This is a genomic window from Streptomyces sp. NPDC039424, assembly GCF_055639495.1.
In genome coordinates this window covers 406,523-454,694 of record NZ_JBVKAI010000001.1, presented here as the reverse complement: position 1 = coordinate 454,694, position 48,172 = coordinate 406,523, and the positions used below count along the sequence as shown (strand labels likewise).

Below are 48,172 nucleotides of genomic sequence, written 5' to 3'. Positions count from 1 at the left end.
GGGCAGGGCCCGGATCGCGGCGCTGGCGGACGATCTGGCGGCGGAGTGTGCTCGCCGGTAGCCGGTAGCCGGTAGCCGGTAGCCGGTAGCCGGTAGCCGGTAGCCGGTAGCCGGTAGCCGTAGGCGTTAGTAGGCGGTATTCGGTATTCGGTATTCGTCTACCGTCTACCGTCTACCGTCTACCGGCGGCCGGTAGCGGGTAGCCGATGGCCGGAGCCGGACCAGCGCCCCGACCGCCCCCTGTGGCAGGCTGAACAGGTACCCGCCACCAGGAAGGGAGCCGCGCATGGCCGTCGAACCGCTGTCGCAGAAGGAGATCGAGGACCTGCTCGCCGAACTGCCCGGCTGGTCGCTCGACGGCGACCGCATCGCCCGCGCCTACCGGCTCGGCTCGCACTTCGCGGCGGCGGCGCTGGTCGTGCACATCGCCCAGGTGCAGGACGAACTCGACCACCACTCCGACCTCACGCTGGGCTACAACACGGTCTCCCTCACCGTGAACACACACAGCGCGGGCGGCGTCGTCACCGAGAAGGACTTCACGCTCGCCCACCGGGTGGAGGAACTCGCCGCCAGCCACGGGGCGCGCTGAGCGAGGTGCTCGACTACGAGAAGGAAGCCGACGCCTACGACGCGACGCGGGGCGGCGAGGCCCGGGCCGCGGCAGCCGCCGACGCCGTCCTCGGTCTGATACCCGACGCCGCCCGCCGCCTCCTCGACGTCGCCTGCGGTACGGGCATCGTCACCCGGCGGCTGGCCGCGGCCAGGCCCGGCATCCGGGTCACCGGCGCGGACCTGGCCCAGGGCATGGCCCGGATGGCCGCCGCCCGGCTGCCCGGTTCGGTGGTCCGGGCCGACAGCCGCCGACTGCCCTTTCCCGACCACACGTTCGACGCCGTGACCAGTGTGTGGCTGCTGCACCTGGTCGAGGACCCCGCCGACGCCGACCGCATCGTCGCGGAGTGCGCCCGCGTCCTCAGACCCGGCGGCGTCTACGTCACCACCGTCGACAAGGCCGCCGCGCACGACGTCGGCAGCGACATCGACGCAGTCCTCGCCCCGCGCCCGCGCCGCCCCGCCCCGGACGCCGACGACGCGGTCACCGCGTACGCCGCCCGGCACGGCCTGCGCCCCGCCGGACGGGCCTCGTTCCCCGGCCTCGGACAGGGCCGCAGCCCGAGCGGCACCATCGCCGACCTGCGCCGCGGCTGGTTCACCGTACTGCCGCCCGGCGACCCGCTGAGCGAACGGTTCGCCGAGCGGCTCGCCGCCCTCCCGGACCAGGACCGCCCCCGCGCCGACCCCCGCTTCACCGTGCGCTCGTTCCTGAAGCCACCGGCCTTCCCGCCACCGCGCTCCGGCAACTCCCCTGCGGGCGGCGGCGACTGAGAGACGAACCCATCCCTCCCCCAGGAGGTTCGTCGCATGCAGCACCCGCACCCGAACCCGGCGCGCCCCAACCCGGCGCACCCGAACCGTGGCCGTCGCGCGGTCCTCGCCGCCATGGTGGCCACGGCGGCCCTGGTCGGCGCCGGACTGACCGCGCTCACCCCGGGCAGCGCCGAGGCCGCCACCGCCCGCCAGGTGGAGAAGCTGGACCGCGGCCTGGTCAGCGTCCACACCGACAGCGGCAACCTGATCAGCTGGCGCTGGCTCGGCACCGACCCGGACAGCGTCTCCTTCAACGTCTACCGCGCCGGTACGAAGCTCAACTCCACCCCGATCACCGGCTCCACGAACTACTTCCACTCCGGCGCCCCGGCCTCCGCCGACTACACGGTCCGCGCGATCGTGGGCGGCGCGGAGCAGGCCGACTCCGAGCACGCCCTCCAACTGCGCACCGGCTACAAGGACGTACCCATCAGCCCGCCCGCCGGCCGCACCACACCCGACGGCGTCGCCTACACCTACGAGGCCAACGACGCCTCCGTGGGCGACCTCGACGGCGACGGCCGGCTCGACCTCGTCCTGAAATGGCAGCCGACGAACGCCAAGGACAACTCCCAGTCCGGCTACACCGGCAACACCGTCCTCGACGGCATCAAGCTCGACGGCACCCGCCTGTGGCGCGTCGACCTCGGCCGGAACGTCCGCTCCGGCGCCCACTACACACAGTTCCAGGTGTACGACTACGACGGCGACGGCAAGGCCGAGGTCGCCGCGAAGACCGCCGACGGCACGGTCGACGGCACCGGCACGGTCATCGGCAGCGCGTCGGCGGACCACCGCAACTCCAGCGGATACGTCCTGTCCGGCCCGGAGTACCTGACCATGTTCAACGGGCAGAACGGTAAGGCGATGCAGAGCGTCGACTACGTCCCCGCGCGCGGCACGGTCTCCTCGTGGGGCGACTCCTACGGCAACCGCGTCGACCGCTTCCTCGCGGGCACCGCGTACCTGGACGGCTCCCGCCCCTCACTGATCATGGCCCGCGGCTACTACACCCGCACCGTGATCGCGGCCTGGGACTGGCGAGGCGGCACCTTCACCCGCCGCTGGACCTTCGACACCAACTCCTCCACCAACAGCGGCAAGGGCTACGACAGCCAGGGCAACCACCAACTCGCGGTCGCGGACGTCGACGGCGACGGCAAGGACGAGATCGTCTACGGGTCGATGGCCGTGGACGACAACGGATACGGCCTGTGGACAACGAAGAACGGCCACGGCGACGCCCTGCACGTGGGCGACCTGGACCCGTCCCGGCCGGGCCTGGAGGAGTTCAAGGTCGACGAGGACTCCGCCAAGCCGTCGTCCTGGATGGCGGACGCGAAGACCGGCCAGATCATCTGGTCCACCGCGCCCAACGGCGACAACGGCCGGGGCGTCTCCGGCGACATCTGGGCCGGCAGCGCGGGCGCCGAGTCCTGGTCGTCGGCCGAGAGCGGCATCCGCGACCCGAAGGGCACGGTGGTGGCCACCCGCAAGCCGTCCAGCACCAACTTCCTGTCCTGGGTGGGACGGCGACCCCGTCCGCGAACTCCTCGACGCCACCCACATCGACAAGTACGGCACCTCCGCCGACACCCGCCTGCTGACCGGCTCCGGCGTGCACTCCAACAACAGCACCAAGGCGACCCCGTCGCTGTCCGGAGACATCCTCGGCGACTGGCGCGAGGAGGTCGTCTGGCCGACCACCGACAACACGGCGCTGCGGATCTACTCCACCCCGTACGAGACCACCACGAGGATCACGTCGCTGCTGCACGACACCCAGTACCGGACTGCACTGGCATGGCAGAATACTGCATACAATCAACCGCCGCACCCGAGCTTCTTCCTCGGCGACGGTATGCCGACGGCACCCCGGCCGACCGTGTACACCCCGTGAAGGACGGTGGGTGCGGGCCGTCTCCGGCACGCACCCACCGGCCTTCTCAGGCGACCGTGCAGCTCTGGTCACCCAGCTTGAACGACGCCGGTTTCGTGTTGGCGCCCGACCAGCTCCCGGTGAAACCGAAGCCCACCGACGAACCCGCCGCCACCGTGCCGTTCCAGCTGACGTTCTTAGCGGTCACCGTGGCACCCGACTGGGTGTGGTCGGCGTTCCACAATTGCGTGATCTTCTGCCCGTCCGCGAAGGACCAGCCGAGCGACCAGCCGCTCCAGGCGGTCGTCCCGGTGTTGGTGAGCTGCACGTCGGCCTGGAAGCCGTCCGACCACTGATTCGTGACCTTGTACGTCACCGTGCAGGCACCGGCCGGCGTCGGATCCGTACCCCCACCGCCACCGCCTCCGCCGGTGTCGGACGTGTCGCCGTAGACGACCCCGCGCCCGTTCGTCGCCACGTACACCCGCCCGTACACCCGCGGGTCACCGGTGATCGCGGCGCCCGTCCAACCCCACTGGTGCGTGTCGTCGTTGATGCGGGTCCAGGTCGCGCCCTTGTCCGTCGAGCGGAAGATGCCGCGCACCCCGCCGATCTTCGCGCTGGTGTAGAGCGTTTGGTACGAGGCTCCCGTCGCCGCCTTGCCGAAGCCGATGGTGTCGGCCTGCTCGACGCCGGCCAGCTTGGCGAAACTCGCGCCGCCGTCCGTGGAGTGCCACAGCCCGTACGCCCCGTCGCTCGCCCCGCCCGCCAGCCACACGTCACCCTTGGCGCCGGGCAGGGCCTTGAAACGCACGCTGTCGCCGCTGGGCAGCCCGGTCGCCGAGGACGCGGTGAAGGTGGCTCCGCCATCCGAACTGACGTAGAACTTCCCCGACTTGAAGCCGTAGAACGTCTTCGGGTCCACCCGGTCGGACTCGACGACCGCCCCGGACGGAATCCCGCTCGACGCCGACCAGGACGAGCCGAAGCCCGACGTGTACTGCACGCCCGTGCCCGCCGGACTCCACACGAACCGGCCACCGTCGGCGCCCGCCGCCACCGTGCCGCCACCGCTCACGCCCGAAGGGTCCGTGCCCGCGAACCAGTTGGCACCGTTGTCGGTCGAGAACGCGACATGCGGACCGGAGTCCAGATTGCCGACGCGCACCACCGTGTTCGGGCTGGCCTCGGCGAAGTCCAGAGCGGTGGTCGTGGTGAAGGTCGGCGAGGTGTACATCATCGACGGCACCTTCGTCAGGTCCGTGTGCCGGAAACCGCCGATGTCACCCAGCGCGCTGAAGAGCTGCGCGCCGCCGGACGGGGGAGAGGCCAGGTCGTTGACGGCCGTCTCCTCCAAGCCCTGCACCATCGGCTTGACGGTGAACTGGCCGCCGCTGTCCCAGTTCGTCAGGTTCTCGGTCCCGTAGAGCGTCGCACCCGTCCCGTACATCATCCGCGCGGAGTTGAACGGATCGATCTCCAGCGACTCCGTCATCCACCCCAGTTTCGGAGACTGTTCGGGCGGCGACGGATTGGCGCCGAAGGTCAGCCACGGGGACGACGACACGTCGATGGTGTACCGGTTCGAGCGGTTGGGATACGAGGTGTAGTCCCACGCCTTCGTCCAGGTCGCGCCGCTGTCCGTGGAGCGGAAGATCTGCGTGTCCGGCCACCAGGAACTGTATGCGGTCGCCATGACGGTGCCCGGGTGCTGCCGGTCGACCGTCAGCCCGCTGAAGCCGTAGTAGGTGTCGGCCTCCGCGACCGGACTGATGTCGGTCCAGGTGCCGGTCGCGGTCGCATACCGCCACAGCCGGCCCTTGCCGCCGTCGTACGGACCGCCCTTGTCGCTGTATGCGATGTACAGATAGCCGTTCTTCGTATCCAGTACACCCTTGTGCGCCAGGTATCCGGTCGGCTGTCCCGCCAGCCGCGACCACGTCGTCCCCGCGTCCGTCGACCGGTACACCGCGTTGTCCTTGTCCGCGACCCCGACGTAGATCGTCTTCGTGGCGCTGCCCGAGGTACCCGAGAACTCGTCGAAGGTGACCCAGACGACGCCCTGGTTGTCGCTGGCATACCTGCTCGTGTCGCTCGGATCCTGCTGGTAGTTGCCGGGATTGGGGAAGCTCGTCACCTGCGACCAGCTCGCCCCGGAGTCCGTCGACCGCCACAGGCCCTTGCCGCTGGGCGCGCCCAGGTACAGCACACTGTCCTTGTTCGGGTCGATCGCCAGCCGCTCGCCCATGCCCCGGCCGGGCATGTTGCCGCCCAGCTTGAACGGCAGGTCGGCCTTCTGCCAGCTCGCACCCCGGTCGGCGGAGCGCAGTACAGCCCCGTTGCCGGGATCCCAGCTGTTGGTGTACGTACCGACGGCCGCATACACCTTGTTCGGATCCACCGAGTCGGAGGCGAGGCTGACGACCCCCGTGTGGCCCCAGTCGCTCCAGCCGACCGAGTCCAGCAGCGGCGTCCAGGTCTTCGTCGACTCCTGCCAGCGGTAGGCGCCGCCGATGTCCGTGCGGGCGTAGACCACATTCCTCTCGGAACGGTTGAACACGATGCCCGGGACGAAGCCGCCGCCGTCGATCCGGGCGTTCTTCCAGCTGTAGGTGTCGGCCGCGAGCGTCACCTTCGGGGTGCTCGCGGCCAGCGCGGGCGGAGTGCCCGACAGCAGGCCGGCGGCCAGCGCCAGGACGGCCGTGAGGATGCGCGTTCTTCGCACGGTGGGGGTCCTCTCTCACGGAGCTTCGGGGAGAGTCACGGAGAAGGGCGTGACGACCGGGCGGCCCCCAGTGCGGGTGGGGACCGCCCGGCCCGGAGATCCCGTCGCCCGTTGACGGGATCCTGTACACGGAGCGTTCAGCGGGGACTTATTCGAGGAGCTCCGCGTACGAACCCATGGCCAGGGCGATGTCCGCCTGGGCCCAGAACCGGTGGTACGTGAACACCGGCGCGGCACCGCCCGCGAGATAGCCCGCGATCTTCGACCATGCCGGGTCGTTCTTGTAGAAGGACCTGAGCGAGAGGAAGGTCGACGAGGAACTGATCGTGTCGCCGTTCGGCATCTTGCCGCTGAAGCCGCTCGGCACGTACACGCCGTCGTCGAAGCGGTTGTAGTCGGCCCGGGTCTCCGGGACGGCGACGCCCAGGCTGTCCTGGTAGTTCTTCCACATGCCGTCCAGCAGCGCCTTCGCCGTCGACTTCGCCGTCGCGTCACCGGACTTGGCGGCGTAGTACGACAGCGTCTTGGCGTACGCGGCCGCCACCCCGACGTCGTTGGTGTAGTCGGCGACGGTCACGTGAAGCCCGCTGTTGGAGCCGGGACTCGAGGCGTTCCAGGTGTCGGGCTGGCCCGACCACTGCAGGGTCGAGGGGATCAGATAGGTGCCGTCCGGGTTGACCGTGGTCTTGGACAGCGCCCACTTGACCCACTTGTCGAGGACCGCCTTCGCGGTGGCGTTCCCCGTCTGCTGGTAGTACTCGGCGACCCGCTCCATCGACCACGCCTGGAAGCCGAACCACTGGTTGGACGGCGGGTCGTGGTAGACCGGCTGCCAGTCGTAGTACATGCCGTAGAAGGTCGACGTACCCGACGGCGGGCTCGCGTACCGTCCCTGCCAGCTGTTGGTCGCGCCGCCCGCGATGGCACCCTCGGACGACTGCAGCCACTGGTAGAACTCCATCTGCCGCTGCAGCGACTTGCTCCAGTCCGCCGCACCCGTCGCCGACTTCGGCTTCAGGTCGGCGTAGGAGCTGAGCGCGTACGCGGCGAGGGGGTTCTGGTAGCCGCCGTGCACATGGCTGGAACCGATGCGCCAGGCCCATCCCGCGCTGGTGTCCGTCGCGCCGCCCCACGCGTAGTACCAGGACAGCAGGTAGTCCGAGGCGTCCTTGCCGGTACCGGCCGCGCAGGTGGACGGCCCGACGCAGTTGCCGATTTTCTTGAAGTACTTGTCGTACATCGCATACCGCAGGTAGTCGCCCATCTTCGCCGCCTTGGCGACGGTGGCCGACACATCGCTGCCCTTGCCCTGCGCCTTCGCCCACACGTCCGCCCAGTACGCGGCCTGCACCGCACGCGCGTCGGCGTCCGGGGCGTCCGTGTACTTCCACTGCTTGGCGTAGGACGAGTCGCCGGTGAACAGGTCGAGGTAGCCGTTGGTGCCGCCGTACTTGAAGGCGTCGCAGGTCGGCTGCGGGACCGTCTCCCAGACCGACTCCTGGGGGCCGCGCTGGAAGGTGTTGATGTACGACGGTCCGGTGGCCGTCGGACCGGCCTCGCACTTGCCGGGCTCGTTGCCGTAGCCGTAGACGTTGTCGACGTCCTGCAGCCAGTGCATACCGTAGACGTCGTCCGTGCCGTATGCGGTCTTCAGTTCACCGGCGATCGGATCCGATCCGACCGACACCGACGTGTCCAGCTTCGCCGGATACTCGTTCGGCGTGTCCAGCTCGGGCGCGTACGTGGCCGGCTTCGAGGCGTTGTAGAAGGAGTTGGTCGGCTGGTCGGCGGGGGTCGGGATCATGTACTTCTCCATCAGATCCCAGGCGCCGTTGAACTTCGACCAGTCACCGGTGACCTTGCCGTACATCGCCTGCAGCCAGAGAAGGTAGCTGTAGGCCTCCGACGTGGTCTCGTGCCCCTGGTCCGGGGCCTCGACGATCAGCGTCTCGACCGAGTGGTAGGGGATGCCCTCGGGGGAGAAGTAGCCACTGGCCGGGTTGGTGATCTTCCCATACAGGTCCAGGAAGCGGGCGTCGTACGCCTTCGACGCCGCCAGCTCCGTCACGGTCACCGTCGCCTTGGCGTGCCCGGTCGCCGAGGCGGTGAAGGTCGCGGCGCCCGTGCCCGAGGAGTCGGCCGTGATGGTCACCGTCTGCGCGGTGTTCCAGTTGGACGGCGTGAAGGTCAGCGACGACCCGCCGGTGACGCTGAGGCCGGTGTTGCCGTCCGTACGGGCCACGCCCACCGTCACATTGGCGCTCGGCTGGGTCGACAGCTTCACGGAGAAGGTGCCTGTCTTGCCCTGCTGGATGCCCAGTTGCGTGGGCGAGGCCACGAGGGCGGGACCCGAGGCGACGGTGATGCCGACCGGCGTGGAATCGGCGGAGGCGCCCAGACTGTCGTACGCTTTCGCCACCAGCGAATGACTGCCCACGGTCAAGCCGGAGGCCGAGAGCGAGTACGGCGCGCTCGTGTCCGTGCCGAGCAGCGTGGTGTCGTCGTAGAACTCCACCTTGCTGATCGTCGCGTTGTCGGCCGCCGCCGCGGTCGCCGCCAGCGGCACCGCGTCGCCTTGCGTGTAGACGGCGCCCGCCGCGGGGCTGGTCAGCACGGTGACCGGCGGCTGGTGCGCGCCGGCGCAGGTGGTGCCGTTGACCGCGAAGGAGGCCGGAGCCGTGTTGCTGCCGCTGTAGGTGAACTGGGCGCCGGTGCCCACGGCGGCGCCGGCGGCGATCGTCCCGTTGTACGAGGCGTTCTTCACGGTGACCGACTGGCCGGACTGCGACCAGGTGCCGTTCCAGCCGCTGACGAGTTTCTGGTTGCCCGTGTAGCCGTAGGTCAGCGTCCAGCCGCTGATGGCGTCCGTGCCGCGGTTGGTGATCGTGAGGTCGGCGGTGAAGCCGGAGCCCCAGTCGTTGGTCTTGTAGTCGACGCTGCACTGAAGTGCCGCCGCCTGCGCGGGAGTCGTCCCCGTGGCGAGCATCGACAGGGGAAGGGCGAGCGCCGCGACGACGGCCGTCCACAACCCTCGGGCGGCTCTGCGCCTCCGTCCGGGATGCATGCTGGTTCCTCCTTGCGGCTCGGAAAAGTCAAGGCTTGAACCAGTGGGAGCGCTCCCATAGTGGAGACGGGGGTGGGGGCGGTCAAGGTGCTTGAAGAGTCGAAAAGATTCGACGGATCCGGCCTAGGAAAAGTCAAGCGGCGCCCCTGTCCTTTGCCGGTACTTGGCGCTACCTTCCTTCGCACCAGTGGGAGCGATTCCAATCAGTCGACGCGTCCGTCACGGCGCGCCCGATCTGCAAGGAGTCGCTCATGCGACACCCCCCGCGTTCAGTACTTTTAGCCGTCGCCGGTGCGGTCGCGCTCGTCGGGAGCGTGCTCGTGCCGGTGGTCACGGCGCAGGGAGCCACACCCGCGTGCACGGTGGAGTACTCCGTCACCAGCCAGTGGAGCACGGGCTTCCAGGGCGCCGTGAAGATCACCAACAACAAGGCCGCGCTGAGCGGCTGGAGCCTCACCTTCGACTTCGCGAGCGGTCAGAAGGTCACGCAGGGCTGGAGCGCCAAGTGGTCCCAGTCCGGCACCACCGTGACCGCCGCCAACGAGAGCTGGAACGGCGCGCTCGGGACCGGCGCCAGCGTCAGTGCCGGATTCCTGGCCACCTGGTCGGGCGGCAACGCCGTACCGACCGCGTTCAAGCTCAACGGGACGACGTGCAACGTCGACACCGAGCCGACGCCCACGCCGACCGACCCGCCCCCGGCGAACGGCACGGCACCCGCCCTGCACGTCTCCGGCAACAAACTCGTCGACGCCGGCGGCGGGACGCGCCGGCTGCTCGGTGTGAACCGCTCCGGCGGCGAGTTCATGTGCGTCCAGGGCTACGGCATCTGGGACGGACCCGTCGACGACGCGGCCATCAAGGCGATCGCCGACTGGAAGGCCAACGCGGTCCGCATCCCGCTCAACGAGGAATGCTGGCTCGGCCTCTCCAACATCAAACCCGAGTACGCCGGCGCCAACTACGTCAACGCCGTCAAGGACCTGGTGGCCCGCGTGGAGGCGCACGGCATGACACCGGTCGTCGAACTGCACTGGTCCTACGGCCAGTACACGGGCAACTCGGCCGGCTGCTCCGACGTGCACGCCACCTGCCAGAAGCCGATGCCCGACATGCAGTACACGCCGTCGTTCTGGTCCTCCGTGGCCGGCACTTTCAAGGACGACCCGGCGGTGGTGTTCGACCTGTTCAACGAGCCGTACCCGGACCGGGCCACGTCCACCACCACCCAGGCGTGGCAGTGCTGGAAGGACGGCGGCACCTGCCCCGGCATCTCGTACGAGGTCGCCGGTATGCAGGATCTCGTCGACTCCATACGATCCACCGGCGCCAAGAACGTCATCCTGGCCGGCGGACTCGCCTACTCCAACGACCTCAGCCAGTGGCTGACGTACAAGCCCACCGACCCCACCGGCAATCTCGCCGCCGCCTACCACGTCTACAACTTCAACACCTGCGCGAGCGAAAGCTGCTGGAACTCCACGCTCGCCCCGGTCGCCGCCCAGGTGCCCCTGGTGGCGGGGGAGATCGGTGAGAACACCTGCTCGCACGGGTTCGTCGACCAGGTCATGAAGTGGTTCGACGACCGGAACCTCTCCTATCTGGGCTGGACCTGGAACACCTGGGACTGCTCTTCCGGTCCGTCCCTGATCTCCGGCTACGACGGCACGCCCACCGCGTACGGCGCCGGGCTGCGCGACCACCTGCGCGCCGTCAACCCGTAAGCCCGGCAACGCGAGGACGACCTCCGCAACCCCCCGCGACGAAAGAAGGAAACCCGCACTCATGAGTCGTACCAGAACAGCGATGCTCGCCGCCCTGGCGCTTCTCGCCGGGGCCTCCGGGACGGCGTTCGCGTCCGTCCCGTCCACGGACGCCGGTATCTTTGCCGTCCCCTGCACCGTCGACTACAAGGTGCAGAACCAGTGGGACACCGGCTTCACCGCCGCCGTGACCGTAACCAACAACGGTTCCGCGAAGTCCAGTTGGGCCGTCAAGTGGTCCTACGCCGGCAACCAGAAGGTCACCAGCGGCTGGAACGCGAAGATCAGCCAGAGCGGCACCGCGGTCACCGCCAACAACGAGAGCTACAACGGCACCCTGGCGTCCGGCGGTTCGGTCAGCTTCGGCTTCAACGCCTCCTACAGCGGCACCAACGCGATCCCGGCCACCTTCACCCTCGACGGCGTCACCTGCAACGTCGACGACGGCGGAAGCGGGGGTGGCGGTGGAGGCGGGGGCGGCGGCACCGGAAGCCGCGTCGACAACCCGTACGCCGGCGCCAAGGTGTACGTGAACCCCGAGTGGTCCGCGAAGGCCGCCGCCGAGACGGGCGGCAGCCGTGTCTCCAACCAGCCCACCGGTGTCTGGCTCGACCGCATCGCCGCCATCAACGGCGCGGGCGGGAGCATGGGGCTGCGCGCCCACCTCGACGCGGCCCTCGCCCAGAAGGGCAGCAGCGAAGAGGTCGTCCAGCTGGTCGTCTACGACCTGCCGGGGCGTGACTGCGCGGCCCTCGCCTCCAACGGCGAACTCGGCCCGACCGAGATCGACAAGTACAAGACGCAGTTCATCGACCCGATCGCCGCGATCCTCGCCGATTCCAAGTACGCCTCACTCAGGATCGTCACCACGATCGAGATCGACTCGCTGCCCAACCTCGTCACCAACACCGGCAGCCGCGCCACCGCCACCCCCGCGTGCGACACCATGCTCGCCAACGGCAACTACGTGAAGGGCGTCGGCTACGCCCTCCACAAGCTGGGCGCCATCCCCAACGTCTACAACTACCTCGACGCGGGCCACCACGGCTGGCTCGGCTGGGACGACAACTTCGGTCCGTCCGCGACCCTGTTCAAGCAGGCGGCCACCAGCGAGGGGGCGACTGTCGACGATGTGCACGGCTTCATCACCAACACCGCCAACTACAGCGCCCTGAAGGAGAACAACTTCACCATCAACGACTCGGTGAACGGCACCTCCGTACGCCAGTCCAAGTGGGTCGACTGGAACCGCTACGTCGACGAACTCTCCTTCGCCCAGGCCTTCCGTAACCAGCTGGTCTCCGTCGGCTTCAACTCCGGGATCGGCATGCTCATCGACACCTCCCGCAACGGCTGGGGCGGCACCGCCCGCCCGACCGGCCCCGGCGCGCTGACCAGCGTGGACACCTACGTCAACGGCGGCCGCTACGACCGCCGCATCCACGTCGGCAACTGGTGCAACCAGTCCGGCGCCGGCCTCGGCGAACGGCCCCAGGCCAGCCCGGCGACCGGGATCGACGCCTACGTGTGGATGAAGCCGCCGGGCGAGTCCGACGGCTCCAGCAGCGCCATCGCGAACGACGAGGGCAAGGGCTTCGACCGCATGTGCGACCCGACGTACACGGGCAACGCCCGCAACGGCAACAGCATGTCGGGCGCCCTTGCGGGTGCTCCGCTGTCCGGGCACTGGTTCTCCGCCCAGTTCCAGCAGCTGATGCAGAACGCCTACCCGCCGCTGCCCTGACCCGGTGACCCGCTCCTAGGACCGCCGGAGATCCGCCGGGGCCGAGCCCGCACGGGCCGGGCCCCGGTGGATCACGCGCCCCGTTTTTGCGGCCGTGGCAACTTCACTGGCCCGTGGGCGGTGCGTCGGCGCAGGCTGGCCGCATCCCGACGAGAGGCTGGCCACCATGGCGCACCACGACCACGAGCACACCGACATCGACTGGGCCGAGATGGCCCAGCTGCTGGAGACCCAGGCCGAACTGTTCACCCCCGTCTACGAGCGGGCCATGGCCTGGCTGGCGAAGGAGGTGACGGAACCGGGCCTGATCGTCGACGCGGGCAGCGGGCCCGGCGTCGTGTCGTGCCTGTTCGCCGAGACCTTCCCCGGCGCGCGGGTCCTGGCCGTGGACGCCACCGAGCCGCTGCTGCAGCGGGCCGCCGCCCGCGCCGACCGCCAGGGCGTCGCCGACCGCTTCGCCACCCTGACGGGTGAACTCCCCGGTGTACTCGCTGAGTTGGAGTATCCGGCCGACCTGATGTGGGCGAGCCGCAGCCTGCACCACCTCGGCGACCAGCGGGCCGCCCTCGCCGCCTTCGCCGGCCGGCTGGCCCCCGGCGGCACCCTGGCCCTGCTCGAAGGCGGCCTGCCCTCCCGCTTCCTGCCCCGGGACATCGGCATCGGGCGGCCGGGACTGCAGGCACGCATCGACGCCCTGGAGGAGGAGTGGTTCGCGCGCATGCGGGCCGACCTGCCGGATTCCGTCGCCGAGACCGAGGACTGGCCGGCCCTGCTGACCGCCGCGGGCCTGAAGCACACCCGCACCCGCAGCTTCCTGCTGGACCTGCCCGCACCGGCGTCCGACCGGACCCGCGCCTATGTCGCCGCGTCCCTCTCCCGCGTCCGCGACGCCGTCGCCGACAGCCTCGACGCCGACGACCGCGCCACCCTGGACCGCCTCCTCGACCCGGCCGACCCGGCGAGCCTGCACCGGCGGCCGGATGTGTTCCTCCTGGCCGCGTACACAGTGCACACGGCTGTACGGCCTGTCTAGCGGCGATGCCGTGTCCCTCCGCACGGCCGCACTTGACTTCGAGAAGACTCCAAGTGATGGACTCCGGGCGTCACCGAACACCCAGGGGGTAATCATGACCGACGCTCCGGTCGCACTCATCACCGGCGGCGGCAGCGGCATCGGCGCCGCCGTCGCCCGGCAACTGCTGGACGCCGGACACCGGGTCGCCGTCACCGGGCGCGGCGAGCGGAGGCTGCGGGAGTTCGCCGAGAGCCTCGGCGACCCGGACGGTCTGCTGACCTTCGTCGGCAACGCGGCCGTGTACGACGACATACAGTCGGCCGTCGACCGTACGCTCAAGACGTTCGGACGATTGGATACAGTCGTCGCCAACGCCGGACACGCCACCCACGACTCCGTCGCCGACGGCGACCCCGCCGGCTGGACCGAGATGGTGCTCACCAACGTCCTCGGCCCGGCCCTGCTCATCCGCGCCTCCATCGACGCACTGAAGGAGACCCGCGGACGGATCGTGCTCGTCGGCAGCGTCGCCGGGTTCGTGCCCACGCCCGGCAACATCTACGGGGCGACCAAGTGGGCGGTGACCGGGCTCGCCGAGAACACCCGCCGGCAGGTCACGGAGTTCGGTGTCGGCGTCACCCTGATCGCCCCCGGTCGTGTGGAGACACCCTTCTGGGACGCTTACGGCAGTCTCCCGCCGGGCCACCTCCTCAGTGCCGACCAGATCGCGGACTCCGTGGTCTGGGCGATCCGGCAGCCCGCGGGCGTCGACGTCAACACCGTGGTGGTACGGCCGATCGGGCAGCCCAACTGACTTACCCGCAAGGCCCGGTGCCGCGCCCAGGCCGCGGCACCGGGGCCCGCACGCTCTTCCCGGTCTCAGTTGTCCCGCAGGAACTGCTGCGCCAACTGGTCCCCGAGCGACACCGCCGCGCTGTGGCTCTCGATGGGGGAGACCTTGGAGTTCTTGAACAGGATGTACGTCACTCCGGAGTCGGCGCCGCCGGTCGCCGGGTCCGGGTCGATGCCGAGCGCCTTGGCGGTGGCGTACGAGGCCTCACCGATGATCTTCGTGGGGCCGGTGTCGCCGACGACCGCGTACTCGACCTTGTTGTTGTAGACGACCGCGACCACGCCGCCGCCCTTGATGCCCGCGCCGGAGTAGTTCCAGATGCCGCTGGAGCTGGGCACGACGACGTAGGGCAGTGAATCCGCCTTCAGGGGTTTGCCGTTGGACTGGTGGAAGGCCGTGTCGTCCTGGTACCAGGGGTCGGTGTCCTCGTTGCAGTTCGCGGTGCGCTGGCCGTCGCAGTCGATGTCCAGGTCGGCCTTCCAGAACACCGCGCCGTTCTTGCCGCACACGGGGACCGTGGCCGACGTCTCGTCGTCGGTCCTGTACTTGCCGTTGGATATCTGCGAACAGGACCTCACCTTGGCGAGCAGGTCGGCCGCGCTGACCGAGCCCTCCTGGGCGGATGTCGGGGTGGTGGCGCCGGAGGCGTTCGCGGGAAGTACTCCGGCGGCCAGGAGAGCGGCTCCGGAGGCCGCGGCGAGGGTCAGTGTTCGAAGGCGCACTGTGGGGGACCCTTCTGTTAGGAAAGTTTCCTTACCGTGTGCCGTACAAGGTGGACCCGCCTGCATGTCCCCGTCAACCCCCGAGGTGTGAAGTCGGACTCGGCGCCCTGATTGCGGCCCCGTACGCCCCGGAGAAGACTGGATATTGTCCGGAATTCCGGATATGCCTACGACTTCCGGGAGGCAAGGCGCATGTTCGTACGCAGCATCTACGCGACCGGTGATCCCAAGAAGATCGACACGGCGGTCAGAGCCCTGAACACGGAAGGCAGGGACCTGCTCGAAGAACGCCCGGGATACCGCGGGGCGGATGTCTTCGTCGACCGGGAACTCGGCAAGCTGCTGGCGGTCAGTTGGTGGGAGTCCGAGGAGACCCGGCACAACAGCGACGAGGTGATGCGCGAGCGGCGTGGTGCGCTCCTGGAACCGTTCGCCGGGACGCTCGCGGTCGACAACTACGAGGTGGCGGTCTTCCACGCCGTGCGGCAGCCGCGGGTGGGCGGCGGACTCCGCGTCACCCGGCTGGAGTTCGACCCGGCCGACGCGGATCTGCTGACCGACACGTTCCGGGCGTCCGTCATTCCCCGGCTGGAGACCCTCGCGGGACTGGCCAGGGTCTCCCTGGTCCTGGACCGGGAACGCGGACGGGGTATGACCGGCGCCCTGTTCACCGACCGCGAGGCCCTCGCCGCGTCCCGCTCGGGCCAGGCCGCGGCCCGGCACGAAGGCGCGGCCAAGGCGCACGTGACCGTGACCTCACTGGAGGAGTTCGAGGTCGTCCACGCGGACGCCCGCAGCGACTGAGGTCGCCCGCAGGGGTCGCCCCCCCGGCGCGAAAATGCGTCCGCCCCGCCATGCCGGCGGGGCGGACGGTCGTACGGGGATGGGGATCAGCCCAGGTCGAAGGTGGCCGGGTCGGGGCCCAGGCGCCGGTCCTCGTTCAGCGCGCTGATCGCCGCGAGGTCCTCGGTGTCCAGGCTGAAGTCGAACACCTCGATGTTCTCCTTGATCCGGGACGGCGTCACGGACTTGGGGATCACGACGTTCCCGGTCTGGAGGTGCCAGCGCAGCACGATCTGGGCCGGGGTGCGGTCGTGCTTGCGGGCGATGGCCACGATCGCCGGGACCTCCAGCAGCCCCTTGCCCGAGCCCAGCGGCGACCAGGCCTCGGTGGCGATGCCCTGCTCCGCGTGGTACTCAACGGCCGCGTGCTGCTGCAGGTGCGGGTGCAGTTCGATCTGGTTGACGGCCGGGACGACCGACGTCTCGGCGATCAGGTGCTGAAGGTGCTCCGGCAGGAAGTTGGACACGCCGATGGCACGGACCCGGCCGCCGGCGAGCAGCTTCTCGAACGCCTTGTACGTCTCCACGTACGTACCACGGGCCGGCAGCGGCCAGTGGATCAGGTACAGGTCGACGTACTCCAGGCCGAGCTTGGCCAGGGAGGCGTCGAAGGCGCGGAGGGTGGAGTCGTACCCCTGGTCGCTGTTCCAGAGCTTGGTGGTGACGAAAACGTCCTCGCGGGGCAGGCCGGAGGCGGCGATGGCCTTGCCGGTGCCCTCTTCGTTGCCGTAGATCGCCGCTGTGTCGATGCTGCGGTACCCGGCCTCGAGCGCCGCGGCGACGGCCCGCTCGGCCTCGTCGTCCGGCACCTGCCAGACGCCGAAGCCCAGCTGAGGCATCTCGACGCCGTTGTTGAGGATGATCGGGGGGACCTTGCTGCTCACGAGCTCTTGATCCTTCGGTTGTCGACAGGTGGTACTCCCATCGTCAACGATCACGGGCCGCGATGCATTCCTCACCGCGGAATCCGCCGGAACTGACCGACGAGTCAGCGCCCCCGACCGGAGAATGGCCGGAAATGCATCCGACCTCATCGGTCCGGACCATTGACCGCACCCTGTCATCCCGGGAATCTGGATCGCGCCACCGAACGTGTCGATGAACCCGGTGCACACATGTGAACCCCTGTCCTGCCTGGGCTCATCTGCGCTCTGAGACCCCCCACCCTCAGGAAAGCAGGTACGCAGCCATGAACGAGACCCTGCCGGAGGCCCACCAGACGGAACCTTCCGTTCTGCAGACATCGGATGAAAAGGTCTGGCAAAGCCCTGGTTACCACATCGTGGAGACCGCCCTCGAGGTGACCGCCTACGCCCTCGGCGACCGCCGGCTCCCCACCCGACAAGCATCGTGACCACGACCGCCGTACACACCGACGGCACCGCCGCCCCCTGGCCGGCCGCCGAGTTCACCCAGCGGCTGCGTGCCGTCACCGCGGAGCGCTACCACGACCGCCACCCCTTCCACCAGCGCATGCACCGAGGCGAACTGACCCCCGCCGAACTGCGCCGCTGGATCGCGGGCCGCTTCCACTACCAGCGCCACATCCCCGTCAAGGACGCCCTGATCCTCGCCAAACTCGACCGGCCCGAACTGCGCCGGGACTGGCTGCGCCGCATCCGCGACCAGGACGGCACGGCCGACGGGGAAGGCGGCATCGAACGCTGGCTGCGACTCGGCGAGGCGGCCGGCCTCGCCCGGCGGGAGCTGTGGGACGCCACCCGGGTGCTGCCCGGCGTACGGCTCGCCGTCGACGGGTACGTCACCTTCTGCCGCCTGCGCCCCGCGCTGGACGCCGTCGCCGCTTCCCTGACGGAGCTGTCCGCGCCCGACCTGATGCGCACCCGCATCGCCGCCTTCGAACGCCACTACCCCTGGATCGACCAGGACGGCCTCGCCTACTTCCGCACCCGCGTCGACGAGGGCGCCCGCGACGCGGCCCAGGCCCTCGCCCTGGTCCACGCCTGGGCCCGCACCCGCGCCCGGCAGGAACGGGCGGTCGCGGCGCTGACCTTCAAGTGCGACGTGCTGTGGGCGCTCCTGGACGCCGTGGACGGGAGCGGCCCGTGACCTGGCGCCCCACTCTGACCCGCGGCGTGCTGCTGCGCCACGACCCGGTGCGCGACACCGACCTGTTGCTGCTGCCCGAACGCGTCGTCGTCCTGCACGGCCACGCCGGCCGCGTGCTGCGTCTGTGCGACGGTACCCGAGCCGTCGACGAGATCGTCGCCGACCTGTGCGCCGGATTCCCCGGTGCTCCGGTCACCGCCCAAGTCCCCCCATTCCTCAGCTCGTTGCGGAAGGAGGGCTGGCTGCGATGACCCCCGACCCTCCCTGGGCCCTGCTCGCCGAGCTCACCCACGCCTGCCCGCTGCGCTGCGGGTACTGCTCCAACCCCGTCGAACTGGCCAGTCGGTCAGCGGAGCTGACGACCGAGGAGTGGGCCGGTGTGTTCCGGCAGGCAGGCGCCCTGGGTGTCGTGCAGACACACCTCTCCGGCGGCGAGCCGCTGCTCAGACGGGACCTCCCGGACCTCGTCACCGCCGCCGACACCGCGGGCCTGTACACCCAGCTCGTCACCAGCGGGGTGGGGCTGAGCGAGCGGCGGCTGGCCGCACTCGTCGGCGCCGGACTGCGCAGCGTGCAGCTGTCCGTGCAGCACGCGGACCCGGACGCGGCCGAACGCATCGCGGGCGCCCGCTCGTTCGCGGCGAAACAGCGCGCCGCCCGGCTGATCCGTGCCGCCGGACTTCCCTTCGGGCTGAACGTCGTCCTGCACCGCGGCAACCTCGACGCCCTCGACGCCCTGATCGCCCTCGGCGTGGCCTGGGGCGCCGACCGGATCGAACTCGCCCACACCCAGTACCACGGCTGGGCGCTGCGCCACCGCGCCGCCCTGCTGCCCACCCCCGCCCAGGCCGAGCGGGCCCGCGCCACCGTGACCCGTTGGCGTGAACGACTGGACGGCACACCGGAGTTGATCTGGGTCGCTCCCGACCTGCTGGACGCCACGGCGAAACCCTGCATGGGCGGCTGGGGCAGGGTCTCGCTCACCGTCACCCCCGACGGCACCGTCCTGCCCTGCCCGGCCGCCGCCACACTCCCCGGGCCCGCCGGGGAGCAGGTGAAAGACCGGCAGCTGGCCTGGATCTGGCGCGAGTCGGAGATCTTCAATGCCTTCCGGGGCGAGTCCTGGATGCGTGAGCCCTGCCGCGGCTGCGCCTTGCGCGCCAGTGACCACGGCGGCTGCCGCTGCCAGGCGTACGCCCTCACCGGCGATGCCACCCGCACCGACCCCGCCTGCCGGTACGCCCCCGATCACCACCTCGTACGCGATCTCGTGCGCGCACCGCGCGGAGACCTCGTATACGCACGCCGGGAGAACGCATATCGGGAGAACGCATACCGGGAGAACGCGCACCGGAAGATCGCATACAGGGAGAACGTGTACCGAGAGGGAGAAGCATGAGACGCCGACGCCTCCGGGCTGCGCTGACGGCCGTCGCGGTCGCCACCGTCACCCTTACCGCGCTGCCGGCCGCCGACCCGGCCCCCGCGGTGGCCGCGAGCCACTCCGTCGCCGCGCCCGACTGGTCCACGGCCGTCGTCGACTCCACCATGGCCCGTTACACGCCGACCACCATCGGCGGCTGGTCGTACCCGGTCGGCCTGTACCTCTACGGCCAGTACCTCACCTACCGGCGTACGCACGACGCCCGCTACCTCACCTACATCAAGGACTACGTCGACCGCTTCGTGAAGAGCGACGGCTCGATCAGCCAGTCCTTCAACAACCTGGACAGCATGCAGGCCGGCCGTCTGCTGGTGATCCTGCACCACGAGACGGGCCAGGACCGCTACCGCAAGGCGGCCCGGAAGATCCGCGACCGCCTGAAGACCTACCCGCGCACGAGTGACGGCGGCTTCTGGCATGCCGACAACTCCTCCCGTGCGCACCAGCTGTGGGCGGACGGCGTCTACATGGTGAACCCGTTCCTCGTCGAGTACGGCAGGGAGTTCGGGGACGGCGCGTATGCGAACGACGAGGCCGCCCAGCAGCTGTACGTCTACGGCAGCCATCTGCAGGTCGCGAACGGACTGCTCAGGCACGCCTACGACGAGTCGAGGAGCGCGGGATGGGCGGACCCGCAGTCCGGGCTCGCTCCCGAGCACTGGTGCCGGGCGGTCGGCTGGTACTCGATGGCGATCGTCAACGTGCTGGACGCGATCCCCGCGAGCCATCCGCGCCGGGCCGAACTCGTCGGCATCTTCCAGAAGCTGGCCGCCGGTCTGGAGAAGTACCAGGATCCCGCGAGCGGTCGCTGGTTCCAGGTGATCGACAAGGGAGGCCGCAGCGACAACTGGACCGAGACGTCCTGCTCCAGCATGTTCACCTACGCCCTCTCGCGCGGCGCCGAGCGGGGGTACATCGATCCGCACTACGCGGCCGTGGCGCGGCGCGGTTACGCGGGTGTCCTGGCGAAGGTCTCGGTCGGCCCGGACGGCCGGACGGATCTCGCCGACATCTCCATCGGCACCAACGTCGGTGACTACGCGTACTACGTCGCCCGCACCCGGGCCACGAACGACTTCCACGGCCTCGGGGCCTTTCTGATCATGAACGAGCAACTGCGAGGTGATTAGTGTCATGAGCACGTCCAGAAGATCCCTGCTGGGCGCCGCCCTCGGCGGCGCCGCCGCAGCGGCCGTCGGTCTGCCCGCCGCGGGCACCGCCCATGCCGCCTCATGGCAGCAGAAGTGGGCACCGTCGGCGAGTCGCGACGGGCTCGGCGCCTTCGAGACCGTGGAGGATGACCGGGCGGACTCCCACCCCGCCGGGCATCCACACATCTACGCCACCGGCGACAACTGGCGCTTCAACATGCATACAGTCGACCGCGATACGTCGACCGACCGCCAGCGGCAGGAGGTCACCGGTCTGCGCACCGGCAGCAGCAGCTACCTCAAGTGGACCGAAGGCCAGACCTGGCGGATCACCTACTCGATGTACATCCCGGCCTCGCTCAAGGCGACCACCACCTTCACCCACATCATGCAGATGAAGCAGCCCGGCACCGGCACCTCGCCGATCGTCGTGCAGTCGCTGCGCCGGGTGAACGGCGTGCAGACGATCGAGCTGAAACTCGCCATCGACGACATCCTGGTCGGCCGTACCGACCTCGAACCCCTGCACGGCAAGTGGACCGACGTCGACTTCCAGATCAAGGTCGGCAACGGCTCGGCCGGCTCGGTCCGCTGGATCCTGAAGTCCGGCTCCACGACCGTCGTCGACAAGTCGAAGACCGGCGTCGACACCTTCCTCGCCGACCGCGTACGCCCCAAGTGGGGCATCTATCGCTCCCTGGGCGACACCTCCGGCTCCCTGCAGGACGCCTACCTCCTGCTCACCAACCTCCGTGGTTACCAACTCGTCTGAGAGACCCTCACATGCGACCCCCCACCGCACACGGGAAGGGGGCGGCGGCGACCGTGTTCCTCGTCCTCGCCGTCGTCCTCGGACTCACGCACCCCTCGGCCCTCGCGGCCGGGCGGCCCGCGCCGCACCCGGCCGCCGTCTTCGACGTGCGCGACTACGGCGCCAAGGCGGACGGATCCACCAACGACACCCCGGCCATCGACAAGGCCGTCACGGCCGCGAACGCCGCGGGCGGCGGCACCGTCCGCTTCCCGGCCGGCACCTACAAGTCCAAGAACACCATCCACATGAAGAGCGACGTGACGCTCCAGGTCGACAAGGGCGCCACGATCCAGGGCTCCAGCGCCGACACCTACGACAAGGCCGAGTCCAACCCGTACGACGACTACCAGGACTACGGGCACAGCCACTTCCGCGACGCGATGATCTACGGCGACCGCCTGACCAACATCGGCTTCACCGGCGAGGGCGTCATCGACGGGCTAGGCAACCTCATCACCGGCAACCCCGGCTCCGGCGAAGCCGACAAGATCATCTCGCTCACCCGGTGCGACGGGCTCAGGATCGGCGACGGCCTCACCCTGCGCCGCGGCGGCCACTTCGCCGCCCTCGTCAACGGCTGCAAGAACGTCACCTCGGACCGTCTGACCATCGACACCGCGAGCGACCGCGACGGCTGGAACATCATCTCCACCACCGACGTCACCATCACCCACGCGAACATCAGGGCCAACGACGACGCCCTGGTCTTCAAGAGCGACTACGCCCTCGGCGCCAAGCTCCCCAACGGCCATGTCCGGGTCGGCGACTCCTACCTGTCGGCGCGGTGCTGCAACGCCCTGATGTTCGGCTCCGAGACCTGCGGCGACTTCTCCGACTACCGGTTCGAGAAGATTCGCATCGAGGGCGCCGACAAGTCCGGGCTCGGCATGGTCTCCATGGACGGCGCCAAGATCTCCGACGTCCACTACCGCGACATCACCATGACGGACGTGCACTCGCCGATCATGCAGAAGATCGGGACACGGAAGCGGTGCGGCAACAGTCCTGGCGTGGGATCCATCAGCGACGTCACGTACGAGAACATCACGGCCACCGGCAGCAGCCCCTCCTTCAGCCCGACCCTGTGGGGGGAGAACGGCCACCGCATCAACGGGATCACCTTCACCGACGTCGACATCACCGTGCCCGGCGGCAACGGCACGATGTCCACCGGCGTGCCGAGCAACGACCCGGGCGACTACAACCCCAAGAGCATCGGTACACGGCCGGCGTACGGCTGGTATCTGCACAACGTGGACAATGTGCGGCTGACCGACAGTTCGGTGCGGTTCGCGGCCGGCGACGGGCGCCCGGCCGTCATCGCCAACGCGGCGAGCGGCCTGCGGTTCACCCGCTTCACCGCTCAGCACGGCAGCGACGCGCCGCACGACATGGGCTTCCAGAACGTCACCGGCTACTGCCTGACGGACAGTCACACCACCTCCGGTTCAGCGCTCCGCGTGGCCGGCAGCGGATCGACGGAGAACTGCGGCTCCACGGCCGCCGTGCACCCCCGCGACCAGCAGAACCCCCGCCAGGACTTCCTGCGGGCCTCCGTCGGCGGGCTCTTCCTGCACTGGGGCCTGCGAACCGCCCCCGCCCACACCAGCTGCACCGCCTGGGAGAACGACGTCACCAGCGGCGGATGGACGCCGGATTACTGGGTGAACGAAGCCCGGAAACTGCATACGCAATACCTCGTACTGGCGACCTTCCACAGCCGTCTCGGCTACGCCCGCCCCTGGCCGTCGAAGATCCCCGGCTCCTGCTCCACCAAGCGGGACTTCCTCGGCGAACTGATCAACGCCGCCAGGGCCAAGGGTATGAAGGTCATCCTCTACATGACCGACGACCCCCAATGGCACGACGAGGGCGGCCACGAGTGGCTCGACTCGGCCGCCTACTCCGCCTCCAAGGGCAAGGACGTCGACCTCACCACGCGCGACGGGTTCGGCCAGTTCAGCTACGACAACTTCTTCGAGGTCATGGACCGCTATCCCGACCTCGGCGGCTTCTGGATCGACAACGACAACGCGTACTGGGAGAGCCACGACCTGTACGCGCAGATCTACCAGAAGCGCCCGGGCTACACGCTCAGCAACAACAACGAAGACACACCGATCATGGACATGATCAGCAATGAGCAGAAGACAGGGATGTCGCCTGCATACGATTACCCGCAGGCTGTATACACCGCGCAACCACGCCTGACCGAAGCCGACTTCAAACTGCCCTCGTCCGGCGCCTGGTGGTACGACGGCTCGAACCCCGCCGTCGACCGTATGCTCACCCTCGGCCGGCTGGTCACCAACGCCGGCTCCTCGGTCAAGGCGCTCATGGCCGAGACAGCCCAGGTCAACGGGAAGTTCCCGTCCAACCAGGCCGCCTTCAACGACTTCGCCGACACCTACCTCGACCCCATCTGGGAGTCCCTGCACGGCACCGAGGGCGGCGGCTACCTGCACGGCGGCCTCAAACCCGGCTTCTGGAACGACGGTGCGCACGGCGTCACCACCATCGGCAGAACCGACCCCGGCCGCCAGTACATCCACGTCCTGACACCGCCCAGCACCAGCACCCTGCGTATCCGCGACAACGGCTACCGGATCGCCTCCGTCACCAACCTCCGCACCGGCGCGGCGGTCTCCTGGTCCCAGTCGGGCGGCGTACTGACGCTGCACGGCCTGGGCGCCTGGGACCCGTACGACACGGTCTTCAAGGTCCGGACCGCCGGACGGCAGGGCCTCTCCGGCGTCACCGTCGGTGCCAGTGCCTCGGCGAGCGGACACACGGGCTTGGCGGCCGGCGACGGCGACTACCTCACCTACTGGGACAACAACAAAACCCTCCCCGTCAACCTCACCTTCGACCTCGGCAGTTCGAAGAAGGTGCAGTACATCGGGCTCAACCAGCGCGAGGACTCCGTCGCCTACGCCCGCTCCGGCACCGAGCAGTCCGCCCGCATCAAGGACTACAAGGTGTTCCTCAGCAACGACGGTTCGACCTGGGGCAGCGCGGTGAAGACGGGACAGCTCGCGAGCCGCCGCGGAATCCAGGGCATCGACCTGACTGCGGCCGACGCCCGCTACGTACGCCTCGAGGTCGACACCACCTGGGCCGCGTCGACCGACACCGCCCGCTACAAGCGGCTGCGGATCGACGAGGCCTGGATCGGCACCGCATACGCCACACCCGCGAACGGGGGACAGTCATGATCCGCATCAGAGCATGGGCGGCCACGGTGGCCGGCCTGCTGACCGCCGCGGCGCTCCCGCTGCTCACCGCCGCTTCTCCCGCGACCGCCTCCGACAACGGCCAGTCGGTCCGCCCCGCCATGGGCTGGAGCAGCTGGAGCTTCGTGCGCCGCTCGCCGACCGAGGCGAAGATCAAGGCCCAGGCCGACGCCCTGGTGGCGAGCGGACTGAAGGACCACGGCTTCGTCCACGTCAACCTCGACGACTTCTGGCAGAAGTGCGACGACAACGGCTTCACCGTCGACTCCTACGGCCGCTGGGCCGTCGACACGGCCAAGTTCCCGGGCGGCATCAAGGCCCTGGCCGACTACGTCCACGCCAAGGGCCTGAAGTTCGGCTTCTACGTCACACCCGGCATCGCCAAGAACGCGGTCACCAAGAACACACCCATCGAGGGAACCTCGTACCACGCCAAGGACATCGCGGACACTTCGAAGACGGAGAAGAACTACAACTGCAAGAACATGTACTACATCGACTACCAGAAGCCGGGCGCCCAGGAATTCGTGAACTCCTGGGCAGGGCAGTTCGCCTCCTGGGGAGTCGACTACCTCAAGATCGACGGCGTGGGCAGCCAGGACGTCCCCGACGTCCAGGCCTGGGACAAGGCCCTGCGCGCCACGGGCCGGCCCATCACCTTCGCCCTGTCCAACAACCTCCCCGTCGACCACGCCACCACCTGGCGGCAACTGGCCAACAGCTGGCGCACCCAAGGTGACGTGGAGTGCTACTGCGGGCCGGGCCCCAACGGCAGCGGCTACCCGCTGACCGACTGGTCCCACGTCTTTGCCCGCTTCACCTCGGCCGCCACCTGGCAGCCGTACGCCGGACCCGGCGGCTGGAACGACCTGGACTCACTGGAGATCGGCAACGGCGACCAGGTGGGCCTCACCGCCGACCAGCGCCGCTCGCACTTCACACTGTGGGCGATGGCGGCGGCACCCCTGCTGCTCGGCACCGACCTCACCCACCTCGACTCCGTCGACAAGGCGATGCTCACCAACGACCGGCTGATCGGCGTCGACCAGGACGGCGTGGCCGCGAAGCGGATCGTCAACAGCGGTGTGCGGCAGGTGTGGAGCAAGAAGGAGAGCGACGGCCAGTACGTCGTGGCGCTGTTCAACACCGGCACCTCCGGCAGCGCCACCGTGAGCGTGAAGTGGTCCCAGGTCGGCTTCACCGGCTCCGGTGACGTCACCGACCTGTGGTCCGGCTCCCACAAGGGCGTGATCGCCGACTCCTACAGCGCGACCCTGCGTCCGGGCGAGACCCGGCTGATCCGGGTGAAACCCGTCAACTCCGCGAAACCGACGGCGGCTTCACCGGGTATGGCGGTCGCCCCGTACGAGTACCTCGGCTGGGGCAGCCCGCCCGACCCCACCTCCGTGATGGCAGCGACCGGCGTCAAGTGGTTCACGCTCGCGTTCATCCTCTCCGACGGCACCTGCAACCCCAAGTGGGACGGCACGCGCCCGCTGACCGGCGGCACCGACCAGTCGAGGATCAACGCGATCCGGGCCGCCGGCGGTGACGTGATGGTCTCCGTCGGCGGATGGAGCGGGGCCAAGCTCGGCGAGAAGTGCTCCAGCGCCTCGGGGCTCGCGGCCGCATACCAAAAAGTGATCACTGCATACCGTCTACAGGCGATCGACATCGACATCGAGAACACCGAGTGGTCGAACGCCACCGTGCGGCAACGCGTCGTCGACGCGCTGAAGACCGTGAAGGCGAACAACCCCGGCCTGAAGACCGTCATCACCTTCGGCACCACCACCAGCGGTCCCGACTCCACCGGCGTCGACATGATCAAGCGGGCGGCGAACTCCGGCCTGGTGAACGACGTCTGGTGCGTCATGCCGTTCGACTTCGGCGGCGGCACCACCAACATGGGCACACTGACCACCCAGGCCATGGAGGGCCTCAAGGCCCGCGTCAAGGCGGCGTACGGCTACAGCGACGCCACCACCTACGCTCACATCGGGCTGTCGTCGATGAACGGCAAGACGGACGACTCCGGCGAGCGCGTCCGGGTCGCCGACTTCAAGACGATGCTCGCCTACGCGCGGCAGCACCACATCGGCCGCCTCACCTCCTGGTCCGTCAATCGCGACCGCGCGTGCGGGTCCGGCACCGACGGCGACTCCTGCAGCGGCGTGACACAGCAGCCGTTCGACTACCTCAAGATCTTCACCCAGTACACGGGCTGAGGGGGCAACCATGAAACGCACCGGAGCACTGCCGTGGGCCGTCTCCCTGGCCCTCGCCGTGCCGCTCCTCGGCCTCGCCGCAGGCAGCGCGCAGGCGGCCACCGACTACCAGGCCGAGGACGCCGTCATTTCGCAGGGCACCGTGGCCACCAATCACACCGGCTACACGGGCACCGGCTTCGTCGACTACACCAACGTCAAGGGTTCGTACGTGGAGTTCACGGTGAGCTCGGCCTCCGCGGGCACCGCGTCCCTCACCTTCCGGTACGCCAACGGGACATCGGCCGCCCGCCCCATGGACGTCTCCGTGGGCGGCACGGTCGTCTCGTCCGGCGTCTCCTTCCCGGCCACCGCCGACTGGAACACCTGGGCGACCAAGACCCTCGACGTCCCGCTCACAGCGGGTTCGAACAAGATCCGCGCGACCGCCACCACCGCGGACGGCGGTCCCAACCTCGACCGCATCGGCGTCGGAGCGGCGGCCGACACCCAGGCACCGAGCCGCCCCGGCAGGCCCGGCTGCTCGGACATCGGCGAGAACGCGCTCACCCTGTCCTGGGGCGCGTCGACGGACGACACGGGCGTCACGGCGTACGACATCTACGAACACGGCAACAAGATCAGTGAGGCGGCCGGGAGCGCGACCAGCAAGGCCCTGACCGGCCTCGCGCCGAACACCGCCTACAACCTGACCGTCATCGCCCGTGACGCGGCCGGCAACACCTCCCCGGCGAGCCCGGTCGTCGACTGCACCACCAAGCCCAGCTCGGACACCACACCGCCGACCGCACCCGGAACACTGCATACAACCGACATCACTTCGAATACCGTCGGCCTCAGCTGGGGCGTGTCGACGGACGACCGAGCGGTCGTCGCCTACGACATCCGCAGCGGCACGACCGTCTACAAGTCCGTCACCGGCGGCACGTCGACGACCCTCACCGGCCTCGCCTGCAACAGCCCGTACTCCCTGGACGTCGTGGCCCGCGACGCGGCCGGCAACGTCTCCCAGGCGAGCAACACCGTCACCTTCACGACCAAGGCGTGCGCCACCGACGGCGGCGTCCCGTCCTCCATCTCCACACTGTCCACCGGCTGGACGATCCCCTGGGGCACCTACTGGATGCCCGACGGCCAGTCCGCCCTGATCACCGAGCGGGACGACTTCCGCGTCCGGAAACTGACCAAGGACGGCACCAGTACCCAGGTGGGGACGGTCCCCAACGCCGTCACCACCAACGGCGAGGGTGGTCTGCTCGGCGTCGCCGTCGATCCCAAGTGGGAGACCAATCACTACGTCTACTTCATGCACACGGCGTCGGAGGGCAACCGGGTCGTCCGCATGTCCTACGACGGCACGAAGCTGAGCGACTACACGGTCCTGCTCCAGGGCATCAAGAAGAACCGCTACCACAACGGCGGCCGCCTGGCCTTCGGCCCCGACGGCTACCTGTACGTCTCCACCGGCGAGGCCCAGACGCCCGACCTGGCCCAGGACAAGAACTCCCTCAACGGCAAGATCCTTCGTATGACGACCGACGGCAAGCCGGCCCCCGGCAACCCGTTCGGCAACTACGTCTACTCCTACGGGCACCGCAATCCGCAGGGCCTCGCCTTCGACCGCAACGGGCGTCTGTGGGAAGCGGAGTTCGGCAACAGCTCCAAGGACGAGCTCAACCTGATCAAGCCGGGGGCCAACTACGGCTGGCCGACCTGCGAGGGCAACTGCAGCGTCTCCGGCATGACCAACCCCAAGGCCACCTGGAACGTCTCGGAGGCCTCCCCGAGCGGCATCGCCATCGTCCGCAACGTCGTCTACATGGCGTCCCTGCGCGGCGAACGGCTGTGGCGCATCCCGATCAACGGCGACAACGACAGCGTCGGCACGCCGACCGCGTACTACGTCGGCACGTACGGGCGTCTGCGTACGGTCACCAAGGTGCCCGGCGCTGACCAGTTGTGGCTGTCGACCACCAATTGCGACAACAACGGAGGGGCGGCGGACGGGTCGGACAAGATATTCCGCGTGAGCATCGGCCAGGCGGCGCACCGCAGATGACCGCGCACTCCCCGCTCACGCCTGGTACAGCGCCTCCACCTCGTTGGCGTACGCGCTCTCGATCGCCTTCCGCTTCAGCTTCAGCGACGGCGTCAGCAGCCCGTGCTCCTCGGTGAAGGGCTGGGCGAGGATGCGGAAGGTACGGATCGACTCGGCCTGGGAGACGAGGGTGTTGGCGGCGACCACCGCCCGCCGCACCTCCGTCTCCAGGTCGGCGTCGCGCACCAGCTCGACGGGCGACATCTTGGCCTTGCCGCGCATCTGCAGCCAGTGCTCGACGGCCTCCTGGTCGAGGGTGACAAGGGCGGCGATGTACGGACGGTCGTTGCCCACCACGATGCACTGGTTGACCAGCGGGTGGTCGCGGACGCGTTCCTCCAGCACACCGGGCGAGACGCTCTTGCCGCCGGAGGTCACCAGGATCTCCTTCTTGCGGCCGGTGATGGTGAGGTAGCCGTCCTCGTCCAGGGTGCCCAGGTCGCCGGTGGCCAGCCAGCCGTCGTGCAGGGTTGCGTCGGTGGCCTTCTGGTTGTTGAGGTAGCCCTGGAAGACGTTGGGGCCGTGCAGCCAGACCTCGCTGTCGTCGGCGATGTGCACGGTGACGCCGGGGACGGCCTGGCCGACCGTGCCGTAGCGGGTGCGCTCGGGCGGGTTGGCGGTGGCGGCGGCGGTCGACTCGGTCAGACCGTAGCCTTCGTAGATCTGCACGCCCGCGCCGGCGAAGAACAGCCCCAGTCTGCGGTCCATCGCCGATCCGCCGGACATCGCATTCCGTATGCGACCGCCCATGGCAGCGCGCACCTTCGCATACACGAGCTTGTCGTACAGCTGGTGCTGCATACGAAGACCCGCCGAGGGGCCGGGTCCGATGTCCCAGGCCTTCGCCTCGAGCGCGTCCGCGTACTTCACCGCGACCTCGACGGCCTTCTCGAACGGCCCCGCCTTGCCCTCCTTCTCGGCCTTGCGGCGGGCGGCGTTGAACACCTTCTCGAAGATGTACGGCACCGCGAGGATGAATGTGGGCTTGAAGGCTTGCAGGTCGGGCAGGAGGGCGGCGGCGTTGAGCTGGGGCTGGTGTCCGAAGCGGACCCCGCCGCGGATCGCGGCCACCTCGACCATCCGCCCGAAGACATGGGCGAGCGGCAGGAACAGCAGCGTCGCCGCCTCGTCGCCCTTCCGGGAGTGGAACACCGGCTCCCAGCGCTGGATGACGGTGTCGGCCTCCCACATGAAGTTGCCGTGCGAGATGACGCAGCCCTTGGGGCGGCCCGTGGTGCCGGAGGTGTAGATGATGGTGGCGATCGAGTCGGGGGTGACGGCCTGCCGGTGCCGGTGCACCATCTCGTCGTCGAGGTGGGCGCCGGCGTCGTACAGCTCCTGCAGGGCGCCCGCGTCCAGCTGCCACAGCTCGCGCAGGTGCGGCAGCCGGTCGATGACGGTGGCGATGGTCATCGCGTGGTCCTCGTGCTCCACGATCGCCGCGGAGACCTCGGCGTCGTAGAGCATCCAGAAGCACTGTTCGGCCGAGGAGGTGGGGTAGACGGGCACCACCTGGGCGCCGATCGTCCACAGTGCGAAGTCGAAGAGGGTCCACTCGTAGCGGGTGCGGGACATGATCGCGACCCGGTCGCCGAAGCGGACGCCGCGGGCCAGGAGTCCCTTGGCGAGTGCGAGGACCTCGTCGCGGAATTCGGCGGAGGTCACGTCACGCCACCGTCCGAGCTCGTCCTTGCGGCCGAGCGCGACGTGCAGCGGGTCGGCGAGGGCGTGCTCGAAGACGACGTCGGCCAGACCGCCCACCGGTGGCGCCGACGCCAACGGAGGGTTGGTGAACTCGCGCAAACCCCGCTCCCCGCTCCTCGTGACGCTCGTCCGGCGCCGTGAAAGCTACCCCACCCGCTCACCCGGCGGGAGGGGGGAGGAAACAGGGCAAAGCTCACGTTTGCGTAGGCCCGTGACTGGAAAATGCCCGCACATGGGGAAGGGTCGGACAGAATCCTTACGGTTCAGTAAGTTTCGGTGCCGTAATCTCCACCGAATCTGTACGCCGTGATTACGGCGCTCGCGGTATGCGAACATCCCGATCGGGACCGCACATCTTGCGCCAGAAAGGTCTCATTCCAAGGGGTGCGACGCACCGGGACGGCACCGGAAACCTCACGAGAAGGTGCCGTGCACCAGGGCGACGACCGTCAGCGGCAGCAGCGTCCCGCCCGCCGCGCACCGGGCTCATCCCGAGCGGCATCCCGAGCGGCGTCTGCATCCGGAGCGAGTCAGCCGCCCCGCCGGTGCAGCCGTTCGCCGCCCGCCAGGATCGCCGCCGCGAGGGCGTCCGCCGCGTCCTGCGCCGGGGTCCGTGCCCGTCCGTGCACCAGTACGAAGTCGACCTTGCCGAGCTCCGGCAGTCCCGCCCGCTCGGGCACCCGGAACAGGCCGGGCGGTACCAGGCCGCGGGAGTGCGCCATCACGCCGAGGCCCGCCCGCGCCGCCGCGACGAGCCCGTTGAGGCTGCCGCTGGTACATACGATCCGCCAGGCTCGGCCCTGCCGCTCCAGGGCCTCCAGCGCGAGGGTCCGGGTGATACCGGGAGGCGGGTACACGATGAGCGGCACCGGCCGGTCGGGGTCCAGACGGAGCCGCTCGGCGCCGATCCAGACCAGGTCGTCGTGCCAGACCGGCTCGCCGCGCGGGTCCTGGGGGCGCCGCTTGGCCAGGACGAGGTCCAGCTTCCCGGCGGCCAGCTGTTCGTGCAGGGTGCCCGACAGCTCCACGGTCAGCTCGAGATCGACCTCGGGATGGTCGTAGCGGAAGCCCTCGAGGATCTCCGGAAGCCGGGTGAGGACGAAGTCCTCCGACGCGCCGAACCGCAGCCTGCCGCGCACCCGGGTGCCGGTGAAGAACGCCGCCGCCTGTTCGTGCACCGCCAGGATCCGGCGGGCGAAGCCGAGCATCGCCTCGCCGTCCTCGGTCAGCTCCACGGAGTGCGTGTCCCGCAGGAACAGCTGACGCCCGACGGCCTCCTCCAGGCGGCGCACGTGCTGGCTCACGGTCGACTGGCGCAGGCCGAGCCGCCGGGCGGCCTGGGTGAAGCTGAGCGTCTGGGCCACCGCGAGGAAGGTCCGCAGCTGGGTGGGGTCGTACACCCGCCCAAGGCTATCGCCGAACGTGATGACAGTGAGAGTGGTGTGCGGGATTCCCGATCGGTGAGTGGGGGAGGACGATGGAGGAGGGTCCTCCGGTTCCGGGAGCACCTCAGGCGCAGCGGACGAACGTGGATGGAGCCTTGTGAAACGCCTGCACCGGCCGAGTCGTATGCCGATCGACCCGTACATCCTGCTGCTGCTCGGCACGGTCGGCGTCGCCGCGCTGCTGCCGGCCCGCGGTACGGCCGCCGATGTCGCCTCCGGTGCGTCCACGGCCGCGATCGCCTTCCTGTTCTTCCTCTACGGCGCCCGGCTGTCCACCCGCGAGGCGCTGGACGGGCTGAGGCACTGGCGGCTCCACGTCACCGTTCTGGCCTGCACCTTCGTGGTGTTCCCGCTGCTCGGCCTGGCGGCGCGCGGGCTCGTGCCGGTGCTGCTGACCCAGCCGCTCTACCAGGGTCTGCTCTTCCTGACGCTCGTACCGTCGACGATCCAGTCGTCGATCGCGTTCACCTCGATCGCCCGCGGCAACGTGCCCGCCGCGATCTGCGCGGGCTCCTTCTCCTCCCTGGTCGGGATCGTGCTCACCCCGCTGCTGGCGGCCGCCCTGCTCGGCGGCGACGGCGGCGGCTTCTCCGCCGACTCGCTCCTGAAGATCGTGCTGCAGCTGCTCGTGCCGTTCCTCGCCGGGCAGCTGCTGCGGCCCTGGATCGGCGACTTCGTCGCCCGGCACAAGAAGGTCCTGGGCCTGGTCGACCGAGGCTCGATCCTGCTGGTCGTCTACACCGCGTTCAGCGAGGGCATGGTGCGGGGCGTCTGGCACCAGGTGAGCGCCGTCCGGCTGGCCGTGCTGCTGGCCGTCGAGGCCGTCCTGCTGGCCGTGATGCTCGCCCTGACCTGGTACGGCGCCGGGGCGCTGCGCTTTTCCCGTGAGGACCGGATCGCCATCCAGTTCGCCGGGTCGAAGAAGTCCCTGGCGTCCGGGCTGCCCATGGCGAGCGTCCTGTTCGGTGCGCACGCCTCGCTGGCCGTGCTGCCGCTGATGCTCTTCCACCAGATGCAGCTCATGGTGTGCGCGGTCATCGCCAGGCGCCGGGCGCGCGACCCGGAGACGTCCGCCGAACCGCCGGCCCCGGCCGCGGCGTCACGCACCGCGGCCGGCACCGGGCCGCGTCCCCGCTGAATCCCGCGCGCGGCGAGCGTCGTTCCCGGGCGGTTCAGCGACCGCGGGACACGCGGTCCAGGGGCAGCCACAGCACGGTGTTCCCGGTGGGCATCGGCGCCCGCGGATCGGCCAGTTCGCCGTCGGTCAGCGCCCGGTCCCAGACATGGACGTCGTCGATGGCGCCGGTGAAGAAGGCCCGGCTGTCCATGCGCTGGCCGATGTGGACGCCGAACGGGGAGTTGCGACTGACGGAGCCGGGCACATCGGCGACGGACGATTGCATACCGTCTATGAAGATCGTCAACCGGCCGCCGCCACGACGCAGCGCCAGTCGGTGCCACTGGCCGTCGTTGTAGGCGCCGGTGGTGCTCACGGTCGCGGTCCTGATGGCGCTCGCGCCGTCCCGTACGGTGATCAGCGCGCGTACGCGGTCGCTGTCCGGTTCGCCGCGCAGCCAGACCTGGGGCTGCGTGGTCCCGATGCCGCCCATCCACAGCAACGGCTGTTCCCCGGCCGTGGCGGTGTAACGGAACCACAGCGACGCCGTGAAGTCCTCGCTGCCGAGCGGCAGCCGGTCGCGGTACGGCAGGCGTACGGCGTCGTCGACGCCGTCGAAGTCCAGGGCGCCGCCCGACACGCCGTCCGTCTCCTCGGCGGAGCCCAGGACGGCCGCGCGCCGGGCGTGCGGGGCGAGGTCGGCGGTGGTCGGGTCGGGGCCGCGGCGCGGGGTGAGCCAGTCCTCGGTGAAGCGGGCGAAGCGGATCTCGTCGCGGGCGTCGACCGCGCCGCCCTCGTACATCAGGCCCACCGTGTCGCGGTCGGCGCGCACCAGGTCGGAGTAGCCGGACCAGTCCGTGGTGACGACCGTGCCCCGGTCCACGCTGTCCCAGGTGCGTCCGCCGTCGTAGGAGGAGCGGATCATCATCGTCCGGCGGCGGTCCGGGTCGCCCGGGCAGGCCAGCAGGATGCGGTCGCCCAGACGCAGTGTCGAGCCCTGGACCTGGGGGGTGTAGAGGTCCGGGAGGTCGCGGAACGGGGCGGTGAAGCTGTCGCCGCCGTCGCGGCTGACCGTCTGGGTGCGGTGGCCGAGGTCGGTGCCGTCCTGTTCCCGGCCGCTGACCAGGACCGAGCCGTCGGCGCGCTGGGTGAGGGTCAGTTCGGACGGCTTCTGCCGGAACGTGCCGTCGGCGGCGATCGGCCAGGTGTCGGCGGCCCCGGGCCGCCAGTGGTCGCCGCCGTCGTCGCTGACGATCAGCGCCGCGTGGTTGGCGGTGACCCGACTGCCGTCCCACGTCTCGGTGTTGACGCCGAACACCAGCCGTCCGGCATGTCCGCCCCGGGTCAGCTGGATGCCGTGCACCGGGCCGGTCGCATACCAGGAGTTCCAGTCGGGGGGCAGGATCTCAGGGCTCAGGTCGCGTGGTTCGGACCAGGTCAGGCCGTCGTCGTCGCTGTACTGGAGGTGCGGGGTGCGGTCGCAGGGAACCCGGCAGCCCGAACTGTCCGTACGGCCGGTGTTGTACGTCTCCGCCAGCAGGACGCGCCCGGTGTCCCGGTCCACGATCGGTGCCGGGTTGCCGTGCGTGTCGCCGGCGCCCTCGGTGACGACCCGCAGCGGGCCCCAGGTGCGGCCGCCGTCCGAGGAGCGTTTCACCACGATGTCGATGTCGGCCGCGTCCCCGCAGTTGAGGACCCGCCCCTCGGCGAACGCCAGCAGTGTGCCCTCCGTCGTCCGCACGATCGCCGGAATGCGGAAGCAGGCGTAGCCGGGGTCCTGGGAGGCCTTGAAGAGAACCTGCTGCTCGAAGCCGGCGGCGGGCCCGCCCGGTTGGGCGGCCTCGGCCGGCTTCGGCAGCAGGAGCGTGAGGAGCAGTGCGGCCACCGTGAGGACGGCGGCCAGGACGCGTCTGTGAGGTGCGCGAAGACTTGACGGCATGGTGCGACCTGCCCTTCATCCACCCGGATCCCGATATGAATCCGGTCATTCGGATCTCTGGACATCTGGACATCCCACGTCCAACGTGCGCTTTGTCGACGGTAGTTGGATCCTCGGGTGCCTCACAAGAAGCGTGCGGCCACTTCGCCGGACCGCCGGGGTGGGGTCAGGGGCGCAGCACCACCTTGCCGAGGTTGCTCCGCGACTCGACGACCGCGTGGGCGCGGGCCGCCTCCTCCAGCGCGAACTCCCCGTGCACGGCCGGGGTGAGCGCGCCGTCCGCGAACAGCCGCCAGAGCTCGAGACGCCACCGCTCGTACAGCTCCGGCCGCCCGCGGGCGATCCGTGCCATCTGGAATCCGATGACCGACTTGGCGCCCGCGAGGAGGTCGTACGCCTGGACGGTGCCGCCGCCCGAGCTGTATGCCACCAGCCGGCCGCCGGGAGCCAGGGCGGCGATCGCCGGGGCGAGCAGGTCGCCGCCGACTGCATCCAATATGTAGTCGGCGGGATGTCCCCAGCTGTCGTCCGTGTACGAAATGGCATCGTCGGCGCCGAGGGAACGGACGAAGTCCGCCTTGGCCGGGTCGGAGACGGCGCCCACCACCCGGGCAGCGCCCCGCACCCGTGCCAGTTGCACGGCGAGGTGACCGACGCCGCTCGCCGCTGCCGTGACCAGGGCCGTCTCGCCCCGCTCGGGTCGCGCCGCCTCCAGGGCGCCGAGCGCGACCAGACCGCTGCGGACCAGCGCCACCGCGTCGACGGCGGATGCGGCCTCGGGCACGGGTGAGGCCATCGTCTCGTGCAGGACCGCGAAGTCGGCGTACCCGTGCCCGAAGCACAGCCCCGTCACCGGCTCACCGGCTTCGAACCGGGTGACGCCGTCGCCGGCGGCCACGACCTCCCCGGCGACCTCGCCCCCCAGGGGGACGGGTTCGGCGGCCTCGGTGACCTTGCGTACGACGGGCAGGGTGACGCCGACGGCCTCGGTGCGCACGAGCAACTCGCCAGGCGCGGGTGCCGGGACGGGGGCGTCCTCCAGGAACAGGGGGCCGCCGGGGGAGTCGTACCGGACGCGACGCATCGCACCTCCAGATGGGACGGACGGAGCACGGGAATACCGTTGGGGACACCTATGAATTCATTGGGCGGCCCAACGGTAGCGGAGTGTTCGTTGGGAAGTCCAATGATTCTTCGGTAGGCTGCCACCATGGCCGAAGCCCCCCTCACCGCGATCCGCTCCCTCCCCAGCTGGCTCCTCGGCCGGGCGGCAGCCCGCGGCCGGGCCCTGGTCGCCGAGGCGCTTGCGGCGCAGGGCATGAAGATGTGGCACCACGTGGTGCTCTCCGCCGTCCGCGACCTCGCCCCCGTCGCCCAGGCCGACCTCGGCCGTGGCATCGGCCTCGACCCCAAGGACCTGGTGGGCGTCCTCAACGACCTCCAGGCCGCAGGCCTCGTCGTCCGCGCGCCGGACACCAGGGACCGCCGCAAGAACGCCGTCTCCCTAACCGACGAGGGCGCCCGGCTGCTCACCCGCTGCGAGGAGGCGGCCCGCGAGGCGAACGACGCGCTGCTCGCCCCGCTGTCGGCGGCCGAACGTGACCGGTTCATGGCCCTGTTGATCCGGATTTCCGGTACGGAGGGCTGACGGCGGCTAACGTTCCGTCATGACCGCACCTCTCGCCCTCGATCCGGCGCGCACCGCACTCGTCCTCGTCGACCTGATGGACCGCATCGTCGCGCTGCCCCTGGAGCCCCGCAAGGGAACCGAAGTCCTGGTCACCGCCGAGCGGCTGGCAACCGCCTTCCGCTCGGCCGGCGCACCCGTCGTACTCGTCCGCGTCGAACGCCCCGGCGTCGCCGACCAGCCGCCCGGCAGCGGACTGGCGGCCGGTCTGCCCCGGGACGGTGACCTGGAGATCGCGAAGCGGACGATCGGCGCCTTCCAGGGCACGGACCTCGACGCCCAGCTGCGCCGGCGCGGTGTCACCACCCTGGTGTTCGGAGGCATCGCCACCAACCTCGGCGTCGAGTCCACCGCCCGCGCCGCCGCCGACCTCGGCTACGACCTCGTCTTCGTCGAGGACGCCATGGCCGCCTTCACCGGCGCCGAGCACGACGCCTCGGTCGCGCTGGACTTCCCCCGGTTGGGGACGGTGGTGCGCGCGGACGGGGTGCGGTTCGTGACCGGCCGAGCCGGTGGAGCAGGCGCGGGGTGACTCAGGCGGTCAGCCCTGGGTGGTGGCGGCCCGCAGAGAGATGCGGGCCTCACCCGCGTACACGTTCATGGAGCCGCCGCGCAGGAATCCCACGAGGGTCAGCCCGGTCTCGGCGGCCAGGTCCACCGCCAGCGAGGACGGCGCCGAGACCGCCGCCAGCACCGGGATGCCCGCCATCACGGCCTTCTGCGCCAGCTCGAAGGACGCCCGGCCGGAAACCAGCAGGATGGCGCGGGACAGGGGCAGGTCCCCGTTCTGCAGCGCACGGCCGACCAGCTTGTCGACCGCGTTGTGCCGGCCCACGTCCTCCCGTACGTCCAGCAGCTCCCCGTCCTCGCTGAACAGGGCCGCCGCGTGCAGTCCGCCGGTACGGTCGAACACCCGCTGGGCGGCCCGCAGCCGGTCGGGGAGACTCGCGAGCAGCTCCGGCTCGATACGGAGCGGGGGAGTGTCGGCGATGGGCCAGCGGGTCGTGGTGCGGACCGCGTCCAGGCTGGCCTTGCCGCACAAGCCGCACGAGGAGGTGGTGTACACGTTCCGCTCCAGCGTGAAGTCGGGAAGCGCGACGCCCGGCGCGGTCTTCACATCGACCACGTTGTAGGTGTTGAAGCCGTCTGCCGTCGCCCCCGCACAGTAGACGATGTTCAGCAGATCGGATGCCGTCGCCAGGACGCCCTCGCTCACCAGGAATCCCGCGGCCAGCGCGAAGTCGTCGCCCGGCGTGCGCATGGTGATCGCGAGCGGTTTGCCGTTGAGCCTGATCTCCAGGGGCTCCTCGGCGACGAGCGTGTCCGGACGGGTGGAGGCCGCCCCGTCCCGGATGCGGATCACCTTGCGCCGTTCCGTGACTCGTCCCATGTCCTGATCAGCCCCGGTTCTGTGCGTTCTGGCAGCCGAATGGCCCTTGATGCGGAGATTCTCATTCTCCTGCACGTGCAGCAGGAGGTTGTAGCCCACCCTCGGCCAGGGGCGCCCGGCGACCGTTCACCGCATCCTGGATACCGTTCATCGCATACGGTCGACGCGCCTCCTTCTCAACCCCCTGTGCCGCTGCCTACCTTCCGGGATCATGAGCAGCCCCCCTGTCGCCCCGCCGGGCTGGAGCCGCTGGCTCGTGCCGCCCGCCGCTCTCTCCGTCCATCTCTCCATCGGCCAGGCCTACGCCTGGAGCGTCTTCAAGCCGCCTCTCGAATCCGCGCTCCACCTCGACGGCACCGAGAGCGCCCTGCCCTTCCAGCTGGCTATCGTGATGCTCGGCCTGTCGGCCGCGTTCGGCGGCACGCTCGTCGAACGCAACGGGCCGCGCTGGGCGATGACCGTGGCGCTCCTGTGCTTCTCCTCGGGTTTCCTGCTCTCAGCGCTCGGCGCGCAGACGCAGCAGTACTGGCTGATCGTCCTCGGCTACGGCTTCGTCGGCGGGATCGGCCTCGGCATCGGCTACATCTCGCCCGTCTCCACTCTGATCAAGTGGTTCCCGGACCGGCCCGGCATGGCCACCGGCATCGCCATCATGGGGTTCGGCGGCGGCGCGCTGATCGCCTCGCCGTGGTCGGCGCAGATGCTCGACTCCTTCGGGACCGACCACTCCGGGATAGCGCTCGCGTTCCTCGTCCACGGTCTTTCGTATGCGATCTTCATGTCGCTGGGCGTCCTTCTGGTCCGGGTACCGCGCACCGACGCGTCCGCCGGCCGTGGCCCGAGCTCCCTCCAGGGCGTCCAGGTGTCGGCCCGCAGCGCGGTGCGCACGCCCCAGTTCTGGTGCCTGTGGATCGTGCTCTGCACCAACGTGACCGCCGGCATCGGCATCCTCGAAAAGGCCGCCCCGATGATCACGGACTTCTTCGCCGGCACCTCCACGCCGGTGTCGGCCTCCGCGGCCGCGGGCTTCGTCGCCCTGCTGTCGGCGGCCAACATGGCGGGCCGTATCGGCTGGTCGTCGACCTCCGACCTGATCGGCCGCAAGAACATCTACCGCGTCTACCTCGGCGTCGGGGCACTGACGTACCTGCTCCTCGCACTGGTCGGCGACTCGTCCAAACCGCTGTTCGTCCTGTGCGCGCTCGTGATCCTCTCCTTCTACGGCGGAGGCTTCGCGACGATCCCCGCCTATCTCAAGGACCTGTTCGGCACCTACCAGGTCGGCGCGATCCACGGCCGGCTGCTCACCGCCTGGTCCACCGCAGGCGTCCTCGGACCGCTGATCGTGAACTGGATCGCCGACCGGCAGGAGGCGGCCGGCAGACACGGCTCGTCGCTGTACGGCCTGTCGTTCGCGATCATGATCGGGCTGCTCGTCGTCGGGTTCGCCGCCAACGAGTTCGTCCACCCCGTCCACGCCCGCCACCACATCCCCGCCCCGAGGGAGGCCGCCGATGTCCAGCGACACCAGTCCGCCTAGCCGCCGGGGGCTGATCGCCTTCGCCTGGCTGTGGGTGGCCGCGCCGCTGGGGTACGGCGTCTACGAGCTCGTACAGAAGGCGACGCAGCTGTTCACCGGGTGAGTCCTCGGGCGTCCGAGGGTCTGACGGAAGCCGACAACCCGGGAGCTCGTTTCCTGTGGCTTCACCTGCCGTCGTACCCGTGAGTCACTGTCCAGACTGGTGGATCCCGCTGTCCACGGAAACGAGGGGGATCCCAGTTGAACGGCACGCGCATCACCGCCATCGGCCACCACCAGCCCGCCAGGGTGCTCACCAACGAGGACCTGGCGGGCATGGTAGACACCAGTGACGAGTGGATCCGCAGCCGGGTGGGCATCCGCACCCGGCACATCGCCGGTCCCGACGAGCCGGTCGACGAACTGGCCGCGCACGCCGCGGCCAAGGCCCTCGCGGCGGCCGGCCTGACCCCCGGCGACATCGACCTCGTCCTGGTCGCCACCTCCACGGCGATCGACCGCTCCCCGAACACCGCCGCCCGGGTCGCCGCCCGGCTCGGCATCCCGGAGCCCGCCGCGATAGACGTGAACGTGGTGTGCGCCGGCTTCACCCACGCGCTGGCCACCGCCGATCACACGGTCCGCGCCGGTGCGGCGAGCCGGGCCCTGGTCATCGGAGCCGACAAGATGTCCGAGGTGACCGACTGGGCCGACCGCAGCACCTGTGTCCTTGTCGGGGACGGGGCGGGGGCCGTCGTCGTCGAGGCGTGCGCACCGGGGGAGGAGCCGGGCATCGGGCCGGTGCTGTGGGGGTCGGTGCCGGAGATGGGGCACGCGGTCCGGATCGAGGGCACACCGCCGCGGTTCGCGCAGGAGGGGCAGAGCGTCTACCGCTGGGCCACCACCCGGCTCCCCGCCATCGCCCGCCGGGCGTGCGAGCGGGCCGGGATCACCCCCGAGGAACTCGCCGGGGTCGTCCTGCACCAGGCCAACCTGCGCATCATCGAACCCCTGGCCGAGAAGATCGGCGCCGTCAACGCCGTGGTCGCGCGCGATGTCACCGAATCGGGCAACACCTCCGCCGCCAGCATTCCGCTCGCCCTGTCCAAGCTGGTCGAGCAGGGCGCGCTCTTCAGCGGTGACCCGGTCCTGCTGTTCGGCTTCGGCGGCAATCTTTCGTATGCCGGACAGGTCGTACGGTGCCCCTGAGATCACCAGTCTCGCGCCCGGGCTCACGGTCTACGGCTGGTTGTGCACCGTAGGCCGCAGACTGTAGACGAAAGACAATCACTGCCGGGCGTCCATGGCATACAGGCATCGCATACCGTCCACGGCGGACGGCATGCCGAGTAAGGGGGGACCGCGATGTTGTCGACCGGACTGCCGCAGGGAGCAGTGCCCAAACTCGAACGGCCCGGCCCGCTGCGCGACCGCGTCTACGAGGCGCTGCTCGAGCTCATCACCACCCGTGCGCTCCAGCCCGGCCAGCACCTCGTCGAAAGTGAGCTCGCCGGGCATCTCGGCGTCTCCCGGCAGCCGGTGCGCGAGGCCCTGCAGCGGCTGAACACCGAAGGCTGGGTCGATCTGCGGCCCGCCCAGGGCGCGTTCGTGCACGAGCCGACCGAGGAGGAGGCCGACCAGCTCCTGACGGTCCGTACGCTGCTGCAGGCCGAGGCGGCCCGGCTCGCGGCCGCGCACGCGGACGACGACGGCATCGCCGCCCTCAAGGAACTGCTGCTCAAGGGAAGGTCGGCCGTCGCCAACCGGCACTTTCCCAGCGCTGTGGCCCTGAACAGCCTGTTCCACGCCAAGATCATGGAGTTGTCGGGCAACGCGGTGCTCGCCGAGCTGGGACGGCAGGTCGAGCGCAGGGTGGGCTGGCTCTACACGCCGGTGGCCCCCTCGCGCGGCGTGCAGGCCTGGAAGGAGCACGAGCGGCTGGTCGAGGCCATCGCCCGCCAGGACGAGGAGCGCGCCGCCCTGCTGATGCGCGAGCACACGGAGCTCACCCGGCGGTCCTACCGCGAGCGCGACAGGTCCTGACCGCCGGCGGACCGCGGGCCCGCACCCGAGTCCCGGAACAGCACCACGAGGATGGGCGTCACACGGCCCGCCGCCGTACGCCCCGTCGGGCACGCGGCCGCTCCCACGACGTACGACGGCCCCGCCCGAGCCCGCGTCGAAGCGCGCTCAGGCGCCGCGGGCGACCCTGGTCACACCCCGCCCCGAGCGTGCACGAGAGCGGAGCTGACCCCATGGCACCCACCCTGACCCGCACCCGCCCCCTCATCCTGAAACCGGGCACGTCCTGGAACGACGCCTGGCAGCGCTGCGCCGCCGTCGCCCCCGAGGCCTTCCGCGACGACCGCGTCCTCAACCTCTTCGGCGCCGCCTGGCGGGCCGAGGGGCGGGCGCTGCCCGCGACCACCCCGGTCGACGGCAGCCCCATCGCGGGCGCGCCCCGGCTCGACCGGGACACCGCCCGGCAGGCGGTACGTGCCTCCCTCGACCAGCACCGCGCCTGGCGGCACGTCCCTCTCGCCGAGCGCCGGGCCCGGGTCGCGGCCACCCTCGACGCCCTGACCGAGCACCGGGACCTGCTCGCCCTGCTGCTCGTCTGGGAGATCGGCAAGCCCTGGCGGCTGGCACGGGCGGACGTCGACCGGGCGATCGACGGCGTGCGCTGGTACGTCGACGGCATCGAGCCGATGACCGACGGCCGGACCCCGCTGGACGGTCCCGTGTCCAACATCGCCAGCTGGAACTACCCGATGAGCGTGCTCGTGCACGCCATGCTGGTCCAGGCCCTGGCCGGCAACGCGGTCATCGCCAAGACGCCCACCGACGGCGGTGTCGCCTGCCTGACCCTGGCCTCGGCGCTGGCCGCCCGCGAGGGCGTCCCCGTCACCCTCGTCAGCGGCAGCGGCGGCGAGCTGTCGGAGGCGCTGGTGCGGGCGCCGGAGATCGGCTGCGTCTCCTTCGTCGGCGGACGCGACACCGGCGCCGCGGTGGCCACGGCCGTCGCCGACCTCGGCAAGCGGCACGTCCTGGAACAGGAGGGACTCAACACCTGGGGCATCTGGAACTTCTCCGACTGGGACGCGCTCACCGCGGTCGTCCCCAAGCTCTTCGACTACGGCAAGCAGCGCTGCACGGCCTATCCCCGCTTCGTCGTCCAGCGCGCCCTGTTCGACGAGTTCCTCGACGCGTACCTCCCGGCGGTCCGTACGATCCGGGTCGGCCACCCGCTGGCCGTCGAGGAGCCGGGCGACGACCTCCCCGAGCTGGACTTCGGCCCGGTGATCAACGCGGCCAAGGCCAAGGAGCTCACGGACCAGGTCACCGAGGCCGTCGACCGCGGCGCGGTCCCGCTGCACCGGGGCCGGATCGCGGACGCCCGCTTCCTGCCCGGCCAGGACACCTCCGCGTACGTCCAGCCGGTCACCCTCCTCAACCCGCCCCCGTCGTCGCCGCTGCACCACGCGGAGCCGTTCGGCCCGGTCGACACCATCGTCCTGGTCGACACCGAGGCGGAGCTGCTGGCCGCGATGAACGCCTCCAACGGCGCCCTCGTGGCCACGCTGTCCACGGACGACCGGGCGACCTACGAGCGGCTGGCCCCGCAGATCCGGGCGTTCAAGGTGGGCCACGGCAAGCCGCGCTCGCGCGGAGACCGCGACGAGCTGTTCGGCGGCTTCGGCGCGTCCTGGCGCGGCGCCTTCGTCGGCGGCGAGCTGCTGGTACGCGCGGTCACCCGGGGCCCGGCCGGAGAACGGCTGCCCGGGAACTTCCCGGACTACCAGCTCCTGCCCTGACGGGCGGCCGGCGCGCGGCCCCGGGCCAGCGGAGAGTGAGGCCCCGCTCACCTCGGGTGAAAGGGCGGGGACGCGGGTGGCCGCGGCCCTCCGTGGCCCCGCCCACACGACGGATACGCAGGTGAAACGCACTCCGAAACCTTGGTATTGTTGTCCGTGTCGCCGCGGGGGAGACCCCGGCACGGCGGCAGACACCTGGTCCGGGTGGCGGAATGGCAGACGCGCTAGCTTGAGGTGCTAGTGCCCTTTATCGGGCGTGGGGGTTCAAGTCCCCCCTCGGACACTTCTGGGAAGGGTGCCGACCGGTTGCCGGTCGGCACCCTTCGCGTTGTCGGCGCTTCCGCGCGGTCCGTGTGGCCGTGAGCCCATGGTGTCCGTGCGCTTGGCCCGTCAGCCCGAGAGCTTGCCGATCTCGGCCGGTGACTCCCCGAGGAACGGCTGTCCCCGGCGGGCCAGGCTCACCAGCGCCCACAGGGCGGAGGCCAGCGGGACGGCGCCGGAGAGGATCACCTGGCCGCGGCTGGAGACGAGGCCGTTCGGGGTGCCGAGGACGAAGCCCAGGCCGATGCAGATCCTGGACAGGGCCTGGTAGCAGGCCCAGGCGCTGCCGTGCACCTCGGCCGGCACCTGGGTGTGGACAGCATTCCGCAGACCGACATTGCATACACCATTGCCGAACCCGCCCAGCAGGAACAGCGGGAAGATCACCGCGGCCACCGGCAGGAGCCCGGCGAGCAGCAGCCCGAGGGAGATGCCCAGCACGCCGCCCAGGATGAGCGCGGTGTGCCGCGCCGACCAGCCCGCTCGGCCGGCCAGGAGCGCGCCGGGGACGCTGCCCAGCGCCCAGGTGGCCAGGAAGAGCCCGAAGACGGTGTCGTTGCCGTCGGCCACGTCCCGCAGATAGAAGACACCGGCCACGGTCTCGACGCTGGTGGCCAGCATCGCCGCCGCGAGCGTGGGCAGCAGCAGGCCCACCACCGGGGCGTCGCGCAGGGCGCGGTAGCCGTCCGAGAGCTTCGCGGCGGGCCGGCGGCCGAGCCCCACGTCCGCACGGCGCGGGACGGCCAGCGCGGTGCACGAGGCGAGGACGAGGAACGACAGGGCGTCGGCGCCCAGCAGGAACGCGGTTCCCCGCACCGAGTGCAGGAAGCCCGCCAGCACCGGGCCGATCAGCCCGGCCGCCGACAGCCCCGCCGTGAGGAGGCTGTTGGCTCGCCCCGTGTGCTTCTCGCCCGCGACCGCCGGCAGCATCTTGAATCCGGCGGTCACCGACGCCACACCGGCCAGACCGGACAGGGCGATCAGTGCGACCCGCAGGTGGAAGCCGTCCACGGCGGCGGCGACACCGAGGGACAGCGCCTGGACCGTCAGCGCCCACAGGCACACCGACCGGGCGCTGAGCCGGTCCACCAGGGCCCCGACGAGGGGGGCGGCGAGGACGGTGGGGATCAGTTCGGCGAGGAACACCTCCGTGACCCCCCAGCGGATGCCGTGGTCCGCCGCGTCCAGCACCATGCCGAGGGAGGCGAGGGAGTCGCCCACGCGTGAGAAGAGCGTGCCCGCGATCAGTACCAGGGCGGGCGCCGGGAGCACCGGGCCGCGGCGCAGCGTGGCGAACCTCGTCTTCCGCGTTTTGTGCGTGTCCAATCGAGTCCAATCCATCCGCTTGCCGTGATCATTTCAAGGCTGCCTGCGGAACAGATTAGGCCTGCTCGCGGAGCGGGAGGGCGTCGACCGGCCACCCCCGCACAGCGTCCGGGACAGCGGCGACGCCAGCCCGTCCCGGGTGCGGGGATCCCGCCTTCTCGGCCATGTCCGGCACGGCGAGGAGGACCGCCTCAGGTGTCCCGGACGCCCGGAACGCCGGGCGCCCGTGGCCGTCGCCGTCACCGGGGCCCAAGGCCACCGCGGCGCAACTGCCGTGTGCCGGCCGTGTGATCAGCTCATGGAGACCGGTCGACCGGTTTTTCCGGCCACCGCCCGCCGGTGTCCTGTGAGCGACGTACGGCCATCGCTTTTCAGACATGTGCGGGCGTCGCGGGGTCCTTCCCGCGGGCGGGTGCCGGTCCGGCGCGCCGGGAGGGCCAACGCGCAGCCGGTGCCCGGAAGTTGTCCGACGCCTGTCGGATGAATGACCGGAAAATGCCGGGCCGGTGGAACGAATTCCCGGAACAGCACGGAGAAACGGGGCCGAACGGGAATCTGCGGGATTTCTCCGCGTGTTCGGGAACTTCGGCAATACCGGAAGCCGAAAAAAATCACGTGCCGCCGGTCGGCCGCCCTCCCTACACTCACGGTGCACCGCGCGCCGCCACCGCAGGCCGCGCGCCGTTCGTGACCAGTCGACGAGTGAGGGGAGCCGGGCCGTGCGTGACCACGCCGCCGTCGCCGCTCCCCGTTCCCGGTACGAGGTGATCCTCGTGTCCTCGTCCCCCCGGTGCCCGCAGCGCGGCCGGCACCGGAAGCCCGTGGCACACGGCTGAGGCAATTCCGCTCTCGCACGCCTGTCCGTCGCGTCGACGGCTGGTAGCGACCGCCATTGACGGCTGGTCAGTTTTGGTCTGCCCGGGAATCGCGCCGCCCCATTCCGCACCGTATCCATGCGAAAGGCATCGGGCCATGCGCACCGTACCCCGTCCTCACCTCACCACCCCGTCGGCCGCCGTCCGCAACCTGGGCATCCTGGCCCACGTCGACGCGGGCAAGACCACCGTCACCGAACGGATCCTGTATGCCACCGGCACCACGCACCGGCGCGGCGAGGTCCACGACGGCACGACCGTCACCGACTTCGACCCCCAGGAGCGCGACCGGGGTATCACGATCTTCGCCGCCGCGGTCAGCTGTGCCTGGGACGGGCACCGGATCAACCTGATCGACACGCCGGGCCACATCGACTTCGCCGACGAGGTCGAGCGCTCACTGCGCGTGCTCGACGGCGCGGTCGCGGTGTTCGACGCCGTCGCGGGGGTCGAGCCGCAGAGCGAGTCGGTGTGGCGGCAGGCCGACCGGCACGGCGTACCGCGGATCGCCTTCGTCAACAAGCTGGACCGGGCGGGCGCCGACCTCGACGCGGCCGTCGCGTCCATCCGGGAGCGTCTGCACCCGGCCCCGCTCGTCGTGCAGTTGCCGATCGGCTCGCAGGACGCGTTCACCGGCGTGGTCGACCTGGTGCGCATGCGGGCGCTGGTCTGGGCCGACGGCGGTGACACGGCCGAGGAGGGGCCGGTGCCCGAGGCGTTGCGGGAGGAGGCGTGGCGGCGACGACGGGCGCTGGAGGAGGCCGTGGCCGAACTGCATCCGGCGGCGATGGAGGAATTCTGTATGCAGCCGACCGCCGGGGTGTCGACAGTGTCGACGGCCGCGACGTCGACCGTATCCGGGACCACGTCGACTGTATGCACCGGCACGTCGACCACCGACACCTCCACGCTGTCCACGCTGTCGACACCCACCCTCCTCACCGCCCTGCGCGACCTGACCCGCACCGGCGACGGCCTGGTCGTGCTCTGCGGCTCGGCCTACCGCAACCGCGGTATCGAGCCGCTCCTGGACGCGGTCGTGGCCTACCTGCCGTCCCCGCTGGACGTCCCCGCCGTACGCGGGACTTACGACGGTGCCGAGCAGACGCGCCCCGCCGACCCGGAGGCCCCGTTCGCCGCGCTGGCGTTCAAGGTGAACGCCACCGCCACCGGGCGGCTGACGTACGTCCGTGTGTATTCGGGCACGATCGAGAAGGGAGACACCGTGTGGGACCCGGGCACGCGGCGCACCGAGAGGGTGGGGCGGATCCTGCGGGTGACGGCCGACCGGCATGCCCCATTGGACCGGGCGGTCGCCGGGGACATCGTCGCCGTGGTCGGACTGAAGTCCGCCCGCGCCGGATCCACCTTGTGCGATCCGGCGGCTCCGCTCGTCCTGGAGCCGCCCGTGGTCGCCGACCCGGTGGTGTCCGTGGCCGTCGAGGCCCGCTCGGGCTCGGACACCGGACGTCTGGCGTCGGCGCTCGCGCGGTTGGCCGAGGAGGATCCGTCGCTGGTGGTGCGTACGGACCCCGAGACCGGCCAGACGGTGCTGTCGGGCATGGGTGAACTGCACCTGGAGGTCGCCGTGGAGAAGATCCGCCGGGACGGAGGGACGGAGGTCACCGTCGGACGTCCGAGGGTGACGTACCGGGAGACCGTCGTCCGCGGGGTCGCCGGGCTGGTCTTCCGGCATGTCAAACAGGACGGCGGGGCGGGGCAGTTCGCCCATGTCGTGCTCGACGTCGAGCCGCTCGCGGCCGAACCCGGGGACACCGGCTTCGAGTTCCGGTCGGCCGTGGTCGGCGGCCGGGTGCCGCAGGAGTACGTGCGGGCGGTGGAGGCCGGCTGCCGGGACGCCCTTTCCGAGGGGCCGATCGGCGGTCACCCGGTGACCGGGCTGCGGGTGACGCTGACCGACGGTTCGACGCATGTGAAGGACTCCTCGGAGACGGCG

General features: G+C 70.2%; 35 protein-coding genes, 1 tRNA gene and 1 pseudogene (1 of these 37 only partly in view). 27 read left to right on the top strand and 10 right to left on the bottom strand.

Annotated elements, in window-relative coordinates; all coding sequences use genetic code 11:
• Nucleotides 1-286 precede the first annotated feature (286 nt).
• The 3 genes and pseudogenes from ACZ7L0_RS02110 to ACZ7L0_RS02100 all read left to right on the top strand — a co-directional run bounded on the left by ACZ7L0_RS02110 (nt 287) and on the right by ACZ7L0_RS02100 (nt 3,331).
• A complete protein-coding gene (locus tag ACZ7L0_RS02110; RefSeq protein WP_471240454.1) occupies nt 287-592 on the top strand; it encodes a 4a-hydroxytetrahydrobiopterin dehydratase in 306 nt (101 codons plus the stop codon).
• Between the two features lie 5 nt (nt 593-597).
• Nucleotides 598-1,389: a class I SAM-dependent methyltransferase gene (locus tag ACZ7L0_RS02105; protein WP_471240453.1), complete on the top strand. Its 792-nt coding sequence runs from the start codon at nt 598-600 to the stop codon at nt 1,387-1,389.
• Nucleotides 1,390-1,425: 36 nt separating this feature from the next.
• A pseudogene (locus ACZ7L0_RS02100) lies at nt 1,426-3,331 on the top strand (rhamnogalacturonan lyase).
• A gap of 46 nt (nt 3,332-3,377) precedes the next feature.
• On the opposite strand, the gene ACZ7L0_RS02095 reads toward ACZ7L0_RS02100, so the two are convergent.
• Both ACZ7L0_RS02095 and ACZ7L0_RS02090 read right to left on the bottom strand, forming a co-directional pair.
• Nucleotides 3,378-6,035 carry a cellulose binding domain-containing protein gene (locus ACZ7L0_RS02095; protein ID WP_471240452.1) on the bottom strand — a complete coding sequence of 886 codons (2,658 nt, stop codon included), beginning with the start codon at nt 6,033-6,035 and terminating at the stop codon, nt 3,378-3,380.
• A gap of 148 nt (nt 6,036-6,183) precedes the next feature.
• On the bottom strand, nt 6,184-9,099 hold the full coding sequence (locus ACZ7L0_RS02090; protein ID WP_471240451.1) for a glycoside hydrolase family 48 protein: 2,916 nt from the start codon (nt 9,097-9,099) through the stop codon (nt 6,184-6,186).
• A 251-nt stretch (nt 9,100-9,350) separates the two neighbouring features.
• Between ACZ7L0_RS02090 and ACZ7L0_RS02085 the strand changes: the two genes are divergently transcribed.
• The 4 genes from ACZ7L0_RS02085 (at nt 9,351) to ACZ7L0_RS02070 (ending at nt 14,435) form a co-directional block, all read left to right on the top strand.
• On the top strand, nt 9,351-10,823 hold the full coding sequence (locus tag ACZ7L0_RS02085) for a cellulase family glycosylhydrolase (protein WP_471240450.1): 1,473 nt from the start codon (nt 9,351-9,353) through the stop codon (nt 10,821-10,823).
• A gap of 61 nt (nt 10,824-10,884) precedes the next feature.
• Entirely contained in the window at nt 10,885-12,606 is a 1,722-nt protein-coding gene (locus ACZ7L0_RS02080; RefSeq protein WP_471240449.1) for a glycoside hydrolase family 6 protein, read from the top strand.
• A 166-nt stretch (nt 12,607-12,772) separates the two neighbouring features.
• Nucleotides 12,773-13,639, top strand: coding sequence for a class I SAM-dependent methyltransferase (locus tag ACZ7L0_RS02075; RefSeq protein ID WP_471240448.1), 867 nt, complete (start codon nt 12,773-12,775; stop codon nt 13,637-13,639).
• Between the two features lie 94 nt (nt 13,640-13,733).
• Nucleotides 13,734-14,435, top strand: a complete 702-nt coding sequence (locus ACZ7L0_RS02070) for an SDR family oxidoreductase (protein WP_471240447.1) — start codon at nt 13,734-13,736, stop codon at nt 14,433-14,435.
• A 65-nt stretch (nt 14,436-14,500) separates the two neighbouring features.
• Here the strand turns inward: ACZ7L0_RS02070 and ACZ7L0_RS02065 are convergent, their stop codons facing one another.
• Entirely contained in the window at nt 14,501-15,196 is a 696-nt protein-coding gene (locus ACZ7L0_RS02065; RefSeq protein ID WP_471240446.1) for a glycoside hydrolase family 75 protein, read from the bottom strand.
• Nucleotides 15,197-15,388: 192 nt separating this feature from the next.
• On the opposite strand from ACZ7L0_RS02065, the gene ACZ7L0_RS02060 reads away from it, so the two are divergent.
• A complete protein-coding gene (locus ACZ7L0_RS02060; protein ID WP_471240445.1) occupies nt 15,389-16,000 on the top strand; it encodes a hypothetical protein in 612 nt (203 codons plus the stop codon).
• Between the two features lie 86 nt (nt 16,001-16,086).
• Here the strand turns inward: ACZ7L0_RS02060 and ACZ7L0_RS02055 are convergent, their stop codons facing one another.
• On the bottom strand, nt 16,087-16,923 hold the full coding sequence (locus ACZ7L0_RS02055; RefSeq protein ID WP_471240444.1) for an aldo/keto reductase: 837 nt from the start codon (nt 16,921-16,923) through the stop codon (nt 16,087-16,089).
• Between the two features lie 305 nt (nt 16,924-17,228).
• Between ACZ7L0_RS02055 and ACZ7L0_RS02050 the strand changes: the two genes are divergently transcribed.
• From ACZ7L0_RS02050 to ACZ7L0_RS02010, 9 genes are read left to right on the top strand one after another with little or no spacing between them, the layout of a single operon-like run.
• A complete protein-coding gene (locus ACZ7L0_RS02050; protein WP_471240443.1) occupies nt 17,229-17,393 on the top strand; it encodes a pyrroloquinoline quinone precursor peptide PqqA in 165 nt (54 codons plus the stop codon).
• The gene (gene pqqC / locus ACZ7L0_RS02045) at nt 17,390-18,109 is read left to right on the top strand and encodes a pyrroloquinoline-quinone synthase PqqC (RefSeq protein WP_471240442.1); all 720 of its coding nucleotides are present in this window, start codon (nt 17,390-17,392) and stop codon (nt 18,107-18,109) included. The genes ACZ7L0_RS02050 and pqqC overlap by 4 nt, the downstream gene beginning before the upstream one ends.
• Nucleotides 18,106-18,360, top strand: a complete 255-nt coding sequence (pqqD, locus tag ACZ7L0_RS02040; RefSeq protein ID WP_471240441.1) for a pyrroloquinoline quinone biosynthesis peptide chaperone PqqD — start codon at nt 18,106-18,108, stop codon at nt 18,358-18,360. The genes pqqC and pqqD overlap by 4 nt, the downstream gene beginning before the upstream one ends.
• A complete protein-coding gene (pqqE, locus tag ACZ7L0_RS02035) occupies nt 18,357-19,508 on the top strand; it encodes a pyrroloquinoline quinone biosynthesis protein PqqE (RefSeq protein ID WP_471240440.1) in 1,152 nt (383 codons plus the stop codon). Before pqqD ends, pqqE begins: the two co-directional genes overlap by 4 nt.
• On the top strand, nt 19,505-20,683 hold the full coding sequence (locus tag ACZ7L0_RS02030) for a glycoside hydrolase family 88/105 protein (RefSeq protein ID WP_471240439.1): 1,179 nt from the start codon (nt 19,505-19,507) through the stop codon (nt 20,681-20,683). The genes pqqE and ACZ7L0_RS02030 overlap by 4 nt, the downstream gene beginning before the upstream one ends.
• 4 nt (nt 20,684-20,687) lie before the next feature.
• Complete coding sequence (locus tag ACZ7L0_RS02025; RefSeq protein WP_471240438.1) at nt 20,688-21,476, top strand: heparin lyase I family protein; 789 nt, start codon at nt 20,688-20,690, stop codon at nt 21,474-21,476.
• Between the two features lie 11 nt (nt 21,477-21,487).
• Nucleotides 21,488-24,733, top strand: coding sequence for a glycosyl hydrolase family 28 protein (locus ACZ7L0_RS02020; protein ID WP_471240437.1), 3,246 nt, complete (start codon nt 21,488-21,490; stop codon nt 24,731-24,733).
• Nucleotides 24,730-26,979: an alpha-galactosidase gene (locus ACZ7L0_RS02015; protein WP_471240436.1), complete on the top strand. Its 2,250-nt coding sequence runs from the start codon at nt 24,730-24,732 to the stop codon at nt 26,977-26,979. Before ACZ7L0_RS02020 ends, ACZ7L0_RS02015 begins: the two co-directional genes overlap by 4 nt.
• A gap of 10 nt (nt 26,980-26,989) precedes the next feature.
• A complete protein-coding gene (locus tag ACZ7L0_RS02010) occupies nt 26,990-29,038 on the top strand; it encodes a PQQ-dependent sugar dehydrogenase (protein WP_471240435.1) in 2,049 nt (682 codons plus the stop codon).
• 15 nt (nt 29,039-29,053) lie between these two features.
• Here ACZ7L0_RS02010 and ACZ7L0_RS02005 read toward each other — a convergent pair whose 3' ends face one another.
• Complete coding sequence (locus tag ACZ7L0_RS02005) at nt 29,054-30,880, bottom strand: AMP-dependent synthetase/ligase (RefSeq protein WP_471240434.1); 1,827 nt, start codon at nt 30,878-30,880, stop codon at nt 29,054-29,056.
• A gap of 431 nt (nt 30,881-31,311) precedes the next feature.
• Nucleotides 31,312-32,181 carry a LysR substrate-binding domain-containing protein gene (locus ACZ7L0_RS02000; protein WP_471240433.1) on the bottom strand — a complete coding sequence of 290 codons (870 nt, stop codon included), beginning with the start codon at nt 32,179-32,181 and terminating at the stop codon, nt 31,312-31,314.
• A 169-nt stretch (nt 32,182-32,350) separates the two neighbouring features.
• Between ACZ7L0_RS02000 and ACZ7L0_RS01995 the strand changes: the two genes are divergently transcribed.
• Entirely contained in the window at nt 32,351-33,364 is a 1,014-nt protein-coding gene (locus ACZ7L0_RS01995; protein WP_471240432.1) for a bile acid:sodium symporter family protein, read from the top strand.
• A 34-nt stretch (nt 33,365-33,398) separates the two neighbouring features.
• On the opposite strand, the gene ACZ7L0_RS01990 is transcribed toward ACZ7L0_RS01995, so the two are convergent.
• Together ACZ7L0_RS01990 and ACZ7L0_RS01985 are read right to left on the bottom strand one after the other, a co-directional pair.
• Complete coding sequence (locus tag ACZ7L0_RS01990) at nt 33,399-35,282, bottom strand: exo-alpha-sialidase (RefSeq protein ID WP_471240431.1); 1,884 nt, start codon at nt 35,280-35,282, stop codon at nt 33,399-33,401.
• A gap of 166 nt (nt 35,283-35,448) precedes the next feature.
• Entirely contained in the window at nt 35,449-36,366 is a 918-nt protein-coding gene (locus ACZ7L0_RS01985) for a quinone oxidoreductase family protein (protein WP_471240430.1), read from the bottom strand.
• A 126-nt stretch (nt 36,367-36,492) separates the two neighbouring features.
• Here ACZ7L0_RS01985 and ACZ7L0_RS01980 point away from each other — a divergent pair, with 126 nt between their 5' ends.
• Nucleotides 36,493-36,930, top strand: a complete 438-nt coding sequence (locus ACZ7L0_RS01980) for a MarR family winged helix-turn-helix transcriptional regulator (RefSeq protein ID WP_471240429.1) — start codon at nt 36,493-36,495, stop codon at nt 36,928-36,930.
• Between the two features lie 19 nt (nt 36,931-36,949).
• Nucleotides 36,950-37,501: an isochorismatase family protein gene (locus ACZ7L0_RS01975; RefSeq protein WP_471240428.1), complete on the top strand. Its 552-nt coding sequence runs from the start codon at nt 36,950-36,952 to the stop codon at nt 37,499-37,501.
• A 9-nt stretch (nt 37,502-37,510) separates the two neighbouring features.
• Here the strand turns inward: ACZ7L0_RS01975 and fdhD are convergent, their stop codons facing one another.
• Nucleotides 37,511-38,359 (bottom strand): formate dehydrogenase accessory sulfurtransferase FdhD, encoded by an 849-nt coding sequence (gene fdhD / locus ACZ7L0_RS01970; protein ID WP_471240427.1) that lies wholly within the window; start codon nt 38,357-38,359, stop codon nt 37,511-37,513.
• 211 nt (nt 38,360-38,570) lie between these two features.
• Here fdhD and ACZ7L0_RS01965 point away from each other — a divergent pair, with 211 nt between their 5' ends.
• The 6 genes from ACZ7L0_RS01965 (at nt 38,571) to ACZ7L0_RS01940 (ending at nt 43,976) form a co-directional block, all read left to right on the top strand.
• On the top strand, nt 38,571-39,899 hold the full coding sequence (locus ACZ7L0_RS01965) for an OFA family MFS transporter (protein ID WP_471240426.1): 1,329 nt from the start codon (nt 38,571-38,573) through the stop codon (nt 39,897-39,899).
• A complete protein-coding gene (locus tag ACZ7L0_RS01960; RefSeq protein ID WP_471240425.1) occupies nt 39,874-40,002 on the top strand; it encodes an MFS transporter small subunit in 129 nt (42 codons plus the stop codon). Before ACZ7L0_RS01965 ends, ACZ7L0_RS01960 begins: the two co-directional genes overlap by 26 nt.
• A gap of 137 nt (nt 40,003-40,139) precedes the next feature.
• The gene (locus ACZ7L0_RS01955) at nt 40,140-41,087 is read left to right on the top strand and encodes a beta-ketoacyl-ACP synthase III (protein WP_471240424.1); all 948 of its coding nucleotides are present in this window, start codon (nt 40,140-40,142) and stop codon (nt 41,085-41,087) included.
• Between the two features lie 156 nt (nt 41,088-41,243).
• A complete protein-coding gene (locus ACZ7L0_RS01950) occupies nt 41,244-41,921 on the top strand; it encodes a GntR family transcriptional regulator (RefSeq protein WP_471240423.1) in 678 nt (225 codons plus the stop codon).
• Nucleotides 41,922-42,133: 212 nt separating this feature from the next.
• A complete protein-coding gene (locus ACZ7L0_RS01945) occupies nt 42,134-43,693 on the top strand; it encodes an aldehyde dehydrogenase family protein (RefSeq protein ID WP_471240422.1) in 1,560 nt (519 codons plus the stop codon).
• 198 nt (nt 43,694-43,891) lie between these two features.
• Nucleotides 43,892-43,976: transfer RNA gene (locus tag ACZ7L0_RS01940), tRNA-Leu, on the top strand.
• A gap of 107 nt (nt 43,977-44,083) precedes the next feature.
• On the opposite strand, the gene ACZ7L0_RS01935 is transcribed toward ACZ7L0_RS01940, so the two are convergent.
• On the bottom strand, nt 44,084-45,340 hold the full coding sequence (locus ACZ7L0_RS01935; RefSeq protein WP_471240421.1) for an MFS transporter: 1,257 nt from the start codon (nt 45,338-45,340) through the stop codon (nt 44,084-44,086).
• Between the two features lie 972 nt (nt 45,341-46,312).
• On the opposite strand from ACZ7L0_RS01935, the gene ACZ7L0_RS01930 reads away from it, so the two are divergent.
• Nucleotides 46,313-48,172 carry the 5' portion of an elongation factor G gene (locus tag ACZ7L0_RS01930; RefSeq protein ID WP_471240420.1) on the top strand. 330 nt of this gene lie beyond the right edge of the window, so the window shows 1,860 of its 2,190 coding nt (coding positions 1-1,860); it begins with the start codon at nt 46,313-46,315; its stop codon lies beyond the right edge, outside the window.

What these genes read in the sequence shown, in the direction of transcription:
- ACZ7L0_RS02110 (WP_471240454.1), top strand. Translation starts at nt 287, where the DNA reads ATGGCCGTCGAACCGCTGTCGCAGAAGGAGATCGAGGACCTGCTCGCC.
- ACZ7L0_RS02090 (WP_471240451.1), bottom strand. Translation starts at nt 9,099, where the DNA reads ATGCATCCCGGACGGAGGCGCAGAGCCGCCCGAGGGTTGTGGACGGCC.
- ACZ7L0_RS02085 (WP_471240450.1), top strand. Translation starts at nt 9,351, where the DNA reads ATGCGACACCCCCCGCGTTCAGTACTTTTAGCCGTCGCCGGTGCGGTC.
- ACZ7L0_RS02080 (WP_471240449.1), top strand. Translation starts at nt 10,885, where the DNA reads ATGAGTCGTACCAGAACAGCGATGCTCGCCGCCCTGGCGCTTCTCGCC.
- ACZ7L0_RS02075 (WP_471240448.1), top strand. Translation starts at nt 12,773, where the DNA reads ATGGCGCACCACGACCACGAGCACACCGACATCGACTGGGCCGAGATG.
- ACZ7L0_RS02070 (WP_471240447.1), top strand. Translation starts at nt 13,734, where the DNA reads ATGACCGACGCTCCGGTCGCACTCATCACCGGCGGCGGCAGCGGCATC.
- ACZ7L0_RS02060 (WP_471240445.1), top strand. Translation starts at nt 15,389, where the DNA reads ATGTTCGTACGCAGCATCTACGCGACCGGTGATCCCAAGAAGATCGAC.
- ACZ7L0_RS02050 (WP_471240443.1), top strand. Translation starts at nt 17,229, where the DNA reads ATGAACGAGACCCTGCCGGAGGCCCACCAGACGGAACCTTCCGTTCTG.
- pqqE (WP_471240440.1), top strand. Translation starts at nt 18,357, where the DNA reads ATGACCCCCGACCCTCCCTGGGCCCTGCTCGCCGAGCTCACCCACGCC.
- ACZ7L0_RS02030 (WP_471240439.1), top strand. Translation starts at nt 19,505, where the DNA reads ATGAGACGCCGACGCCTCCGGGCTGCGCTGACGGCCGTCGCGGTCGCC.
- ACZ7L0_RS02025 (WP_471240438.1), top strand. Translation starts at nt 20,688, where the DNA reads ATGAGCACGTCCAGAAGATCCCTGCTGGGCGCCGCCCTCGGCGGCGCC.
- ACZ7L0_RS02020 (WP_471240437.1), top strand. Translation starts at nt 21,488, where the DNA reads ATGCGACCCCCCACCGCACACGGGAAGGGGGCGGCGGCGACCGTGTTC.
- ACZ7L0_RS02015 (WP_471240436.1), top strand. Translation starts at nt 24,730, where the DNA reads ATGATCCGCATCAGAGCATGGGCGGCCACGGTGGCCGGCCTGCTGACC.
- ACZ7L0_RS02010 (WP_471240435.1), top strand. Translation starts at nt 26,990, where the DNA reads ATGAAACGCACCGGAGCACTGCCGTGGGCCGTCTCCCTGGCCCTCGCC.
- ACZ7L0_RS01995 (WP_471240432.1), top strand. Translation starts at nt 32,351, where the DNA reads ATGCCGATCGACCCGTACATCCTGCTGCTGCTCGGCACGGTCGGCGTC.
- ACZ7L0_RS01990 (WP_471240431.1), bottom strand. Translation starts at nt 35,282, where the DNA reads ATGCCGTCAAGTCTTCGCGCACCTCACAGACGCGTCCTGGCCGCCGTC.
- ACZ7L0_RS01985 (WP_471240430.1), bottom strand. Translation starts at nt 36,366, where the DNA reads ATGCGTCGCGTCCGGTACGACTCCCCCGGCGGCCCCCTGTTCCTGGAG.
- ACZ7L0_RS01980 (WP_471240429.1), top strand. Translation starts at nt 36,493, where the DNA reads ATGGCCGAAGCCCCCCTCACCGCGATCCGCTCCCTCCCCAGCTGGCTC.
- ACZ7L0_RS01975 (WP_471240428.1), top strand. Translation starts at nt 36,950, where the DNA reads ATGACCGCACCTCTCGCCCTCGATCCGGCGCGCACCGCACTCGTCCTC.
- fdhD (WP_471240427.1), bottom strand. Translation starts at nt 38,359, where the DNA reads ATGGGACGAGTCACGGAACGGCGCAAGGTGATCCGCATCCGGGACGGG.
- ACZ7L0_RS01965 (WP_471240426.1), top strand. Translation starts at nt 38,571, where the DNA reads ATGAGCAGCCCCCCTGTCGCCCCGCCGGGCTGGAGCCGCTGGCTCGTG.
- ACZ7L0_RS01960 (WP_471240425.1), top strand. Translation starts at nt 39,874, where the DNA reads ATGTCCAGCGACACCAGTCCGCCTAGCCGCCGGGGGCTGATCGCCTTC.
- ACZ7L0_RS01950 (WP_471240423.1), top strand. Translation starts at nt 41,244, where the DNA reads ATGTTGTCGACCGGACTGCCGCAGGGAGCAGTGCCCAAACTCGAACGG.
- ACZ7L0_RS01945 (WP_471240422.1), top strand. Translation starts at nt 42,134, where the DNA reads ATGGCACCCACCCTGACCCGCACCCGCCCCCTCATCCTGAAACCGGGC.